Source organism: Aeromonas sp. 62-46 (assembly GCF_001898585.1).
GTDB lineage: Bacteria > Pseudomonadota > Gammaproteobacteria > Enterobacterales > Aeromonadaceae > Aeromonas > Aeromonas caviae.
Genome location: NZ_MKUI01000034.1, coordinates 1 through 56,855, shown reverse-complemented (window position 1 = coordinate 56,855; position 56,855 = coordinate 1). Strand labels below are relative to the sequence as shown.

Below are 56,855 nucleotides of genomic sequence, written 5' to 3'. Positions count from 1 at the left end.
GAGCGCTCAGCAGGGTGGGCGTCACCACGGCCAGTACCCCGCCGACCCCGGGCAGGGCGGCCACCGTGCCCGCCGTCCCTTCGATGAGGTGATGGAGGAAGGGCCAGCCATGGACCAGAATGCCGCCACCGACCATGAACATGGCGATGGTGCCCACCAGGGCAAGCAGGTGCATCAGACGGGGCGCCGTCACCAGCAGCCCCTGCCCCACCGCCCGGCGCACGGCGCCCCCATCGGGCTTTTGCAGCAGGTGCAGACCGATGTCGTCGAGCTTGACGATGAGCCCCACCAGGCCATAGACCCCGACGGTCATCAGCAGGGCGATGCCCGCCACCACGGCGATCTGCAGGCCCAGGCTCGACCCCTGCACGGTACCGAGGGCGATCACGATGATCTCCGCCGAGAGGATGAAATCGGTGCGAATGGCCCCCTTCACCTTCTGGCGCTCATAGGCCGCCAGATCCTCGGGCACCGGCGCCCCCTGATGCGCCTCTTCCTCGTGGGGCAGGAACTTGTGGACCAGCTTCTCCGCCCCCTCGAAACAGAGGTAGGCTCCCCCCAGCATCAGGAGCGGGGTGATGAGCCAGGGGATGAGGGCGCTGATGGCGATGGCGGCAGGCACCAGGATGAGCTTGTTGCGAAACGACCCCTTGGCCACCGCCCACACCACCGGCAGCTCACGCTCGGCCCGCACCCCGGAGACCTGCTCTGCATTGAGGGCGAGATCGTCCCCCAGCACCCCGGCCGTCTTCTTCGCCGCCACCTTGGTCATCAGGGCGACATCATCCAGCACGCTGGCAATATCATCGAGCAGGGTCAACAAACTGGCTCCGGCCATATCTGGCATTCCTTCTATTGAGTGGGACACATCCGGGCTGCCCCGGTCAGGGTGATGAGGGGGTCAGGGGAGCACGGGCCCATCCGGGGATCACCCTTTGGGGCAAAAGATGGCACAGTGTAACGGGAAGCCGCCACGGCGGCAGCCCCCCATGGCAGATCCCCTGCTCCGTTTTCACCTCACGGCCACCGGCCCAAGGAGTTCCCATGCAACCCTGGCAACCTCTGCTCGACTTCTGGTTTGGCGATGACGCAGACGACGCCCCCCGTGCCGCCCGTCAGGCCCCCCTCTGGTGGGGCAAGAGCAGCGAGACCGATGCCCTGCTGGCCTCACGCTTCGGCGAACTGGCGGCCCGTGCCGCAGCGGGCGAGCTCGCCCGCTGGGAGGACGATCCCGCAGGGCGCCTGGCCCTCATCCTGCTGCTGGACCAGCTGCCGCGAAACCTTCACCGCCACACCCCCGCCGCCTTCGCCCAGGACGACAAGGCCAGGGCACTGTGCCTCAAGGGGCTCACCCTCGGGGTCGACAAGGGGCTCTCGCCGCTGGCCCGGGTCTTCTTCTATCTGCCCCTCGAGCACGCGGAGTCCAGAGAGCAGCAGGCCAGAAGCGTCGCCCTGTTCGAGGCGCTGGCCGACGAGCAGGTCACAGGCCCGGCCCGGGACACCTTCGAAGGCTTTGCCGACTTTGCCCGGCGCCACCAGGTGATCGTCGATCGCTTTGGCCGCTTCCCCCACCGCAACGCCATCCTGGGCAGGGCGAGCACGGAGGAAGAGGCCGCCTTCCTGCAACAGCCCGGTTCGGGGTTCTGACATAAAAAAATCCCCGCCATGGGCATGGCGGGGAGAGAACAACCGATCCGCGCATCACTGGATGCGATAGCGGGAGATCTGCTGGTGGATATTCTCCGTGGTCACGTTCAGCTCCTCTGCGGCGGCGGAGGTCTCCTCCGCCGTGCTGCTGGTCTGCTGCACCACCTGGGCTATCTGCTCGACCTGGAGGGCGATGGATTCCGCCGCCGAGGTCTGCTCGCGGATGGCCAGGGTGATCTCGCCGACCTGATCCATGACGCGATGGGAGGCCTGGCGGATCTGGGTGATGATGGCACCGCTTTCCGTCGCCATGGCCACCCCTTGCGCCACCTTCTCCTCCACCAGGACCATTCTGGCCACCGTGGCCTCGGACCCTTGCTGGATAGCCTCCACCGTCCTTGAGATCTCCTGGGTCGACTGGGCCGTCCGCTCCGCCAGCTTGCGCACCTCGTCGGCGACCACCGCAAAGCCGCGTCCCTGCTCACCGGCCCGTGCCGCCTCGATGGCGGCGTTGAGCGCCAGCAGGTTGGTCTGCCCCGCCACATCGTTGATGACGTTCACCACCCCACCGATGCGGGAGATCCCCTCCCCCAGCGCCGTCACATCGCGGGAGGCCTGACGAATGGCGTCGGCGATGTCGTTGATGGCGAGCACAGTGCGCTCTATGGTGGCCCCACCGTCACTGGCGAGCTTGCCGGATTCATTGGTGATGCGGCTGGTCTCCTGGGTGCGCTGGGAGATGTCCGTGATGCTCACGCTCATCTCCTCCACCCCGGCGGCGATAAGGCTGGTGGCGTCATTGGCCTGACTCGCCGACTCCGCCATGTGCTGGGCCGCCTGGGAGAGGGACTCTGCCGTGCTCTTGATCTGCAGGCTGCCCACCGAAAACTCGGTGAAGGTCTGCTGCAAGGTGTCCAGCAGGCGGTTGACCGCCGTCAGCGTCTGGCCGATCTCGTCCTGCTGGCTCACATTGGCCCGCAGGGTGAAGTTCAGGTCGCGCTGGATCTCGGACAGGGTCGCCATGGCCAGACGGAGGGGATTGGCGACCTGCCTGAACAGCCAGAGAAAGAGCACCAGCGTGAGGGCGCCCGTGCCCACCGAGATGAACAACAGTGCCTGCATGCTGCTATCGGCATTCTGCTCGCCTCGCAGCTTGACGGCGTCACCTTGCTGGATGTTGAAGTGGACGTGCTTGTCGATGGCCTGGGAAAGCTGCTCAAACAAGGGGGCAAGCTCCTTGTCGATCGCCTCTCTGGCCTCCACATTCTTGTTCTCGCGGGACAGGCGCAGGACGTCTTCGGAGGCTTTGTCGTACTGGGCAACCAGGCGCCGATCATCGGCGACGAGCTGCCTGTCCTCCTCATTGGAGATCATCCCGCTTTCATACTGGCTCAGCAGGGCGTCCATCTTGGTGTGAAGGGATGCAATGCTCTGCTCTATCTGACTCATCTTGCCGTCGTCGGTGTTGAGCACGTGCGCCTGGATAAATGAATGCAGGGCGTAGAAGTCTGTTTGTATCTCCTTGATCGTGGAAATGCTGGGGACTGTGTTGTCTGTTACATAGCTGAGATCCGCATTGGCGGAGGAGAGTCTGCTGATACTGAACCAGCTGAGACACCCCAGGGCCAGCATGACCAGCAGGGCAATGAGTTGAAGCCGACGAGCGATATTCATGAGTGCTTACTCCATCCATAGACTCCCTGCCAGTGTAGCCGAAGCGGGCCCCGAAAATAGCGCCTAAAACATGCATTTCATTACACTTTTCAACTTCTGCTCGGCCGCATCACACCCGCCGCCCCAGCCCGGCCTTCGGGACCGCCGCGCCCCCTCTGGCAGAATGGAAAAAGGAAGGCATTCGCCTTCCTTTTTTGCCCGGGGCGGCCGCACTGGCCGCCCATGTGCCCCGTGACGGGGCGTTCGGCGGTCACGCCGCCTCGGCCAGCTCCTCCTCTTTTTTCTGGTAGGCCTGGGGGGAGAGCCCCAGCAGCTCCTGCACGGTGGAGGCCACCGTGATGGAGGAGAGCGTCCCCACCAGGATGCCGGCGAACAGGGTGAAGGAGAAGCCGTAGAGGGCGTCGCCGCCGAACAGGAGCAGGGCCCCCACGGTAAAGAGGGTGGTGCCCGAGGTGATCATGGTGCGGCTGAAGGTGGCCTTGATGGCCACGTCCGAGCACTCGTGGATCCCCATGCGGGTACGCGACCCCAGCAAGTCCCGCAACCGGTCCGAAATGACGATGCTGTCGTTGAGGGAGTAGCCTATCACCGCCATCAGGCCCGCGATGACGTTGAGGTCGAACTCGATGTCAAAGAGCGCGAGCAGCCCGATGGCAACCAGACCGTCGTGCAGCACCGACACCAGGATGCCGATGGCCTGGCGCCACTCGAAGCGCACCGCCAGGTAGGCGGAGATGGCGAGCGAGGCCACCAGCACCGCCAGCATCCCCTGCTGGAACAGCTCCGCGCCCACCTGGGGCCCGACGATGGTGGTGCGCAAGAGCTCCACCGGCAGGGCGAGTTGCTGCCCCAGCATGGTCGCCAGATCCTCCGCCGCCCAGGGCAGCGCGTGGGGGGGCAGCTTGATGAGCCACTCGCCGGGCACACCGGCGCCGTGCAGCTCCACCACCCCCGCCAGGGGCGCCGTCAGCAGAGCGTTGAGCTCATGGGCCTCCTTCAGGGTCTGGATGCGAAACTCCAGCAGGATCCCGCCGGTGAAATCGAGCCCGAGGGCGAGCCCTTTTGTCGCAAGGACGGCCACGCAGGCCAGGGTCAGCAGCACGGAGGCCCACAGCCCGATATAGCGCCAGCGGGTCAGCCCCATGGCCAGGATCATTCTCAGCATTGTTCTTCCCTCGACGTCAGGTGGTTCAGACTTCCCGGCAGGAAGTAGTCGGTGCGCAGGTCATGCAGACTCACGGGCGCGGCGTCATGGTGATGAAGTCGGTTCATGGTCAAACCCTCAGCAGCTTGGCGCGGCTGTTGCCCCACAGGGGGTTGATGATGGCGCGGGTGCCCCAGATGCCGGTCACCATGCTGGAGATGAGCCCCAGGATCAGGGTGATGGAGAAGCCTTGCAGCGGCCCGGAGCCGATGGCATAGAGCACCACGGCGCAGATGAGGGTGGTGATGTTGGCATCGAAGATGGTGCGAAACGCCGAGCGGTAACCAAAGTCGATGGCGTTGGCAAGGCTCCCCCCCTCCCGCAGCCGATCCTTGATCCGCTCAAAAATCAGCACATGGGTATCCACCGCCATGCCGACGGTGAGCACCAGACCGGCGATCCCCGGCAGGGTCAGCACGGCCCCCGGCAATACCGCCAGCATGCCCACCTGCATCAGCAGGTTGGCGACCAGCGCCGTGATGGCGACCCAGCCGAACTTGCGATACCAGGCCATCATGAACAGCATCATGCCCGCCATGCCGAACGCCAGGGCGGTGAAGCCCGCCTCGATGTTCTGCAGACCCAGGGTCGGGCCTATGCTGCGCTCTTCCAGGATCTTCAGCGGCGCGGTGAGGGCCCCGGCCCGCAGCAGCATGGCGAGCTCCTGGGCTTCTGGCAGGCTGCCAATCCCGGTGATGCGGAACTGGTTGCCAAGGGCGGTCTGGATGGTGGCGACGTTGATCACCTCGCTTCGGGCGCGCAGCTTGCCTTCGGCGTTGGTCTTGTACTCGGTGAAGACGGTGGCCATGGGCTTGCCCACGTGCTGGCGGCTGAACTGGTTCATCTTGCTCCCCCCCAGGGTGTCGAGCACGATGTTGACCTGGGGCTGCCCCATCTCCCCCATGTTGGCGCGGGCATCGACGATGTGCTCGCCGCTCAGCACCGGCTGGCGGGCCAGCCCCACCGCCTGGCCGCTGCGATCCGCCATGAAGAAGCGGCTGTCGGCCTTGGCTTCATAGAAGGCCAGGGACGCGGTGGCGCCGATCACCTCTTTCGCCTGCTTGGGGTTGTGCACCCCCGGCAGCTCGATGCGGATGCCGTCCTGCCCCTGACGCACCACCGAGGCCTCGACGATGCCGAGCTCGTTGATCCGCTTTTTCAGGATCGACAGGTTCTGGGTCACGGCGTTGTTCACCAGCAGGGTGCGCTCGGCATCGCTCAGCACCAGGGTCAGTGCGTTGCCGGAACGGCTCAGTGTCCACTGATCCTGGCGGGTACCGGCACTCTCCTTGATGATGGAGAGCCAGGCCTCCTGCCCCGCCACGTCGGGCAGGGTGACGGCCACGCTCCCCTGGGCGGTGCGCATCACGCTGGCACCGCGCAGGTTGGCCTCGCGAAAACGGGTGCGCAGGGTATCCACCAGGTTCTTGGTCTGGTTGTCGATGACGAAATCCACATCCACCCCGATCAGCAGCTGGGAGCCACCGCGCAGGTCCAGCCCGAGCTTGATGGGATCGGCGCCAAGCCGGCTGATCCAGGCCGGGGCGTTGGAGTAGAACTCCAGGGTCAGGGCGGCGCTGTCCAGCCCCTGCTGCTCCAGCAACTGCTTGGCCAGTTGCTGCTCCCCCTGGCTGGCGAACACCAGCGCCATCCGGCCACCCTGGGCGATCTGCTTGAGGGGGTCGATGTGGTTCTCGGCCAGCAGGGTGCGCTGCGCGTCGCTCAGGCGCGACTGGCCGTGCAGACCGAGGGAGGGCTGCTCACCGAAGAAGGTAGGCAGGGAATAGAACGCGAACGTGACCAGCATCAGCAGCAACAGGGCGTACTGCCACAGGCTCATGCGGTTCAACACGGTATGACTCTTTTTTCTCATGAAATCGGCCTCTGTCAGGCGATGGCAAGGGGCGACACCGGGGTCGCACCGTGCAAAAAAATGAAACAAGACAGCCTAGCCGTTCACTAAAAGTGAACAGCAACAGAGAGAAGATGAGGCAACAGGTGGCAAGCTGACCCCATCGGGGTCAGGCGAGGAAGCTCTGGGCGAAGCGGTACTGCAGATGCCGGCGCTGCAGGCGGCGCCTGTGAATGCCGGCGAAGTGATCGCGAAAGCTCGTCCCCGGGTAGAAGAGGGCGGCATAGAACAGCAGGCCGCACAGCAGCAGCAGGATCGCCTGCTGGGACCAGCTCATCACCAGCTCGTAGACCACGCTGCCGGGCTGATGATCCCGGCTCAGGGAGTGCTCGAGGCGCAGCAGGTGATTCTGGTGGGAGCCGACGAACTTGACGATGCCATCGTCACTGCCGCTGACGCCGTGGGCCGCCGGGCTTGCGTCGGCAGGTGCCGCCCCCTCCGCCAGCGAGTGGGCCTGCTGGGCCGAGGGCTGGAACGCGGGTACCCTGACCCCCTCCACCGAGAGGGTAGAGAACAACAGTGCGAGGGTGATGAGCAGGGTCATCGCCGCCAGTTTCACGTTGTCGGTCAGGTTCAAAAGTTAATTCCCACACAATAGAAAGGGCAAGCTACCACAGCCTGCCCCACAAGAACAAGGGCGGCAGGCCCGGGGCCCGCCGCCCTTGTGTTGTCTCACCGCACCCTCAGCGGCTGCGGGTCATGCCCTCGAAGTCCTCGGCATAGTCCTTGAGCAGGGTGTAGAGGTGGGCCCGCTGGGAGAGATCCATGGAGTGGCTGAGATCGCTCAGCCACTGGATGGTGCGCTGGCGGGACTGGTCCGTGTAGCCGGTGAAGCGGCCATCCATCAGGCCGTCCCCCTGCTGGAGCAAGCGGGTCAGCTCCTGGCCGAAATCCGGGCTCTGGCGCTGTTTCATCAGCCGATCCAGCTCCTTGGTCCAGGCCTCCTGAAAGTCGAGCCAGGGGGCCATCATCTCGTATTGCCACTCGGCCCACTGCGTGATGAGAGGCTCCTGGGCCGGCTTCACCTTGCCAATCCAGAACACCAGGCGCTCATTCATCTTCTCCCGAAAGCCCTTGATCATCTCGGCCTTCGACTGGGTGGCAAAATCGTGCTGGCGCTCCTGCTGGCGCTTCACCCGATCGGCCATGAAGCGAGCCACCTGATCGTCGGTCAGGGTCTTGGCGAGGCGCACCGTGCGGGGAATGGCGTTCTCCAGGGTACGGGTCAGGCTCGCCTGGGTTCTGTCCAGATGCAGGGTCACCTGGGCCGGGCTCATGGGGCTGGCCACCGCCTTGGCCAGGGCGTCGAGATCCCGGGCATAGATGGGCAGCTCATGCTGCCGGTGCCAGGCCATCAGCCCCTTCACCTCCTGGTCCAGCAGCTTCTTCTGGCTGCGATCCAGGGAGAAGTAGTCGTCCAGTTGCCAGACGATGGCCGAGTCGAGCCAGTAGTAGATCACCCGGGTGGCGCAACCCGTCAGCAGCAGGCAGAGCAGCAGCAGGCTCCAGCTACGCGGTTGACGCCATGAGAATGTGGTCACCATGCATGCCTCCCATTCATTGAATACACGCGTCGCGCGGGCCGTTGCCGGGCATCACTCCAGGCGCTGGCGGTTGATGTCGATCAGGGCCTGATACTCGGGCCCGGGTTGCTGTTCGGCCATCAGCAGCGCCCACAGCAAGCCGATGTAATCGACCCAGGGCAGGAAGGCGTCGGCCTGGAATCCCCGGTGCCCCAGCCCCGTCGCTGCCCCGTCCATGGCTTCAAGATAGCAGCTCTCCAACTGGCACCGCTGCTCTTCGCTCCAGCCGTGGGTGCGCTGAATGCTGGCGACCTCGAACCCTGGATGGCCGGCGGCGCCGTACTCCCAGTCGATGACCCAGGGCCGCGACCCCAACAAGTTAGCCGGATTGAGATCGTGATGGCAAGGGAGCCAGCAGTCGTCCGGCTCCCGGCTCGCGAGCAGGGCCCGCTCCAGCGCGGGCAGCCAGGGAGGGATATGGGCCAGACGCTGCCGATAACCGCCGCTGTGGGCCCGCACCGCCATCACCACGGTCGGCACCGGCAGGCGGTGCAGCCGCACCAGCACATCCGCCATCAGGCGGGGTTGCGCGGCGAGAGGCGGCGCCTGCTCGGCCCAGTTGGGTTCGTCGCACCACGCCAGCAGCATCAGGCCGGTGGCGGGATCGCCGTGATGACAGGGCAACGCCAGCCCCTGCCCCACCGCCCCCTGGTAGAGCTGCCACTCGGTGGCCCGGTCGATGCCAAGGCGCACCGGATCCGGATGACCGCGGCGCAGGAAGGCCTGCTCGCCAGTGGGGAGGCTGAGCCGATAGTTGCCGTTGGTCAGGCCCTGGCCCAGCGGCTCAAGGCGCCCCTGATCCCAGGGCGCCGGCAGACTGGCGAGGAGTGCCAGCTCCGCCAGATCCCCCTGCCCCCGCGGGTCCTCACCAGCCAAAGGTGGACTTCTTGGCCTGTTTGCGGATCTCTTTCTGATCGGCCCACAGCAGTTCGCCGTTCTCCACATCCATCAGGTTCATGGTCATCTGGTAGTAGACGTCCTTCACCTTGCCGTTGTCCTTGACGATGCTGGCGAGGTTGCCATAGACCATGTAGCGGGCACCGGTCTGCTTGCCGAGCCGCACCATGGTGGCGGGATCCACCATGCCGCTGCCCTGCTGGTATTCGAGCTGCTGCTTGACCGCCGCCACCTTGCTCATGTCCACGAAGCGGAACTTGCCCGAGCGCAGCAGCTTGGTGCGGATAGTGTCGGTGATGGCCTCGGTGTCGATGTGCTCCGAGGTCTTGTTGCGGATGGAGTCCATGAACATCACCGGGCGGCCCCCGGCGGTGATCTCGCTGGTGGCCGGGGACGCCAGCATGGAATCCGCCATCTTGTCGGCGATGGCCTGCAAGTCGGAGGAGCCGTAATCGACGGTCACCGTCTCGGTCTCGGTGGGATCGCCATAGCTGACGGTGGTGCTGGAGCAGCCGCCCAGCAGCAGGGCGCCGGTCAGGATCAGCAGGGCATGATTCATTTTCATCAGTAGGATTCCTCCATCACTTCGCGAACGTAAATCCGGTAACCCCGTGCAGCCGGGCTCGGCGCCAGGGCGGACAGGGTACGGGTCTGGTAGCCATGCAACTTGAGGGGGGTCCAGCCGCGGCCATCGCTGGCCACCTCCTGCCCCGCGTCGTCATACCAGTAGAAGAGATATTGCAGCGTGTTGTCACCACGCTGGGTGCTGGCCGCCGCCACGTTGACCTGCAACAGGCCGTTCTGCTGGCGCCGGCTGAGCTCGGTCAGGGTGACGTTGACGTTTTGATGCTGCTCGGCCACCGCCGCCGCACCGGCCGCGCCATAGAGCGCCACGCCGGAAGTATTGGTGGCACAGCCCGTCAGCAGCAGAACCAGGCCCAGGGCCAACCCTTGTGCTTTCATCTTGTTCTCCTTGCCGGTGGCCGTCGGCCTGACCGGTCATTCATCTGAGTTGCCATATCCGGTTCCCCCTAGAGGGGCATCACCCGGGTCGTGAGCCCGCTCCCCAGGCGCTGTACCCACACCAGGGTGGTGCGCCCGGCGTGGACGCTGAGTGGCAGGGTGCGCATGGCGCTGCCCGCCCCCAGGGTCAGGGTGACGTTCCCGGCCGGGACCATCCCCTGCCAGCTCGAGGCCTTGGCGGGCAGCGTCAGCCAGCTGCGGGTATCCGCCCGCTCCGAGAGGGTGTTGAAGATCCCCACCAGGATGTTGCCCACATCCCCCCCCTCCTTGGCGGCAGTGCGCCGTACCTGCTCCTTGGCCACCAGCCGCAGGGCCTGCCGGGTCAGCATGCCGGGCAGCCGCTCCTGCAGATCCTTGGCCGCCAGCGCCTCCAGCCTCACCAGCTCGCTGGTCTGCGCCACCCCCTTGCCCACCGACAGGGTGAGCGGGGCGCCGTCGCTGGCCCGATTGTCGTAATAGGGCACCGCCACGGTAAAGGTACGAAAATCGCCGCTGGAGGTGGAGATGGGCAGCGGCAGGAAGAGCTCCCGGCGCGCCGGGATCAGGCCATCTTCAAACAGCACCACCAGCTGGCCCTGATCCTTGGCCAAGGGCGGCGCCTTGCGGCCCATCCGTTGCTCGGTCTCCTTGAGCTCCTCGGGAGAGCCGCGAAGCCGGGCCAGGCGCAGCAGGGCATCCTGCAGGCTCTGGTTGTCCGGCGCTATCTGGTAGCCGCGCTGGTAATCGACCCAGGCGTCGTTGAGATCCCCGGCCGCCTCGTAGAGCACGCCGGAGAAATAGAAGGTGTAGGCGTTCTGGAAACCGTTTTTCACCTGGCCTATCAGGCGATCGAGCTCGGGGGCGCCGCGCGACATCAGCTGGCGCATCTCCCCGGCTTCGTCCTCCCGATCCCCCTCCTGCGCGACCTTGCGCACCTCGTCGGCCCGCCGTTTAAGGGCCTGCTCCTGCACCTGGTTGGCACGGCGCACCTCTACCAGGGCGCCGTCGGCATCCCCCCGCTGCAAGTAGTTGAGCGCCAGATAGTGGTGCAGCATGGTGCGCTCGTAATCGGGCGCCTGGTAAGCCAGGGTCTGATCGTTGGTGAGCAGGCTGCCCGCCTGAGCCAGTCCCTGGCTCAGGCGGTACTCTGCCTGATTGTCTTCCCACGCAAGCCGGCTGTCGGCGGCGGCAAAGGCCTGCTTGCTGGGGCCGTCCTGACCCGCCAGCCAGGCGATGCGCCCCTTCTCCAGCTGGTCGAGCACGAAGGTGTCCTCCCCCGGGGTCGATTCGCGCACCTCGGGCAGGGCCTCGGCGGCATGGCCCAGCAGCAGCTGGTTGCGCAGGGGCACCATCTGATCCGAGTAGGAGACGAACATGTCTTTCCACTGGGAGGCACAGCCCCCCAGCAGCAGACCGGCCAACAGCAGGCCGGTCGACGTGACGAGGCGCATCACAGGCTCAGCAGGGGTCCCAGGGGCTCGCCACCGACCAGGTGCAGGTGGATGTGATAGACCTCCTGCCCGCCGTGGCGGTTGCAGTTCATGATGAGGCGGTAGCCGTCCTCGGCGATGCCCGCGTCGCTGGCGAGCTTGCGGGCCACGGTGAACATCCGGCCCAGCGCCAGCTCGTGATCCGGCTCCACGTCGTTGACGGTGGGGATGAGCACGTTGGGAATGATCAGGATATGGGTCTTGGCCTTGGGCTGGATGTCGCGAAACGCGGTCACCAGATCGTCTTGATAAAGGATGTCGGCGGGGATCTCCTTGCGGATGATTTTGCTGAAAATGGTTTCTTGCGCCATGGGTAACTCCTTTATAGGAAAAAGAAAATTCAATACAAAGCTCAAGCGGCTCCCAAACAGGCCGCCGCAACGCGCCAAGTGTGACACAAGCCGACATTTGGCACAGCCGTTGTCCCAATCGCTTCAGTTATTGTGAAGAATACCGATAGCGAGGAGACGTCCCGCGAACCACAACGGCATCCCCTTCGGGGCATGCAGGGTATCAAAGGGACGGGGTACTCAGGCAAGGGACTTTTGCACAGACAGCGGGACAATAATGAAACAAACAATGTCAGACCTCTCGATCTTACAGAGAGTCTATCTGGGCTTTGCCATCCTGGTCGCCGTCATGGTCGCCAGTGCGGTACTGACCTTTCGCGGCCAGAGCGAACTCAGCGGCGCCCTGGATCAGGTGACCCAGGAGTCCATGCCGCTGGTACTCGCCAGCAGCCAGACCCAGATAAGCCTGCTCAGCGCCAACAAATGGCTCACCGACGTGCTGACCGAGCAGGATCTCAAGCAACTGCCGGCGGAAGTGGCCGAGTTGCAACAGGCCAAGGGCCAGGTCGACAAGATGGTCGCCAGCCTCAAACAGCAGGTGGCGGTTCATCCCCAGTTGCAGGCGGACATGACTGCCCTCGTCAAGCTGGTGGATGACTACCTGCAACTGACCCAGACCCTGCCCGGCGAACACGAGGCCCTGCTCACCCGGCTGCACAAGGTCAATCAGGCCAAGGGCCAGTTCCAGGTCAGCCTGCCCCAGTTCAAGAAGAACCTGGGGGACATGATGGTCACCATCGACGACAGCTTCATCAAGATGCTCTCCGAGACCCTGACCACCAAGCTCTCCGCCATCGAGCTCTCCACCATGGATGCCCTCAACCAGAGCATCCCCGCCCCCATCGAGGCGGCGCTCAAGCGCAACAAGATGCAGATCGAGGGCTTCAACAGCACCATCAAGGATCTCCAGGGGGAGCTCAAGGACTTCGACAACAACATGGGCCACTACGTCCATGGCTTCGTGCGCGACACCACGGGCAATGACGGCGTGCTCTCCCAATACCTGGCCCTGATGAAGCAGCAGCAGGCCATGCGCGAGCAGAGCAAGCAGGCGAGCCAGCTCATCCTCAGCATCCAGAACAAGCTGGAAGGGATCACCGCCCAGAGCCAGCAGCTGATGAACGCCAGCATCCAGGCCTCCGATCGGGTGCAGACCCAGAGTACCCTGACCCAGGGGATCAGCATCGCCATCGCCATCTTCGTCGCCATCCTGGTGGCCTTCACCCTGGGCAAGGCCATCCGCCGCCCCCTGAAAGAGCTGCTGCGGGTGCTGACCGAGGTGACCCAGGGCGACATGACCCAGCGGGTCGGCTTCAAGAGCCAGAACGAATTCGGCCAGCTCGCCAGCCAGATCAACCTGCTGATCCACCAGATGGGGGATGTGCTCAAGCAGCTCTCCCAGGCTTCGACCCAGCTCAACAGCGCCGCCCACGACAACCGCCACACCACCGAATCGGTGCGGGCGGATCTGGAGAAACAGCGTCAGGAGACCGCCTCGGTCGCCGCCGCCATGACCCAGATGGAGGCCTCGGTGCGGGAGGTGGCCCAGGCCGCCAACCAGACCCTGGAGCGGGTGCAGGATGTGGAGAAAGCCTCCGAAATGGGGCGCAAGGTGATGGCAGGCAACATCACCACCACCCACCAGCTCGCGGGCAAGCTGCAGCAGACCGGCAAGGTGATTGGCGACGTGAGCGCCATGAGCGGCCAGATTGGCAACATCCTCGACGTCATCCGCGGCATCGCCGAGCAGACCAACCTGCTGGCCCTCAACGCCGCCATCGAGGCGGCCCGCGCCGGCGAGCAGGGACGCGGGTTTGCGGTGGTGGCCGACGAGGTGCGCAACCTGGCCGGGCGCACAGCCCAGTCCACCAGCGAAATCCAGACCATGATCGAGAACCTGCAGCAAGGCGTCGCCCGGGCGGTCAACGTGATGCAGGAGTGCTCCCGCGAGATGGACAGCTGCGTGGATCAGAGCTCCCAGGCCAACAACGCCATGGAAGAGGTGCAGGGCATCGTGGTGCTCATCAGCGACATGTCCAGCCAGATAGCCTCCGCCGCCGAGCAGCAGCAGGCCACCAGCGCCGACATCGCCACCAACCTCAACCGCATCTCCGACATCTCGGATCTCAACTATCAGGGCATAGAGCGGGTCGCCGAGACCAGCCAGCAGCTCGACTCCCTTGCCGAGCAGCAGGAGGGGCTGGTCCAGCGCTTCCGCCTCAGTGCCTGATGGCCACGACCCGATACGACAAGGCCCCGCATTGGCGGGGCCTTGTTTTTTTACTGTCATGCGGCGCGGGATCAGGCGTAGGCGATGGCGCCCTTGCCGACCCCTTCATAGGCGACAATCTTGACGAACTTGTCCCCTACCTGCTTCTTCACCTCTCGGGCGATGTAATGGGCCAGCAACTCGATGGTGGTGTCGGTGTCGATCATCTCCACCTCCGCCGCCGGCATGGCGAGCTGGAACAGCCCCTGGGGCGCCACGTACTTGAAGCCGATGTAGTGAGCGTCCCCTTCTTTCAGTGACGCCTCGGCCCGCTCGCTCAGGGCGAGTTCGCCAAGGGCCACCCTGTCCTCTTCGGTGCCCAGGTAGATGTCGGCCCAGCGCTCGGCCCAGTTGAACTCCAGCTCCTCGTCACGCTCTCCATCCACCAGGATCTCGACGGGAGAGCGGTGGCCGTGGGCGATGCGCTGGCAGTTGCCGTCGTGCTTCTTGAGGCCGTGGCTGTAGTGGTAGAAGGCGCCCTCGATGCGCTCCGAGCGCAACGTCAGGGAGAGATCCTTGATGTTGCCGGGCAGACGCTTGGCCAGTACCCCCAGCAGATAGCGGGTCACCGACTCCTTATCCACCTGGGGGGCGGGAATGAAGGCAAAGCCCTGGGTCGGGCAGCGCAGGTGGATGGCGCGACCCGGACGCAGCAGATCCACGGTGCTCTCGTCGTTCTCCAGCGCGTGGACATGGACCAGGGGACATTCCGTCGGCACCAGCAGCTTGTGATCCACCTCTTCATCGATGATCGACTTGATGAGCTTCTTCACCCGACCGAAGTCCAGCAACATGCTCATCTCGTTGAGCTCGCCACTCATCTCGATGTCCACCAGCCAGCTCTCGCCCACTATGCCGCGGCGCTCGCATAAATAGCTGGAATCGATCACAGTCAAATCTCTAACAAATAACTTCATTACTCAGGCCTTGCTACAGAGAAAGTGCAGTTTGCGATATTATGACCCCGGATTATCGGCAAAGGAACTGGAACCCCCCATGAACAAATTGCTTATCAAGAATGCCACCCTGGTCAACGAAGGCCGCATCTATGCCTCCGACGTCCTGATCGAGGGTGAGCGGATCGCCCGCGTCGCCCCGGACATCAGTGCCCCCGATGCCGTGGTGATCGATGCAACGGGCCGTCATCTCATCCCCGGGATGATCGATGATCAGGTCCACTTCCGGGAGCCCGGTCTGACCCACAAGGGAACCATCGCCAGTGAATCCCGGGCCGCCGTGGCCGGTGGCACCACCAGCTTCATGGAAATGCCCAACGTCAATCCCCAGACCACCACCATCGACGCCCTCGAAGCCAAATACCAGATCGCCGCCAACTCCGCCGCCGCCAACTACAGCTTCTACCTGGGTGCCACCAACGACAACCTGGAAGAGATCAAGAAACTCGATCCCAAGCAGTCCTGCGGCATCAAGATCTTCATGGGGGCCTCCACCGGCAACATGCTGGTGGACAACCAGGAGACCCTGGCAGCCATCTTCCGCGAAAGCCCGGTGATGATCGTCACCCACTGCGAGGACACCCCGTCCATCAAGGTGCTGGAAGACGAAGCCCGCGCCAAGTGGGGCGAAGACGTGCCCATGCGCGAGCACGGCCGCATCCGCAGCGCGGACGCCTGCTACAAATCCTCCAGCATGGCGGTCTCCCTGGCCAAGCAGTACGGCGCCAAGCTGCACGTGCTGCACCTGACCACGGCGAAAGAGCTCTCGCTCTTTACCGCCACCCCGGATCTGAAGGATCTCAAGGACAAGAACATCACCGCCGAAGTGTGCGTCCACCACCTCTTCTTCAACGAGGCGGACTACGACACCCTGGGCAGCCAGATCAAGTGCAACCCGGCGGTGAAGAGCGCTGCCGACCAGCACGCCCTGCTGGATGCGGTACGCAACGACGTACTCGACATCATCGCCACCGACCACGCCCCCCACACCTGGGAAGAGAAGCAGAACAGCTACTTCAAGGCGCCGTCCGGCGTGCCCCTGGTGCAGCACTCCCTGCAGGCGCTGCTGGAGCTCTACCACAACGGGGTCTTCAGCCTGGAAACCATCGTCAAGAAGACCTCCCACGCGGTGGCCGAACGCTTCCAGGTGCAGGATCGCGGCTACATCCGGGAAGGCTACTTCGCCGACCTGGTGCTGCTGGATCTCGGCAAGCCCTACGTGGTCACCGAAAGCAACCTGCTCTATCTGTGCGGCTGGTCCCCGTTCAACGGCTACCGCTTCCAGAGCACCATCGAGATGACCCTGGTCAACGGGCAAATAGCCTGGCAGAACGGTCAGGTCACCGACAAGGTATTGGGCAAGCGGCTCACCTTCAACCGCTGATCTGGATGATGACCGCTTCCAGCGCGCCCTGCTTGAGATGACCCTGGTCAACGGGCAGATTGCCTGGCAGAACGGCCAGGTCACCGACAAGGTATTGGGCAAGCGCTTGACCTTCAACCGCTGATCTCGGCTTGAGAGCATCACGCCAAACGGCCGCCTCCGGGCGGCCGTTTTTCCTGCAAGACAGCGGTGAAGTGCCGACAAAATGCACCACTGGTCGCACTTTGATCCAAAGTTGCTCGCAAAGCAGGCAAACGATCTCGAACCTGGATTTCCCCTGTTGACAGGGTCGGGGCATCTCCATAAACTCCCTCCCCGTCAGCCGAGCTGACTCCGTCGGTGTGTAGCGCAGCCAGGTAGCGCATCTGCATGGGGTGTAGAGGGTCGGAGGTTCGAATCCTCTCACACCGACCAAATTCCCCGAGAAAGGCCTTGTCAGACGACAAGGCCTTTTCTTTTATGGTCTTCCGCCGCGATTGTCTCTCCGATCCCTTTGTGCTGTAGTAAAACCCCCTTTGCCAAGCGGCCCGCATCATGTTGCCTTCCCTTCGTACTTTCTGCACCCTTGCCCTCAGCGCCCTGCTGGTCGGCCAGCTCGCGGGCTGCGCCACCGCCTATGACAGTGAAAAATCGTTCTGGAATGGCCAGACCGGTTTTTCACAGACCCAGCTTGGCCCGGCCCGCTGGCAACTGGAGTTTGTGGGCAACGATCTGGTGGACAGGGAAACGGCGCGCAAATACGTGCTCAAGCGGGCCGGTGAGGTGGCACTGGCAAAGGGATACCCCTGGATTCAGGTCGAGACGCTGACCCTGTCGCGGGATGCCGTCAGGGTCACCCCGACCCGCCCCCAATTCGGGTTCGACGAGTACGAGCCAGACACCTTCATGGACGACATGCAGGTGGAACATCGCACCTCGGCCCTGCTCGTCTTCACCCTGGAGGCCAGCCCCCGGGACGCGCAGAGCATGGAAGCTGTTTATCTCGCGAAAATTAAAATAAACAGCGATTAATACAAATAAATCACAAGATGCATATCAAATGCAGCTAACAACAGCACAAAACTCCGAAACAAGTCACTGGATTTCCCCTTCGCGATTAGGCATGCTCCAGCACACCGGCTGTCTGGATTCCACCGCCCGGATCACAAAAAAGGACTGAGGCGGCCCCTCGCCGCCTGCACAGGCATTGCACCTATCGAAACCGGAACTCCCCCATGAAAATGAACAAGTTGACCGTTGCCATCCTCATTGCGATGTTGCTTGGCATCGTGACCGGGCAGGGTTATCGCCTGCTCGCGCCCGCACAGGCCGCAGGCTTTGCCGATGACATCACCCTGCTGACCGACATCTTCCTGCGCCTCATCAAGATGATCATCGCCCCCCTGGTGTTCACCACGCTCGTGGTCGGTATCGCCAAGATGGGCGACACCCGCACCGTGGGCCGCATCGGCGTCAAGACCCTGGGCTGGTTCATGCTCGCCTCCCTGATGTCCCTGACCCTGGGGCTGGTCATGGTCCACCTGATGCAACCTGGGGTGGGGCTCTCCCTCTCCCTGCCCGATGACGGCACCAGCTCAGGCGTGGTTGCCACCGCCATCTCCCTCAAGGATTTCGTGACCCACGCCATCCCGAAAAGCGTGGTCGAGGCGATGGCCACCAACGAGATCCTGCAGATCGTGGTCTTCTCCCTCTTCTTCGGGCTGGCCGCCGCCGCCCTGGGGGACGACGCCAAGCCCGTGGTCAAGCTGATGGCCAGCGGCGCCGAGATCATGCTCAAGGTGACCGGCTACGTGATGAACTTCGCCCCGTTCGCGGTGTTTGGCGCCATCGCCGCCATGGTCGCCAAGGAGGGGCTCGGCATCCTCGCCACCTATGGCACCTTCATGGCCCAGTTCTATCTGGCGCTCGGCTGCCTCTGGCTGCTGCTCATCGCCATGGGCAGCCTCTTCATCCGCCGCCGCATCCTGACCCTGCTCGCCCTCATCCGCGAGCCCATCCTGCTGGCCTTCTCCACCGCCAGCTCCGAGGCCGCCTACCCCAAGACCCTGGACAGGCTGGAGAAATTTGGCTGTGACAAGCGCATCGCCAGCTTCGTGCTCCCCATGGGCTATTCCTTCAACCTGGACGGCTCCATGATGTACTGCACCTTCGCGGTGATGTTCATCGCCCAGGCCTATGGCATCGAGCTCTCCACGGCCCAGCAGATCACCATGCTGCTGCTGCTGATGGTTACTTCCAAGGGAATGGCCGGGGTGCCCCGCGCCTCCCTGGTGGTGATTGCCGCCACCCTCAACCAGTTCCACATCCCGGAAGCGGGCATCCTGCTGCTGCTCGGTATCGACCACTTCCTCGACATGGGGCGCTCCGCCACCAACGTGCTGGGCAACGCCATCGCCGCGAGCGTGGTAGCCAAGAGCGAAGACAGCCTGGGTGAGACCGCCCCCCTCGGCGAGGTGGACACCGCCAAGGCGTGATCCCCCCTGACCCCCATGACAACGGCCCGCCTCTGCGGGCCGTTGTCATATGCCTGATGGGGCACACCGCGCCTCAGCACCAGCGCCTGACCTGTCGGCAATAGTCGTCATAGGCATCGCCGAATTGTCGCCGCAGCGCCTGCTCCTCCGCCAGGATCTGGAAGCGGGTAAGCCAGCCCCAGAGCAGCAGCGGCCCGAGCCACACTGCCATGCCCTCCAGATAGCACGCCAGCGCCAGGGTCCAGCAGAGCAGCCCCAGGTACATGGGATTGCGGCTGATGCGATAGACGCCCCGGGTCACCAGCACCCGGCTGTTCTCCAGCCGCTGGGGGTGCACAGTGGTGCGCTGCTGCCAGAAATGCAGAAGCGCACCGCCCCCCAGCAGGGCTCCCACCAGCCACAGCGTGGCGACCAGCACCAGCCACAGGGGCGCTGCCCTCCCCTCGCCCCGCCCCAGCCACATGGCGAGCACGATGACGACGAACAGCAGCAGCGGTGGAATCCGCAACGTCAGCTTCATATTTTCTTCCTGCAACACGTGCCACGATTGACGCCGTTGAGATACACTCCCAGAGTCGGCATCTGGATAAAAAGTGAAATATATCATTAGCATAGCAACATGCCATGACCAGACCTGCCGCAGCTCGCCTCAGCGATGAGCCCAGCCTCAACTCAAGACAATAAGAAAGGACTTGCCCCATGCACAAGAAAACACTGCTCGCGACCCTGATCTTTGGCCTGCTGGCCGGCCAGGCGGTCGCCGCCCCCTACCTGCCGCTCGCCGACGACCACCGCAACGGTCAGGAACAGACCGCCGCCAACGCCTGGCTGGAAGTGGATCTCGGTGCCTTCGAGCACAACATCCAGACCCTGAAGAATCGCCTCGGTGACAAGGGCCCGCAGATCTGCGCCATCATGAAGGCGGACGCCTACGGTCACGGCATCGACCTGCTGGTCCCCTCGGTGGTCAAGGCAGGCATCCCCTGCATCGGCATCGCCAGCAACGAAGAAGCACGTGTTGCCCGCGAGAAGGGCTTCGAAGGTCGCCTGATGCGGGTGCGTGCCGCCACCCCGGATGAAGTGGAGCAGGCCCTGCCCTACAAGCTGGAAGAGCTCATCGGCAGCCTGGAGAGCGCCAAGGGGATCGCCGACATCGCCCAGCGCCATCACACCAACATCCCGGTGCACATCGGCCTGAACTCCGCCGGCATGAGCCGCAACGGCATCGATCTGCGCCAGGACGATGCCAAGGCCGATGCCCTGGCCATGCTCAAGCTCAAGGGGCTCACCCCGGTCGGCATCATGACCCACTTCCCGGTGGAGGAGAAAGAGGACGTCAAGCTGGGGCTGGCCCAGTTCAAGCTGGACTACCAGTGGCTCATCGACGCCGGCAAGCTGGATCGCAGCAAGCTCACCATCCACGCCGCCAACTCCTTCGCCACCCTGGAAGTGCCGGAAGCCTACTTTGACATGGTGCGCCCGGGCGGCATCATCTATGGCGACACCATTCCCTCCTACACCGAGTACAAGAAGGTGATGGCGTTCAAGACCCAGGTCGCCTCCGTCAACCACTACCCGGCGGGCAACACCGTCGGCTATGACCGCACCTTCACCCTCAAGCGCGACTCCCTGCTGGCCAACCTGCCGATGGGCTACTCCGACGGCTACCGCCGCGCCATGAGCAACAAGGCCTATGTGCTGATCCATGGCCAGAAGGCTCCCGTCGTGGGCAAGACTTCCATGAACACCACCATGGTGGACGTCACCGACATCAAGGGGATCAAACCCGGTGACGAGGTGGTCCTGTTCGGACGCCAGGGTGATGCTGAAGTGAAACAATCCGATCTGGAGGAGTACAACGGTGCCCTCTTGGCGGACATGTACACCGTCTGGGGCTACACCAACCCCAAGAAGATCAAGCGCTAAGCAAATTGCTGACATGAAAAAGGGCTCCCGAGGGAGCCCTTTTTATTGCACCGTTCACGCCGCCTTTTTGCGGGTCATCAGCAGACTCAGCCCCATGGAAGCCAGCAGGATCAGCGCCACCACGCCAAGGGCGATGCCGGTCGGTATCTTGAAGATATCGAGCAGCAACATCTTGACCCCGATGAACATCAGGATCAGCGCCAGGCCGTATTTGAGCAGGGCGAAGCGATCGGCCACCCCGGCCAGCAGGAAGTACATGGCGCGCAGCCCCATGATGGCGAAGATGTTGGAGGTGAGCACGATGAAGGGATCCGTGGTCACCGCGAAGATGGCCGGGATACTGTCCACCGCGAAGATGAGGTCGCTCACCTCCACCAGCACCAGGATGAGCAGCAGCGGGGTCGCGTAGCGCACACCGTCACGCCAGACGAAGAACTTCTCCCCCTCCAGCGTCTCGGTCACCTTGAAGCGACGACGCATCCAGCCGAGCAGGGCATTGTTCTCGAGATCCGGCTCCTTGTCGGCCGCCCACAGCATCTTGGCACCGGTCAGCAGCAGGAAGGCCCCGAACAGGTAGAGGATCCAGTGGAACTGCTCGATGAGCCAGCTGCCCGCGAACACCATGCCGGCGCGCATCACGATGGCCCCCAGCACCCCGTAGAGCAGGACCCGGCGCTGCAGCTCCGCCGGGATGGCGAAGTAGCCGAACAGCATCAGCCAGACGAAGACGTTGTCCACCGCCAGTGCCTTTTCGATGAGGTAGCCGGTGAGAAACTCCAGCCCCTTCTGGTTCGCGATTTCGCGCCCGGCACTGTGATCCAGCCAGAGCCAGATGGCCAGGTTGAACAGGAGCGCCACGCTGACCCAGATGAGAGACCAGATGCCCGCCTCTTTCAGCGACACCTTGTGCGCCTTGCCGCCACCGACAAAGCGGATATCAATCCACAACAGGACCAGCACTATGCTGAAGAAACCGGTCCACATCCACCATTCACCCATTTTCACTTCTCCCAAAACGACAAAACCCACGGCCGGGAGGCAGTGGGTTCGCGTTTGGAGCAGATACACCTTGCCTCTCGGCAAGGTCTCACTTACAGCCGATTGACATCGACTGCCCGGCTGCCGGGTGCACTGCAGGATATGGGTGCACCGTAATGACGACAAACCGGCGAGAAGTTACTCCCCTTGTGCGGCGGATAGTAACAGTCCGGGAAGATGGCGCCAAGAGGCATCTTCACCGTCCCATGAAAAAGGGGCGCCACCTGGGCGCCCCTCGCAATATGGCTCTCCTTAGAACCTGTCTACGATCTGTCGCGAGAGGTCGTCAACAAGGTAAAGAGCAGCGCGGGAACCGGAATGTATATGAATACATGAGCACTCTTTGTTACAAACAAGCGAGCAGCGCATGAGCCTTGATCACGGCCTCGCAGCAAGATCGTTAACAGGTTCTCAGAGCGGGTCCACCTTGAGACAGGAAACCGCGTGGTCGAAGTTGCCCTCGAGCTGGGGCCGGGTCTTGGCGCACTCCGGGCCTGCCACCGGGCAGCGGGTACGGAACACGCAACCGGAGGGCGGATTCATGGGGGATGGCAAATCCCCTTCCAGGATCTGGATGACCTTGCTGCGCTCCAGATCCGGATCCGGGATGGGGACCGCCGACATCAGCGCCTTGGTATAGGGGTGCAGGGGATTGGCGAAGATCTCCTTGCCGGTCCCCAGCTCCACCGCGTTGCCCAGGTACATCACCAGCACCCGATCGGAGATGTGTTTGACCACGGAGAGGTCGTGGGCGATGAAGATGAGGGAGAGCCCCATCTCCTTTTGCAGGGATTTGAGCAGGTTCACCACCTGAGCCTGGATGGAAACATCCAGCGCCGAGACCGGCTCGTCACAGATGATCATCTTGGGCTCGAGGATGAGCGCCCGGGCGATGCCGATGCGCTGGCACTGGCCGCCGGAGAACTCATGGGGGTAACGGTTCACCAGGTTGGGCAGCAGGCCCACCTTGGTCATCATGGCGCGCACCTTCTCCTTCACCTCTTCCCTTGGCAGGGTCGGGTAGAAGGTGATGAGGGGCTCGGCGATGATGTCCCCTATGGTCATGCGGGGGTTCAGGGAGGCCAGCGGGTCCTGGAAGATCATCTGGATCTCCTTGCGCTTCTCCCGCAGGGCGTTCTGCTCGAGCTTGGTCAAGTCCTGCCCAAGCCACACAACCTTGCCGTCGGTGGCCGGTACCAGGCCGATGAGGGCACGGGCGAAGGTGGATTTGCCGCAACCGGACTCCCCCACGACGCCCAGGGTCTCCCCTTCGTAGAGGCGCAGGGTCACCCCGTCCACCGCCTTCAGGGCGGAGGGCTTGGCCCAGGGCCAGGCCTTGTCACTCTTGATATGGAAGTGAACCTTGAGGTCGGACACTTCCAGCAGCAGTTTCTTGTCAGTACCCATTTAGTTCACTCCCTTGATCATGGCATCCGATACCCAGTGGCACGCCCGCTCCCGGCCGTCGTTGAACGGCGTCAGGAGCTTGGAGGATTGCTGGCCGCATATAACAGCATTCATACGCTCACCTCCTTGGCATTGATGGCATCAGACACCCAATGGCAGGCCCGCTCCCGGCCGTCGTTGAACGGCGTCAGGATCGGCGATTGCTGGCCACAAATCTCGCTCACCCGGTGGCAACGCTCCTGGAAGGGACAGCCGGTGGGCAAACGCAGCAGGTTGGGCGGATTGCCCGGAATGGTGGGCAGCTCTTCCCCTTCGGTGTCGAGGCGGGGAATGGCGCGCAGCAAGCCTTCTGTATAGGGGTGGCTCGGGCGATAGAAGATATCGTTGACCCGGCCGTACTCCATGGTCCGGCCTGCGTACATCACCAGCACCTTGTCGCAGATGCCGGCCACGACGCCAAGATCGTGGGTGATCATGATGATGGCGGTGTTGAACTCGCGCTTGAGCTCGTTCATCAGGGTCATGATCTGGGCCTGTACCGTCACGTCCAGCGCCGTGGTCGGCTCGTCGGCGATGAGCAGCTGCGGCCGGCACAGGAGCGCCATGGCGATCATCACCCGCTGGCGCATGCCGCCTGAGAACTCGTGGGGGTACATGTTCATCCGCTTGCGCGACTCGGGGATCTTCACCGCGTCCAGCATGCGCACCGACTCCTCGAAGGCGGCAGCCTTGGTCATCCCCTTGTGCAGCATCAGCACTTCCATCAGCTGATCCTTGACCTTCATGTAGGGGTTGAGCGACGTCATGGGGTCCTGGAAGATCATGGCGATCTTCTCGGAGCGGATCTTGTTGAGCTTGTGCTCCGGCAGATTCAGGATCTCGTCCCCCTGAAATTTGGCCGAGCCGGTGATGATACCGTTCTTGGCGAGCAGCCCCATGATGGCAAAGGCAGTCTGGGACTTCCCTGAGCCTGACTCCCCGACGATCCCCAGGGTTTCGCCAGCAGAAAGAGAAAAGTTGAGGTCGTTGACGGCCACCACATTGCCGTCCGGGGTCTTGAACTCGACCCGCAGATCTTTCACATCCAGTAATTTCATCTCAGTACTCCTTATCGCGCTGTCGTGATGGGGGCCTGCCCGTGGTGAACGCAGTGCGTTCCCTGAACGGGTCTGATGGCCCCTTGGCGTCTTGCCGGTCCCTGGGTATCAGCGATCCTTGGGATCCAGGGCATCACGCAGACCATCCCCGAGGAAGTTGAAGCAGAACAGGGTCACCACCATGAAACCGGCGGGGAACAGGAGTTGCCAGATGGCCACTTCCATCGACTTGGAGCCTTCATCCAGCAGGGCGCCCCAGCTGGTCATGGGCTCTTGCACGCCCAGACCCAGGAAGCTCAGGAAGGATTCGAACATGATCATCCCCGGCACCAGCAGGGTGGCGTAAACCGCCACTATGCCGAGCACGTTGGGCACGATATGACGGGTGATGATCTTCCACTTGGAGACGCCGCAGACGTGGGCCGCCTCGATGAACTCCTTGCTCTTGAGACTCAGGGTCTGGCCGCGCACGATCCGCGCCATGTCGAGCCAGCTCACCGCGCCGATGGCGAGGAAGATGAGGGCCAGGTTGCGACCAAAGAAGGTCACCAGCATGATCACGAAGAACATGAAGGGGAAGGCGTTGAGGATCTCCAGCACGCGCATCATCAGGCTGTCGACGCGACCGCCGATGAAGCCGGACGCGGCGCCATAGAGGGTGCCGATGATGACGGCCACCAGGGCCCCCATGATGCCGACCATCAGGGAGATGCGTCCGCCGAGCAGGGTACGCACGAACAGGTCGCGCCCCAGGCTGTCGGTGCCGAACCAGTGGCCGGTCTCCATGTCCGGGGCACTCTGCATGGCCCCCCAGTCCGGGTCATCGAACGTGTACTGGGACAGGTGGGGCCCCACGATCACCGCCAGACCGATGATGGTCAGGATGATGAGGCTGGTCAGGGCCGCCTTGTTGCGCAGGAAACGGCGACGGGCATCCTTCCACAGGGAGCGTCCTTCCACCACTTCCACTTTCTGGGCGAACGCCTCGACGGCTTCGCGCTTTTCAGTTGTGACTACCATGATGTACTCCCGGCTTAGTAACGGATCTTGGGATCGATGACGGCATAGAGAATATCGACCACGGCGTTAAAGGTGATGGTGAGGGCGCCGACCAGAATGGTCAGACCGAGCACCATGGAGTAATCACGGTTGAGGGCACCGTTGACGAACAACTGGCCAATCCCCGGCAGGCCGAAGATGGTCTCGATGACCACAGAGCCGGTGATGATGCCCACGAAGGCCGGTCCCAGGTAGGAGACCACCGGCAGCATGGCCGGGCGCAGCGCGTGCTTGAGGATGATGTGGCGCAGAGGCAGCCCCTTGGCGCGGGCGGTACGGATGAAGTTGGAGTTCATGGTCTCGATCATGCTGCCGCGCATGATGCGGGAGATGGCCGAGATGTAGTACATCATCATGCCGAACACCGGCAGTACCATGAACTGGGCGCCGCCCCCCTGCCAGCCTCCCGCCGGGAACCAGCCCAGATAGATACTGAAGAAGAGCACCAGCAGCGGTGCCAGGACGAAGCCGGGTATCACCACCCCGGCCATGGCCGACGACATCAACAGGTAGTCGATGAGGGTGTTCTGTTTCAGGGCCGCAATGGTGCCGAAGGTGACCCCCAGGGTCACTGCCAGCAGGAAGGCGACCGAGCCTATCTTGGCGGAGACAGGCAGGGCCTGGCTCACCAGATCATTGACAGTGAAGTCCTTGTATTTGAAGGAGGGCCCCAGATCCCCCTGGACCAGGTTGCCGAGGTAAGTGAGGTATTGCATGCCGATGGGCTTGTCCAGGCCATATTTGGCTTCGATGTTGGCCAGGACTTCCGGCGGCAGGGCGCGTTCGCTGGTGAAGGGGTTACCCGGGGCGAAGCGCATCATGAAGAAGGAGACGGTGATCAAGACCAGCAGAGTCGGGATCGCTTCCAGTAGACGTTTAAGGATGAATTTCAACATAGACATTTCCTGTCCTGTACTGCTTCCAAAGGGTCGCGGTTGTAATAAAGGCCCGCCGTCTGGCGGGCCCTGCTTGTTATGCGACTTGTGTCTTTACTCAGTGAGCAACGATGTACATGTCTTTGCTGTAGATGTTGTCCAGCGGGTTGGCCGGGTAGCCACCCACGTAGGGCTTGACCATGCGGGAGGTCACGTACTGATAGATGGGGGCGATCGGCATGTCCTTGGCCAGGATCTCTTCGGCCTGGACATAGAGCTTGTTGCGCGCCTCGGCATCCACCTGGTTGCGGGACTCGCTCATCAGCTTGTCGAACGTCGGGTTGGAGTATTTGCCGTCGTTGTTGCCGTGGGTGGTCTGCATCAGATCCAGCATGGAAGAGGCTTCGTTGTAGTCCGCAATCCAGCCGGCGCGGCCCACGTCGAAGTTACCCTGCTTCTTGGTCTCCAGGTAGGTCTTCCACTCCTGGTTCACCAGGCTCACCTGCACGCCGAGCTTCTTCCACATGGAGGCGACGGCCACGGCCACCTTTTTGTGGTTGTCATCGGTGTTGTAGAGCAGCTCGAACTTGAGCGGCTTGCCCGGGCCGTAACCGGCTTCGGTCAGCAGCTCTTTCGCCTTCGCATCGCGCTCTGCCTGGGTCAGCTTGGACCAGGCCGGCGCCACCGGCTTGAAGCCATCTACAAAGTCAGGCACGAGCGTATAGCCTGGGGTTTCGCCCTTGCCCATCACCTTGTCGGCGATCACGTTGCGATCGATGGCATAGGAGAGGGCGGTACGCACCCGCACGTCGTCAAACGGCTTGTGCTTGAAGTTGTACTGGTAGTAGTAGGTGCCCACATAGCCGCTGACCTTTACTTCGTCCGGCAGCTCTTTCTTCATCTGCTTGAAGCGTTCGATGGGCATGTTGTAGGTCAGATCCACTTCGCCAGCCAGATAGCGGTTCAGCTCGGCGTTGGTGGACTGGATGGGCAGGTAGGTCACCTTGTTGATGACGGTCTTGCCGTTGTTCCAGTAGTTGGGGTTGCGCTCGACGTCGACGCGCTCGTTGACCACCCAGTCCTTCAGCACGTAGGCGCCGTTGGATACCATGTTGCCGGGCTGGGTCCACTTGTCACCGAACTTCTCGATCACCTTCTTCGGGACCGGATAGGTGGTGGTGTGGGAGAGCATGCTGACGAAGTAAGGCACCGCCTTCTCCAGCTGCACCTCGAAGGTGTGATCGTCCACCGCCTTCACGCCCAGGGTGTCGGCCGGCTTCTTGCCCGCGATGATGTCGGAGGCATTGATGATGGTCGGGATCTCCATGTACCAGGAGTAGGGAGAGGCCGTCTTGGGATCCACCGCGCGCTGGAAGGCAAAGACGAAGTCATGCGCGGTGACGGGATCCCCGTTGGACCACTTGGCATCCTTGCGCAGGTGGAACACGTAGTGTTTGTTGTCCTTGGTTTCCCAGGACTCGGCGACGCCGGGCAGGGTTTCGCCCTTGGGGCCGGAGGAGACGAGACCTTCGAACAGGTCACGCAATACGTTGGATTCGGGGGTACCTTCCACTTTCTGGGGATCCAGGGTGGCGGGTTCGGAACCATTGCCTTTCACCAGGGTTTGCTCGGGAGCAAGCTTGGTACCGGCGGGGACATCGGCGGCGTGAGCCAGGGTGGCGCCACCGAAAAGTGCAGTCAATAAAAGGGTATTAATAATTGTTTTTCTATGAGTCATTTCCATACTCCAACAAGAACATTCCATGCATTTGTTATCCACGAGACAAACACCTCGCTGCCCGCATAATTCCCTGACAATTCTGATAATGCAATAGATATCATCAGGAACAGGCCGCTTTCATGGTCAAAAAAACAACTTAAAACCATTTATTCAGCATTTAAATATCCCGAGACGGTCGTTTTTCGTACAGGGCCGCTCGATTCTAGGAAATGACCAACAAAAAAGAAACAATAAAAAGCCGGTCACAAGGACCGGCTCCGACAAAAACGGACCTGGCTCACACCAGACCGGGGAAGACTCCCTTGATGCCCGCCACGATGATCTCGATGCCAAGGGACATCATGATGAGACCCATGATACGGGTCACCACGTTGATGCCGGTGTTGCCCATCAGCTTGAACAGCAGGGGAGCGGCGCGGAAGATGAGCCAGGAGCAGCAGGCAAACGCCACCACCACCACGAACATGCCGGCCATCTGGGGCAGGGTCTTCTGGCTGGCATAGACGATGGAAGAGGAGATGGCACCGGGTCCGGCCATCAGCGGCAGAGCCAGGGGCACCACGGCAATAGATTCACGCGCAGCCAGTTCACCCTTCTCCTGCTTGTTGTGCTTCACCTCCCCCAGCTTGCCCTGCAGCATGGACCAGGCGATCAGGGTGATGAGAGAGCCACCGGCAATGCGAAACGACGCCAGGGAGATGCCGAAACTGTCGAGGATGAGCTGTCCCATGCACATGGAGACCATCAGGATGATCATCACGGCAATGTGGGCGGTGGTGTTGGTCTTGCGTCGCTCCTCCGGCGACATGTGGCCCGTCAGGCTCACAAAGACCGGCAACAGACCCAGCGGGTTGATGATCGCAAACAGGCCGACGAAAAATTTCAGGTATAAAGAGAAGTCTATTGCTGCCATAGGCGCCATCCAGAACCAATACGAGCCACAAGGGGCCAGCCCCCAAACTGCGCGTAAATTTACACCATGGCTTTTCCCTTCTCCAATCAAATAATCTCACCCTTACCGGGGCTTTTTAGTTAGTTCCGCTAATGTATCGACAAAATTCAACATATCGGGTTGTTAAGGGAGAGAGGTCGCCATTAACATCGCCGGGTGCCATGGCAGCGCGTTATATCACCCCTCAGCCAAGAAACGATATTGTCGGCAAATGGCACCCTTGCTTCTCACCACGCCTGCTTGCCGCCCCAACCCGCTCCTGTGACCCCGATTTTTGGCCTTTCTCACCCTGGTGCGGCGCCAGTGGAGCCGGCGGTGAAGAGGTGACGCGCTCCCTGCCACCGCCAGATGTGCTGTTTCGCCAGGGCGACTGGATGAAAACAACAACCCCTTTCTCAACATAAATGAAACGTCAGGGGAGTGGACGTTCTGCCACCATCACGGCGATACCGCCTCCCCCCATCCCGGTCAAGGCGAGAATTCATCGGATCCCCTTCCCTGATCAGATATTCCAAGGGCGCGTGACAGCCGCTCGTGATGCCAAGAAAGGATGACACACTCCCGTAACATAGTGGTGCGACAAGGGGTGAAACAAAATTTCTTTTGTTCTTTTGTTACATATGATCCAGATCAATCTTTTCTGACACATCCCGACCCTATAATCGAGCCAGAAAACAGTTTACTAAGGCATGTAAATACCCCGTTATGGTGATTCTTGCCTTGACAAGGTGGCTATAATTGCCGGGCATTGCCAAGGTCTTACTAAACAGTTTTCAAATCATCAGGAGATAAACATGGCAGTAACCAATTTGGCTGAACTGGATGCACTGGTTGCCCGCGTCAAAGAAGCACAGCGTCAATTCGCCAGCTTCTCGCAAGAGCAGGTAGACAAGGTCTTCCGTGCCGCCGCCCTGGCCGCCAGCAACGCCCGTATCCCCCTGGCCCAGATGGCCGTGGCTGAATCCGGTATGGGTATCATCGAAGACAAGGTTATCAAGAACCACTTCGCCTCCGAATACATCTACAACGCCTATAAAGATGAAAAGACCTGCGGCATCCTGAGCCAGGACGACGAGATGGGCACCATCACCATCGCCGAGCCGGTAGGCATCATCTGCGGTATCGTACCGACCACCAACCCGACTTCCACTGCGATCTTCAAGGCCCTCATCTCCCTGAAGACTCGCAACGCCATCATCTTCTCCCCGCACCCCCGCGCCAAGAACTCCACCAATACCGCTGCCAAGCTGGTACTGGATGCTGCCGTGGCTGCCGGTGCGCCGAAAGACATCATCGGCTGGATTGATCAACCCTCCGTCGAACTCTCCAACGCCCTGATGCGTCACGACGACATCAACCTGATCCTGGCCACCGGTGGCCCGGGCATGGTGAAGGCCGCCTACTCCTCCGGCAAACCCGCCATCGGCGTGGGTGCGGGCAACGTGCCCATCGTCATCGACGAAACCGCCGACGTGAAGCGTGCCGTCGCCTCCATCCTGATGTCCAAGACCTTCGACAACGGCGTGGTCTGTGCCTCCGAGCAGGCTGTCATCGTAGTCGACTCCATCTACAACCAGGTCAAGGAGCGTTTCGCGACCCACGCCGGCTACATCCTCTCCAAGGACGAAGCGGACAAGGTGCGTAAAGTGCTGCTGATCAACGGCGCCCTGAACGCCGACATCGTGGGCCAACCTGCTACCAAGATCGCCGCCATGGCCGGTGTGACCGTGCCTGCCACCACCAAGATCCTCATCGGTGAAGGTCTGGAACTCTGCGCAGAAGACGAGTTCGCTCACGAAAAACTCTCCCCGACCCTGGGTATGTTCCGTGCCAAGAACTTCGAAGAAGCCGTCGAAATGGCCTGCGACATGGTCAACATCGGTGGTATCGGCCACACCTCCGGTCTCTATACCGACCAGGATCGCAATGCCGACCGCATCAAGTACTTCGGCGACAAGATGAAGACCGCCCGTATCCTCATCAACACCCCCTCCACCCAGGGTGGTATCGGTGACCTGTACAACTTCGCGCTGGCCCCGTCCCTGACCCTGGGTTGCGGCTCCTGGAGTGGTAACTCCATCTCCGAGAACGTCGGTCCCAAGCACTTGATCAACAAGAAGACAGTCGCAAAACGGGCAGAAAATATGCTGTGGCACAAACTTCCGAAATCCATCTACTTCCGTCGTGGTTCCCTGCCGATCGCCTTGGGCGACCTGGAAGGCAAGAAGCGCGCCATGGTGGTGACCGACCGCTTCCTGTTCAACAACGGCTATGCCGATGAAGTGGTTCGCCTGCTCAAGAAGCTGAACATGGAAGTGGAGATCTTCTACGAAGTGGAAGCCGACCCCACCCTGTCCGTGGTCCGCAAGGGCGCCGAGATGGCCAACTCCTTCAAGCCGGATGTGATCGTCGCCCTGGGTGGTGGTTCACCCATGGATGCCGCCAAGATCATGTGGGTCATGTACGAGCACCCGGATACCGCGTTCGAAGACCTGGCCATGCGCTTCATGGACATCCGCAAGCGTATCTACAAGTTCCCGAAAATGGGCGTGAAGGCCGAACTGGTCTGTATCACCACCACATCCGGTACCGGTTCTGAAGTGACCCCGTTTGCGGTCGTGACCGACGACGCCACCGGCATGAAGTACCCGCTGGCCGACTACGAGCTGACCCCGAACATGGCCATCGTGGATGCCAACCTGGTGATGGGCATGCCCAAATCCCTGTGTGCCTTCGGTGGTATCGACGCAGTGACCCACGCCATGGAAGCCTATGTCTCCGTGCTGGCCAACGAATACTCCGACGGTCAGGCGCTGCAAGCCCTGAAACTGCTGAAGGACTACCTGCCCTCCAGCTACATCAACGGCGCCAACGACCCGGTTGCCCGCGAGAAGGTGCACAACGCCGCCACCATCGCCGGTATCGCGTTTGCCAACGCCTTCCTGGGTGTGTGCCACTCCATGGCCCACAAACTGGGTGCGGAGTTCCACATCCCCCACGGCCTGGCCAACGCCCTGCTGATCAGCAACGTCATCCGCTACAACGCGAACGACAACCCGACCAAGCAGACCGCGTTCTCCCAGTACGACCGTCCGCAGGCTCGCCGTCGCTACGCCGAAGTGGCTGACCACCTGGGCCTGACCGCTGCCGGTGACCGTACCGCCGCCAAGATCGAGAAGCTGCTGACCTGGCTGGACGAGCTGAAGGCCACCCTGGGGATCCCGGCCTCCATCCGCGAAGCCGGTGTGAACGAAGCGGACTTCCTGGCCAAGGTAGACCAGCTGGCGCTGGAAGCCTTCGATGACCAGTGCACCGGCGCCAACCCGCGCTACCCGCTGATCACCGAGCTGAAAGCCATCCTGATGGACACCTACTACGGCCGTCCCTTCATCGAGGAAGCCCCTGCTGCCGCCCCGGTTGCAGCCAAGGTCGACACCAAGGTGGACAACAAGAAAAAATCCAAGGCCTGATAAACGCCACGGATGACAAGAGCCCGCGCACATGCGCGGGCTTTTTTGTTTGTCTATCTGTTTAATTTTGCTAGCTTGTTGATAGGCAAATTCGACAGAAGAGCTAGTCCATGGCGCTGATACAGGCCTCCATCGAGCAGTTGAGAGTCGGCCACTACATCCATCTTCCCACGGGATGGACGAGCCACCCTTTCATGTTCAACGCCTTCAAAATCAAGGACCAGCAGCAGCTCGACATCATCCGCCACCTCGACCTGACCCTGCTGATGGTGGATCCCGACAAGAGCGATCTGCCGGTCGAGCCCCTGCTGCGGGCCGAACCCGTTCCCTCTCTTGAGATGAGCGACACCGGGGATACCGCCCCCTCTTCTGAGGGCCCCACCTTCGACGAAAAGGCGTTCAGGCGCTCCCTTCGCATCGCGGACAAGGCGTTCGGTCAATCCCTGTCAGATCTTCGCGACGCCCTTGGCGCCCTCAACCTCAAACCGGACGAAGGCCTGGCCAATACTGCGCAGATAGTGCGCAGCACCGCCGCCCGTCTGGCAGAACACCAGGGGCCGCTCGGTCTGCACCTCATCCGCAGCCAGAACACGGATACCCTGCTGCAACACAGCCTGAGCGTGGCCTTTATCACCATGCTGATGGCACGGGAGCTTGGCATGAATCCCGTCGAGATCGAGGAGACCGGTCTGGCGGGCCTGATCCACGACATCGGCGAGCTCAGGATCCCGAGCCAGATCATCCAGAAGCGGGGGGAGCTCAGCAAGGCGGAGCAGAATTTCCTCAACATGCACCCCCAGTACGGACTGGAGATGCTCAACCAGTTGCAGGCTTTCGAACCCAGGATCCGCGAGGTGGCCTACCTGCATCACGAACGCCTCGATGGCAGCGGTTTTCCCCTCGGGATCAAGGGCGACAAGATCCCCCCCCTCGCCCGCCTCATCGGGCTGGTGGATCACTATGACGAGCTGCTTCACCCGCGCAGCGGCCTCAACCCGCCGGGGCCCAGCCAGGTGATCGGCCAGCTCTACAAGCTCTCCCAGAAGAAGTTCGAGCAAACCCAGGTCAGGTTGCTGATAAAGGTGCTGGGGGTCTATCCACCGGGTTCCCTGGTGCGCCTGGATGACGATGCCCTGGCCCTGGTGCTCTCCACCGAGCCCAGCATGCCCCTCAGACCCAAGGTGCTGCCCTACCTCAAGGGGCAGCGACCGGAAGGGGTGGCCATGATCGATCTGCGGGAAGATGCGCGAAGCATCGTCGCCACCCTCAGACAGGAAGAGCTGGACGACGCGCAACGCGCCTTTTTCGGTCTGGGTCGGCGGGTCTGTTACTATTTCGCCTTCTGAGTTATCCCCAGAAGCTGGGGATAACTCATTGGACAAACCTGAATAATTGCTCAGGTCCCCTCGAAATCGTCCACCATTGGAGCTGGATAAAAAACGCCCAGCCGATGGCCGGGCGGAGCATGCCACCTCCGTGTGGCGTATCCGGTGGATACCTTCATGCTCGCATCAGCAATATCAAGCGGGCGCAGGTTACACAAATATCAATTTAACATGCTGATTTTATATGGTTTTATTTTTCCATTCTGGCAAACTGCCGCAGCGTTCAGCCCGCAGCCCGCATCAAGACGGGCTCAGGCTCATCCTGCGTCATGACAACGCCCGGCTCCGGCGTGGTGTTTGAGGAAGCTTTTTTATGCAACTAGTCCTCTCTCTGCTCCAGCAGATGAGCGTCAGCCTGGTCATCGCCTACCTTTTTTCCAAAAGCCCCCTGTTGCGTCCCCTGGCCAACTACTCCGTCAGGCTGCCCCACAAGGTGCTCATCTATGTCATCTTCTCCTGCTTTTGCATACTGGGAACCTATGTGGGCCTCGACATCGATGACGCCATCGCCAACACCCGGGCGGTCGGTGCCGTACTGGGGGGACTGCTGGGTGGTCCTCTGGTTGGATTCCTGGTGGGGCTGACCGGCGGCCTGCACCGCTATACCCTGGGGGGGTTCACCGATCTCGCCTGCGCCATCTCCACCACCTGCGAAGGCTTGCTGGGGGGGCTGGTGCACTGGCGGCTGATGCGGGCAGGCAGGGTCAATGACCTCTTTGCGCCCAGGGTCGCCTTCTTTACCACCTTCGTGGCCGAGATCATGCAGATGGTGATCATCCTGCTGGTCGCCACCCCCTTCGACAAGTCCCTGCTGCTGGTGCGCACCATCGCCACCCCCATGATCCTCGCCAACTCCTGCGGGGCGGCGCTCTTCATCAGCATGATCCGCGACCAGCAGCGGATGTACGAAAAGTTCTCCCGGGTCTTCTCCGCCAAGGCGCTCACCATCGCCAACCGCACCGTCGGCATCATGAGCCAGGGGTTCACTCCGGAGGCCAGCGGCAAGATAGCCCATATCGTTCAGGAAGAGACCGGCGTCGGCGCCGTCGCCATCACGGACACCGACAAGATCCTCGCCTTCATCGGCACCGGAGAAGATCACCACAAGCCGGGCACCCCCATCACCTCGGCGATCACCCTGCAAGCCATCGCCCAGAACAAGGTGCTGTTCGCCGATGGCAACAGCCAGCCCTATCGTTGCAGCATCTCCCCCCAGTGCCAGCTCGGCTCCGTGCTGGTGATCCCCCTGCAGGGTGACGAGGGGGTGATCGGCACCATCAAACTCTATGAGCCCAAGAAGCGGCTCTTCCTCAAGATCAATCACACCCTGGGAGAAGGGATCGCCAACCTGTTGTCCCAGCAACTGCTGGCAGGCCGCCTGGAGCAGCAGCAGCGCCTGCTGGTGCAATCCGAGCTCAAGCTGGTGCAGGCACAGATAAACCCCCACTTCCTGTTCAACACCCTCAACACCATCAGCGCCATTACCCGCCGCGATCCGGGACGGGCACGGGAACTGCTGCTGCACCTCTCCCGTTTCTTTCGCAACAACCTCAAGCGCCAGAGCGGCCTGACCACGCTGCGGGAAGAGCAGGAGCACTGCCTCTCCTACCTGGAGATAGAGCAGGCCCGCTTTGGCGAGCGGCTCACCGTCATCAACGAGATCCCGCCCCACCTTGCCGAGGTGCAACTGCCGAGCTTCACCCTGCAGCCCCTCATCGAGAATGCCATCAAGCACGGCATCTGCTCCCTGCTGGGAGAGGGGCGACTTCGCCTCTTCGCGAGGGAGACCCCCGAGGCGATCACCCTTTGCGTCGAAGACAACGCCGGGGCCTGGCAGCCATCCGGCCAGGGGGATGGTCTGGGGATGAGCCTGGTGGACAAGCGCCTCAAGAGCGCCTTTGGCGAGCGCTATGGCATTGACGTCCAGTGGGAGCCGGAGCAATGGACCCGGGTCTCCCTGACGCTCCCACGACAACCCCGCACCACCGCCAAGGAGATGACATGATCCGCACCCTGATCGTCGATGACGAGCCCTATGCCCGCGAAGAGCTGGCAGAGCTGCTGGCCAGCGATCCCGACATCGAGATCCTGGGCATGGCGGGCAACGCCATCGAGGCGCTCGGCCTCATCCAGCAACTCAAGCCGGATGTGGTGTTTCTCGATATCCAGATGCCCAAGCTCAGCGGCATGGAGTTGGTGGCCATGCTCGATCCCCTGCCCCGCATCGTCTTTGTCACCGCGTTCGACGACTACGCCATCCAGGCGTTCGAGGAGAACGCCTTCGACTACCTGCTCAAGCCTGTGGAGCCGGCGCGCCTCGCCAAGACCCTGGCGCGGCTCAGGCAGGACATCACCCCGCAACCGGTCGGGACCCTGGCCCCGACCATCCACCATATCCCCGGATACCTGCACAACCGGGTGCGGCTGCTCCCAATCTTCCAGGTGGAGTACGCCTTCTCCGATCTCGGCGGCGTCCATGTCGCCTGCCAGGGCGAGCTGTTTCACACCCAGCTCACCCTCAAGTCCCTCGAGGAGAAGACCCCGCTGCTGCGCTGTCACCGCCAGTATCTGGTGGCCCCGGCCGCCATCTTCGAAATCCGGTTGCTGGAGAATCAGCTGGCGGAGATCGTGACCCCGAGCGGGGCCCGGGTACCGGTCAGCCGCCGCTACCTCAAGGAGCTCAAAGACGAGCTGGGACTGGAATAAAACGGGGAGCGATGTGCGCCGGATCACAGCGGGCAACCGCTCGGGCCGCCATGTCGCCGCTCACCCTCTTTCACCTGCCGTTAACAGAAGTCCCCCCCTACACTGGCTGCGCACACCAAAAAATAACAAAGCAGGAGCGTAGCAATGATCTGGTTCTTCCTCTGTGTCGGCTTGTTGATAGCCGGCTACTTCATATACGGCAAATTCATCGAACGGATATTCGGGCCCAAACCCGAGTTGAAGACCCCCGCCATCACCATGGCGGACGGGGTGGACTATGTCCCCATGTCGGACAAGAAGGTCTACCTGGTTCAACTGCTCAACATCGCCGGCGTCGGCCCCATCTTCGGCCCCATCCTGGGTGCCCTCTATGGTCCGGTCGCCATGCTCTGGATCGTCTTTGGCTGCATCTTCGCCGGTGCGGTCCACGACTACTTCTCCGGCATGCTGTCGGTACGCGCCAGGGGCGCCTCGGTGCCGACCGTGGTCGGTGAGCACCTGGGCACCGCCGCCAAGCACTTCATGAACCTCTTTGCCGTGGTGCTCCTGATGCTGGTGGGCGTGGTCTTCGTCCTGAGCCCGGCGGGCCTGCTCGCCAACCTCACCTCCACCGATCTGGTCTACTGGATTGCGGCCATCTTCGCCTACTACATCCTCGCGACCATCGTCCCCATCGACAAGATCATCGGCCGCTTCTACCCCATCTTCGGCGCGCTGCTGGTCTTCATGTCCGTCGGCCTCATCATCGGCCTCATCGTCTCCGGCAAGGGCTTCTACAACACCGGGATGGACTTCTCCAACCTGCACCCGACGGATCTGCCGCTCTGGCCGCTGCTGTTTATCACCATCGCCTGTGGTGCCGTCTCCGGTTTCCACGCCACCCAGTCTCCGCTGATGGCGCGCTGCATGCAGAACGAGAGCTCCGGTCGCTTCATCTTCTACGGCGCCATGATAGGGGAAGGGATCATCGCCCTCATCTGGTGCACCCTGGGTCTCTCCTTCTACGACAGCACCGAGGCACTCAACGCCACCCTGGCCAGCGGCGGCCCCTCTGCCGTGGTGCACGAAGTCTCCACCAGCCTGCTCGGTACCGTGGGCGGCATCCTGGCGATCCTCGGCGTGGTGATCCTGCCCATCACCTCCGGTGACACCGCATTTCGCAGCGCCCGCCTCATCGTGGCGGACTTCCTGAACCTGACCCAGAAGCCCATGGCCAAGCGTCTGCTCATCGCCATCCCCATGTTCATCCTTGGCTTCATCATCTCCAAGGCCGAGTTCGGGGTGATCTGGCGCTACTTCGGCTGGGCCAACCAGACCACCGCCGTCATCATGCTGTGGGCTGCGGCCGCCTACCTCATCAAGGAAGGCAAGCTGCACTGGGTATGCACCATTCCCGCCATCTTCATGACCGCAGTGGTCATCACCTACCTGGCCAACGCCCCCATCGGTTTCGGCCTCGAGATGAATGTTTCCACCATCATCGGTCTGGTGAGCACCGCCCTCATCACCCTCGCCTTCCTGGTGAAATTCAGGCCCTCCCAACTGAGAGAGGCCAAGGAGAGCTGAGGCGTCAGCTTCTCTTCATGACAAGAGGCCCGGCATTGCTGCCGGGCCTCTGCTTTTTGTGGTCACTCCCTGGCGGGGGGCTCGGCGGGATCGGGCGCCCGGGCCGGCGCCTGATACCACTGCTCCCTGGCCACCAGCACAGCCTGCTCCGGCTGGGCAATGAAGTTGGGGGACATGATCTGCACCCCGAACTCGTTGAAGACATCCTGAATATGGCCATGGAGCTCCGTCTTGACCACTGCAGGGAGTTCGCTTGCCTTCATTCTTACCTGCAACTCGTACTCCACATACCAATCCTGCAGATTCAACTGCCGCACCAAGGGAGCTTCATCCTGATTGAGCCGGGTGCAACGCCGCGCGGCCAGCTCCAGCATGGCATGTACCTGACGCCAGGGGGTGTCATAACCGATGGTCACCTTGGTCAGCAGGGCCACCCCCTTCTCGCCCGCCAGCCGTGTCAGGTTCACCACCTTGACCCCCACCACCACTGCATTGGGCAGCGTGACCTCGTGATCCTGGCGCGTCACCAGCTTGGTCGAGAGGGCGTTGAGCTCGCTCACCATCCCCTCCACCTCGCCGATCTGCACCAGATCCCCTGGCCGCAGTGCGCGGGAGTAAATGAGCACCAGGCCGCTCATGGCATGGTTCATGATACCGGCCGATCCCAGTGTCACCATCAGACCGAAGAAGACGCTGATCCCCTTGAAGGCATCGGAATCCGCCCCCGGCAGATAGGGGTAGGCCACGGTCAGGGCAAACAGCCAGATCACCACTGACAGCAGCCGCCGGGTGGCGCCTATGGTTTCGGCGTGCAACCCCTGCACCCGAAACTGGCCACGCTCGATACGGTCGAAGAGGATGGCCAGCATCTTGATGAAGAAACGGGTGATGACCACGATAAGCAGTACGGTTACCAGACCGGGCATGGCGGCAATCATGCCCTCCAGCATGTCGCCACACAGGGCAAACAGAGATTCCCCAAGCCGATCGCTCCAGGCCCGGGTCTGGGGGAACAGGCCGAGCACATAGGTCAGCCAGCCATAGGTGAGCATGAAGATGAGCAGCAGAGTGATGAGGCCGAGCAAGCGGACCTCGACATTCCCGGTGACCTGACGCCAGGAGTGGGGGATCAGCCCCTTCTGCAGCAGCAGGCGGTTGGCCAGCCACTTTCTGATTCGCCGATGGCCCCGCTGCAACAGCCAGATGAGGCCGAAGAAGATCAGGCTGGCCACCACCGCCAAACCGACGGCCTTGACCAAATAGGGGGTCGAGTGCAGCTCGAGATACTTGATGCGCACGCCGTCGAGCCGATGCAGGACGTGTTCGGCCGCCTGATCCAGGGTCAGTTCGTCGAATTCATCCAGGTCCCCTTCCAGCAACACCAGGATGCGCTTGCCATTGACCAGAAACTCCCGGCTCTCCTGGCCGTGCCGGCTGCCTTTCGTCACGGCCACAGGCGTCATGAGGTCGCTTGGCTCCATCCGCTGAACTCGCTCATGGGCCAGCCGTACCCTGGCCGCCCCATCCAGGTTGCCATATTTAGCCGTCAGCATGACGATGGGTTCATGAAGCAGGACCAGGGTCTGTGCCCGCTCCTGCTCATTGGGCTCCATCCTGGGTTCGGCGGTCCAGCCGAGGCGGGACCACAACAGGCAGATCAGCAACAGGCCAAGCCGCCATCCTTTGCCACTGCACCATTCGTTCATCAGGTTCACCTCTCACCTTGCCCGGGCATCCATTGCTGTTTGATTTTATCTAACCAAATCAATTTTGTGTGTTAAATGAGCAACCGATGAACCATGCCTGTACCGCCACACCAACTCTCCGATTGCAGACTTGCACCGACGGCATATGCTGTCATTATTGCCGAAGCCTCGACTCGACAATCGAAGCATTGTTAGCGACTCAGACGGGAGAAATCGATGGTACTTGACTACATTGCCCTGGGGATCCTGGTGTTTGTCGTCTTGGTCATGTTCTATGGCATTATCGTCATTCACGATATTCCATATGAAATTGCCAAGCACCGTAATCACCCCCACCAGGACGCCATTCACGTGGCAGGCTGGGTCAGCCTGTTCACCCTGCACGTGCTCTGGCCCTTCCTCTGGATCTGGGCCACGATTTATCGCCCCGATCGCGGCTGGGGCTTCTCGCAACGCCTACAACATGACGAAACAGAGATCAGCGCACTCAAAGAGGAGCTGGCCGCACTGCAGGCTCGCATGACCACGCTCGAACAGACCGACAAATAGGTAACGCCCCATGGACCTGCTACTTATTCTCACCTATACAGCCCTCTGCATAGGTATTTTCAAGATCTTCAAGATCCCGCTCAACAAGTGGACCGTGCCGACCGCCGTGCTGGGTGGCGTCATCATCATCGGCACACTCATCATGCTGATGAACTACAACCACCCCTATTCCGAGCTGGCTCGCAACTATTATGTCTCCACCCCGGTCGTGCCCCTGGTCAAGGGACGAGTCACCGACGTCCCGGTCAAGCCCAACCAGCCGGTCAAGAAAGGGGATGTGCTGTTTCGCATCGACGCTGAGCCCTTCCAGGAGAAGGTCGCCAGCCTGACGGCGCGCCTCGCCTCCAACACCGATTTTCTGAAGGCTCTGGACGCCCGCCTGCGCTCCGCCAGCCTGGACAGGGATCGCGCCCAGGAGCTGATGCGACGGGGCATCGGCAAACAGCGCGACCTCGACGTCACCCAGGCCAACGTGGATGACATCGTCGCCCAGATAGATCAGCAGAAAGCGACCCTCAATGACCTGAGTGCCCAGCTCAACATCGCCAAGTACGATCTGGAGCAGACCGTGGTCTACGCCCCGAGTGACGGTCATGTCGTACAACTGGCATTGCGCCCGGGCATGATTGCCGCCCCCTTCATGTTCCGCCCCGTGATGACCTTCATTCATGAAGATGCCAATGCCTATGTCGGCTGGTTCTGGCAGAACAGCATGCAGCGGCTCAAGGCGGGTGACGAGGCCGAAGTCGTGCTCGACGGCATCCCGGGTCGCATCTTCAAGGCCAAGGTGCAGTCCGTTATCCCGGCCATGGCACCGGGCAATATCCAGGCACAGGCGGGTCTTATCGATCAGACCTCGGCCCAGGTACCGGGTCGCCTGCCCATCGTGCTCGAGATCACCGATCCCGAGTGGGCAAACTACCAGGTGATCGCGGGTTCCAGCGGTCAGGCCGCCATCTATACCGAGCACTTCCACCACGTGGCCATCATGCGCAAGATCCTGATGCGCATGGGTAGCTGGCTCAACTACCTGTTCCCCTTCCACTGAGGTCCCTGACCTGCACGGGCCGGCATCCTGCCGGCCCGCTTCCTGTCAGCGCGAGCCTCCCTCGCTGCATTTTCCCCGCAAGATCCCTATAATGGCGCCACCTTGCGCCACAGCCGTTCCCCATGTTCGTTCTCAGACCCTATCAAACCGACGCGGTCAACGCCGTCATCAGCCACTTTCGCAAACACCCGGATCCCGCCGTGGTGGTGCTGCCCACCGGGGCCGGCAAAAGCCTGGTGATCGCCGAACTGGCCCGCAAGGCCCGTGGCCGGGTGCTGGTGCTGGCTCACGTCAAGGAGCTGGTGGAGCAGAACCACGCCAAGTACGAGGCCTGGGGACTCCGGGCCGACATCTTCGCCGCCGGGCTGGATCGGAAGGAGGCGAGCGCCCAGGTGGTGTTTGGCTCGGTGCAGTCGGTGGCGCGCAATCTGGATGCCTTCGACGGGGCTTTTTCGCTGCTCATCATCGATGAGTGCCACCGGGTCTCGCTCGATGACGACAGCCAATACCATCAGGTGATCGAGCATCTCAAGGCCGCCAATCCGGCCCTCAAGATCCTCGGGCTCACCGCCACCCCCTATCGGCTGGGGCTGGGCTGGATCTACCGGCGCCACTACCACGGCATGGTCAAGAGCCACGGCGAGCGGCTGTTCGGTGACTGCGTGTTCGAACTGCCCCTGCGCTTCATGGTGAAAAACGGCTACCTGACCCCGCCGCGCCTGGTGGACGCCCCCATCGTCCATTACGACTTCAGCAAGCTGGTGCCGCGGGAAAACGGCCTGTTCAGCGAGGCGCAGCTCAACGGCGAGATCAAGCGCCAGGAGCGGGTCACCCCCCATATCCTGAGCCAGGTGCTGGAGTATGCGGCCGACCGGCAGGGGGTGATGATTTTCGCCGCCACCGTCGAGCATGCCCGGGAAATTCATGGCCTGCTCGGTGCCAGAGACCAGCAGGCCGCCCTCGTCACCGGCGAGACACCGGGACCGGAGCGCGACGCTCTAATCAGTGCCTTCAAGGCGCGCGAGCTCAAGTTTCTGGTCAACGTAGCGGTGCTCACCACCGGTTTTGATGCCCCCCACGTCGACCTTATCGTGATGCTGCGTCCCACCGAATCGGTGTCGCTCTATCAGCAGATTGTGGGACGGGGCCTGCGCCTCTCGCCCGGCAAGAGCGATTGCCTGGTGCTCGACTACGCAGGCAACAACTTCAACCTGTTTGCCCCCGAAGTGGGGGAGCCCAGGCCCCACGCCGGCACCGAGCCGGTTCAGGTGCCCTGCCCCGCCTGCGGCTTTGCCAACACCTTCTGGGGCAAGACCGACGAGGATGGCAAGGTGATCGAGCACTATGGCCGCCGCTGTCAGGGACTGTTTGAAGATGACGAGGGCAACCGCGAGGAGTGCGACTACCGCTTTCGCGCCAAGATCTGCCCCGGTTGCGGCGCTGAAAACGACATCGCCGCCCGTCGCTGCCAACGCTGTGACCAGCTGCTGGTGGACCCTGACGACAAGCTCAAGGAGGCCCTCAATCTCAAGGACTGCATGGTGATCCGCTGCGCCGGTTTGACCCTGAGTGCCGGGCGCGGCAAGCAGGGGGAGCGGCTGGAGGTGACCTACCACGACGAGGATGGCCTGACCCTGACAGAGTACTTCCCCTTTCACTCCCGGGGTGCACAGCGCTTGTTTCAACAACGCTTTGTGCGTCATCATTGGCCCGCCCCGGGCCTGGAGCCCGAATTCACGACCCTGGCGAGCGTGATGCTCGCGGCAAACCAGTTCCGTCACCCGGATTTCGTCATCGCCCGCAAGTCGGGACGCTTCTGGCAGGTGAAGGAAAAAATATTCGATTACGAGGGGCGTTACCGGACTGCCAACGCCCCGGCCTGACCCCATGGCAGGCGATACCCGGCAGTCACCCGGTTTGATTATCGGGGCGGTTTCTGATGCCGCCCTTTCGTTCAGTTAGAGGATCCTATGCAGCGGCTGTTGATTGGTTTTTGTGCTCTCTTTTCTCTGGCGGTCCACGCCGCCCCGCTGACCCCGCCCAAGGGGGGCCAGTACGCCGTCATCGTACAGGGCAACAACGGGGTGGAATTTGCCCGTCACGCCGATGACATGATAGCCCCCGCCTCCACCATGAAGGTGTTGACCGCGCTCGCCGCACGCCTCGAACTCGGTGCCGACTTCCGCTTCGCCACCGACATCCAGGCCCAGCCCGGCGCCAAACAGGGCACCACCATCAACGGCGACATCTGGATCAACTTCGTCGGCGACCCGACCCTGTCGCGCATGGATCTGGTTGCCCTGTTCAAACAGTTGGGCGTCACCCGCATTCAGGGCAACGTCTATGTCAACACCGGTGCCTACAACGGCTATGAGCGTGGCAACGGCTGGTCCTGGGGGGATCAGACCCTCTGCTTCGCCGCTCCCGTCTCCTCGGTCATCATCGACAAGAACTGCGCCTACGGCACCATCACCGCCACCCAGATTGGCAAGCCTGCGGTGGGCAACGTGGCCACCGGCGTGCCCATCGGCATCGGCGCCGACAACGTGGAGGTGATGAGCTATGGCGACATGGCGCGTCAGTTCTGCGCTCTGGAAGTAGACATGGCCAAGGGCAACTTCTACGAGCTCAAGGGCTGCATCACCCCGAACAAGGAGCCACAAGGGCTGCGCTTTGCCATCCATGACGTGGAGGCCTGGGGCTGGGACAACATCCGCTGGGCCATGAACCGCGCCGGGATCAGCCACGACGGCCTGCTGCGGGTCACCCATCAGGCCCCTGTCGGTGCCCAGACCCTGGCGACCCACTACTCTGTCTCCCTGCCGGTGATGCTCGCCAAGATGTTGAAAAAGTCCGACAACCTCTACGCCGATACCTTCCTCAAAACCGTGGGGCGTCACTACTACAACAAGCCGGGCAGCTATCGCAGCGGCACCATGGCGGTGCGCGCCATCCTGACCAAGCACGGCATTGACCTTGGCAACGCCACCCTGGCCGACGGCTCCGGCCTCTCCGCCCACAATCTCATCAGCGCGCGCCAGATGTTGTCGGTGCTTAACTTCATCCAGAAGAACGATGCCGAGCTCGACTTCATCAAGCTGCTGCCAAGCTCCCAGGTAGACGGCACCCTGGCCTGGCGACGCAGCGTCACCGCTCCCATGATGAAGAACAAGGTACACGCCAAGACCGGTACCATCACAGGTACGTCGAACCTCGCCGGCTTCATCGACACCGCCGGTGGCCAGCGCAAGGCCTTCGTGATGTTCCAGCGCGGTCTCTCCCAGGATCCGGCGACCCACGAGCGCTACCGCGCCAGCAAGGCGCCCTGGCCCTGGACCGTCTTCGAAAAAGGCGTGCTGGAGAGCATCTACCAGCAACAACCCATCCAGATCGTCGAGCAGTGATAGACGGGCTGCCTTGCCGGCAAGGCGGCTCCACTCCCCGACCTTGGGGCGAAACAGGGACGCTGGCGCCGTCATCAGCAGTGGGCGCAATCGGAGATGGCGAACGTAAGCATCGCTATTTTCAGCTTTGACTGACAGGGCGCCACGGCTATGCTGTGCCCAGCCTCATCTCAATGGCCTTCTTCAACGGCTTGTTTAATGGAGAGAAAAGATGTTTGTAGAGATTTTTGGTCGTCCCGGTTGCCCCTATTGCGTGCGTGCCAAGCAGATTGCCGAGCAACTGACCGAGGAGCGCGATGACTTCGAGTTCCGCTACGTGGATATCAACGTGGCCGGGCTGACCAAGGACGATCTCGCCGCCAAGGCGGGCAAGCCGGTCACCACTGTGCCGCAGATCTTCCTGGATGAGCAGCACATCGGCGGCTGCACCGATTTTGAGGCCTATGCCAGAGCCAATCTGGGTCTGTAAGCCCCGACACCATGAAAAAAGGCGCCTCTGGCGCCTTTTTTCATGTCGCCAAGTCTGCCTCAGGCCACCGGCGTGAAGCGGCTCACCACCTGCCCCTGATGTTCAATCCACTCCATGAACATGGCGACGGGGCGGGCATAGACCTGACCATCCTGTTCGGATTGATAGATCACCAGCTGCTCCTGGGTTTCGGTGTGCAAAGCCAGGGCCAGAACCTGGTAATAGCCCCCCTTGAAATGGCGGTAGCGACCGGTGGCGGGTGCCTGCATGAGTGAACCTCGAGAGCGGGAAGATGAGCCCCCGTGCCTGCGTGCTCCCCTGGCAGATCGACGGGTCGGGGCCTTTTTTACCCCAGCCAATCGTGCCAGATGGGGGAGATATTTCAATACACTCATGTTGCTTTATGAATCTGCCCCTCATCTTTCACTGATCTACCAAAGAGAGGCAAACGATCATGCTGAATTTAACATTTCAACAACCCTGTTTCAGGGGTAAATATCAGGGATTTATTCCATAAATTAGATTGTTCTAGCATTCAATTCTGTGAAGAATAGGGGCAGAGAAATTTGATACTAAAAACAGCTTTTCTGCCAACGCGCCCCACGGGGAAGGAATCACGCTCACCATGTTCACTATCGACAAGTCGCACAAGCTCGACGATGTCTGCTATGACATCCGCGGCCCGGTGCACAAAGAAGCTCGCCGTCTCGAAGACGAAGGTCACCGCATCATCAAGCTCAACATCGGCAATCCGGCCCCGTTTGGCTTCGAAGCACCGGAGGAGATCATCAAGGATGTGATCCTCAATATGCCCCAGAGCCAGGGCTACTGCGACTCCAAGGGGCTGTTCTCGGCCCGCAAGGCGGTGATGCAGTACTACCAGCAAAAAGGGATGCGCAAGGTCGACATCGACGACATCTACATCGGCAACGGCGCGAGCGAGCTCATCGTGATGGCGATGCAGGCGCTGCTCAACAACGGCGACGAGATGCTGGTGCCCTCCCCCGACTACCCGCTCTGGACCGCGGCCGTCACCCTCTCCGGCGGCCATGCGGTGCACTACCGCTGTGACGAAGGGGCTGACTGGTATCCGGATCTCGACGACATCCGCGCCCGGATCACCCCGCGCACCCGCGGCCTGGTGCTGATCAACCCCAACAACCCGACCGGCGCCGTCTACGGCAGCGAATTTTTGCTTGAAGTGATCGAGATCGCCCGTCAGCACAACCTCATCATCTTCGCCGACGAAATTTACGACAAGATCCTCTACGACGACATCTCCCACACCAGCGTCTGCACCCTGTGCGACGATGTGATGGTGGTGACCTTCAACGGCCTCTCCAAAGCCTACCGCGCCTGCGGCTTCCGCCAGGGCTGGATGGTCATCACCGGACCTAAGGGCCGCGCCAAGGGCTACATCGAGGGACTGGAGATGCTGGCCTCCATGCGGCTGTGTGCCAACGTGCCCATGCAGCACGCCATCCAGACCGCCCTTGGGGGCTACCAGAGCATCAACGAGCTGATCCTGCCGGGGGGCCGCCTGCGTCGCCAGCGGGACAAGGCCTGGGAGCTTTTGAACGAGATCCCCGGGGTCTCCTGCGTCAAACCCAAGGGGGCGCTCTACATGTTCCCGCGCCTCGACCCCAAGGTGTACGACATTCGCGACGACCAGAAGATGGTGTTCGACCTGCTGCAGCAGGAGAAGCTCCTGCTGGTGCAGGGCACCGGCTTCAACTGGCCGGCGCCGGATCACTTCCGCCTGGTGTTCCTGCCCCGGGAAGAGGAGCTGGAAGAGGCCATCGGCCGTCTCGCCCGCTTCCTCAAGGGCTACAAGCAGTAAGCAAGGCTCATGAAAAAGGCTCCCGCGGGAGCCTTTTTGTTGTCTGTCGTTTTCTATCCGCGCCATCAGCCGTGCAGCAGGGCCCCGGCCACCAGTACCACCATGGTGATGAGAGCCACCCCGATGATGAAGGGCAGCACCCAGCGCACGAAGCGATCGTAGGGGATCCTGGCGAGCGCCAGCCCCGCCACCAAGTGGGCGGCGGTGGGGGCGAACAGGTTGATCCAGCCGGAGGCGGACTGATAGGCGGTGATCACCAGATCCCGCGAGATACCGGAGAAGTCCGCCAGCGGTCCCATCAGCGGCATGGAGACGGTCGCGAGCCCCGAGGTGGAGGGGATGAAGAAGCTCAGGATGATGTGCACCAGATAGGCCATCAGGATGAAGACCGACGAAGACAGCCCGCTCACCAGTCCCTCGGCCCAGTGCAAGATGGTGTCGATGATGACGCCGTGCTCCATCACCACATAGATGCCGCGCGCCACCGCCACCACCAGGGCCACCCCGATGAGATCCCGCGCCCCGTTCAGGAAGGTCGCCACATAGTTGGACTCCGGCATCCGGTTGATAAGGGCAATCAGGATGGAGGCGCTGAAGAAGAGGGTGGAGAGCTCGTCGAACCACCAGCCCAGGGTGGGCAACAGATCGATGCCCAGATCCGACCAGGGCACCACCGCATAGATCATCAGCAGGAAGGTGCCGAAGAAGACCAGCATGGTGAGCTTCTGCTTGCCGCTGAAGGCGAGGTTGCCGCTCTTCATCTGGGAGAACTCGTCGTCATAAACGATGTCAGCCAGCACGGAGCGGGATTTGTCCTGCTGCACCTGCCTGGCGTAGCGCATCACGAACCAGGAGGCGAAGATCACCAGCAGCAGCCACTGGATGACCCGTAGCCCTATCCCCTCACCGATGGGGATACCCGCGAAACCGGAGGCGATGCCGGTGGCAAACGGATTGACGGTGGAGGCGAGCACCCCGACCCCGGAGCCGAGCAGGATGATCCCGGCCGCCACCATGCGATCGAAGCCCGCCGCCATCATCACCGGCACGATGAGTGCCCAGAAGGCCACCGTCTCCTCCGCCATGCCGAAGGTGGAGCCACCCAGGGCGAACAGGGCGATCAGCACCGGGATGAGCAGCCGCTCGCGCCCGGCGAAGGTACGCACTATGGCCCCGACCCCGGCATCCAGCGCCCCGCTCTGCATGGTCACCGCCAGAAAGCCGCCGATGATGAGTACGAACAGTGCTACGTCCGCCGCCTTGTGAAAGCCCTGGATGGGCGCCTTGAGCACATCGAATACCCCCTGCGGTTGGGAGGGGAGCTCAGTGTAACTGCCGGGCACCGGCAGCAGTCGCTCGTCACCGCTGTAGTCGGCCACGGCCGCTGCCGCCACCGGCTGCTGGGTCTTGGCCGTCACATAGTTGTATTTGCCCGCCGGCAGCACCCAGGTGAGGGCCGCCATCAGGGCGATGATGATGAAAAGCAGGGTATAAACCGTGGGGAGCTGGCGCTTCTTGGGCGCCTCATGGGATGTGGTCATGACTTTCGTACCTCGGCGGTGCCGTCTGTGATCCGGACAGCGCAAGCCTAGCGGGTTTGTTCGGGGAAAAAGGTGATCGCGGATAATAAACCTGAGGCAACAGGTTGAGTCTGCTGCAAAAAAACAGGGCCCCGCAGGGCCCTGTCTGTGCTGACGACCGACTTACAGCTCGACCACGTCGAATTGCACGTCCGGATTCACGTCCGCATCGTAGTCCACCTCGTCCAGGCCGAAACCGAACAGGCGCAGGAACTCCTGCTTGTAGCCGGTGTAGTCAGTCAGCTCGGAGAGGTTCTCGGTGGTGATGGAGGGCCAGAGATCACGGCAGGTCTGCTGCACGTCTTCACGCAGTTCCCAGTCATCCATGCGGATACGGGCCTGCTCGTCCAGCGCCATGTCGGCGCCGTACAGGCGGGTGCGCATCATGCGGTCCACCTGCTCCATGCAGCCCTCGTGAATGCCCTTCTCCTTCATGATCTTGAAGGCCATGGAGATGTAGAGCGGCATCACGGGAATGGCAGAGGAGGCCTGGGTCACCACGGATTTGAGCACGGCCACGTGGGCGGTCCCCCCCTTGGCAGCCAGATCGCCACGGATGGCGGTGGCGGCGCGGTCCAGATCTTCCTTGGCTCGGCCCAGGGTACCATGCCAGTAGATTGGCCAGGTCAGGTCGGTACCGATGTAGGAGTAGGCCACGGACTTGGCGCCGTCAGCCAGCACACCCGCATCGCGCAGAGCCGCCATCCACAGTTCCCAGTCCTGGCCGCCCATGACGGTGATGGTGCTCTGGATCTCTTCCTCATTTGCCGGCTCGACGGTGGCGGTGATGATCTGATCCTTGTTGGTGTCGATGGCGGTGGAGGTGTAGACCTCGCCGATGGGTTTGAGGGCGGAGCGCACCACTTCGCCGGTGTCCGGCAGCTTGCGCACCGGAGAGGCCAGGGAATAGACCACCAGATCGATTTGACCCAGATCCTGCTTGATGAGCTCGATCACCTTGGCACGGCACTCGTGGGAGAAGGCATCGCCATTGATGCTCTTGGCGTAGAGGCCGGCCTCTTTGGCGGCCTTGTCGAAGGCGGCGGAGTTGTACCAGCCGGCGGAGCCCGTCTTGGTCTCGGAGCTCGGCTTTTCGAAGAAGACACCGATGGTGGCAGCTCCGCTGCCGAAGGCTGCGGCAATGCGGGAGGCCAGACCATAGCCGGTGGAAGCGCCGATCACCAGCACCTTCTTGGGGCCATTCTCGATGGCGCCCTTGGCTTGGGTGTAAGCGATCTGGCGACGAACATTGGCTTCACAACCGACCGGGTGGGTGGTGGTGCAGATAAAGCCGCGAACCTTGGGTTTGATGATCATGTGTTGTCTCTTATCCGTTTGATGGATGAAATCGGGGCATAAGATACCTCATTGCGACCCGTTATGGTGCTCTGATGTGTTGAACTGCGGGGAAACAGGCAGGGATCCGTCGCTTTGTGCCGCCATGGCACACCCATTGCGCAGGGGATCTACCCCGCCATGGACCAGAGAAAAGCGACGTGAGGACCGGAATGTCGCTCCCGAAACGGGGCCGTTGTCTGACCTTGCGCCATGTACTAGTGTGCAAGGAAGAGGATTCAAGGAGGAGTCTATGTCACGCATGCTGGTCATCTCTCTCGCCTGCCTGGGGCTTGCCAACGTCCCCGTTGTCCAGGCGGCTGTCTATCAATGCGCCCGCGATGGGCAGATCACCTTCAGCGACATCCCCTGCAGCAGCGATGCCAAACCCATGGCACTCAATGTCTATACCCCCTCCCCCGAGGCGGTGGAGCAGGCGGCCAACCAGACCCGGGAGATAGAGCAGAGCCTGGCGAACGGCCAGAAACAACGCCAGGCCGAGGCGCTGCGCACCGAGATCGAGGCCAAAAAGCAGAAGATGAACAACGAGATGACCCAGATCACGGAGAACAAGGCAAGATCCCGCAATGTCTCGGCAGAGATGCAGTCGGTCACTACCCGATATCAGAAAGAGATTGAGTCCCTGAACCAGAAACTCTCCACCTTGCAGGCAAAATAAACACTCCCTGTTTCGGGACAGAAAATATACCGAAGCGGCAATGTCGTCACGGGTTCACACATGCCGCACATCCAGAACATCACACCCTTGGCCGTTTATTTCTCACACCAGAGGATCAGATAGCGGCTTTTTCCCGATCCCCGTAGCCACCTAATTTCACCGCGTTCCAGAAGACTCAACTTTATCCCCACCGAGATCCCTGACGTGCCACAGGGTTCATATGAGGGCGATATATAGGGGCATCGTGACAATTGTCAGTGCCAAAAGAGGCGCCTTCATGCCAATATTCCTTGGGGCCCAAAGCGGTCCACGAGATAAATAACCTTGGTACGAGACCCTACAATTAAGAAGTTATTTATCAACATTGAAAAATAAAAAGTTAATTTGAGTACGATGACGACTCATCAGGACGCAATGCTATTGTTAATTTACTCATATTTGGTCGTTATCCCATTCAAGGGTCTCATGGAGGAGCGCTGTCATGTTCTGGAATCAAAAAGCAAGCAAGGAAGCCAGTGAGCAAGCGGCAAGGGTGGTGGAACTGGGGGCATTTGAACAGGCTATCCAGTTGCAGGTCCCCTTCGTCCAGTTCACCCCGGCGGGAGTGGTCACCTTCGCCAACGCGCTGTTTCTCAAGATCGTGGGATTTGAACGTGACGAGGTGATCGGCAAGCATCACAGCACCCTCTGCTTCCCCGACGACGTCAATACCCGGGATTACGAGACCTTGTGGCAGGATCTGCGCCACGGCGTCTCCCGCAGCGGCCGCTTCATTCGCCAGTCGAAATCCGGCAAGGCCGTGTGGCTGGAGGCGACCTATTTCCCCATCGTGATCGACGGCAAGGTGGTGCGGATCGCCAAGGTCGCCTCCGACGTGACCCAGCAGCAATCCACCCTGGAGCGCACCCAGGCCCTGCTGGCAGCCCTGGACAAGTCCCTGGCGGTCATCGATTTCCAACCCGATGGCACAGTCATCACCGCCAACCAGAATTTCCTCAACTGCTTTGGCTACCGGCTGGAAGAGGTGGTCGGCAAGCATCATCGTCTCTTCTGTGACACCGAGTTCTACCAGAACAACCCCCATTTCTGGCAGGATCTCGGCTCGGGTGACATCAAGTCAGGGCTTTTCATGCGTCTGGGTCACCGAGGGGAGAAGATATGGCTGGAGGCCACCTACAACCCCATCTTCAACCACGAGGGCAAGGTGGTCAAAATCATCAAGCTGGCGAGCGACATCACCGAGCGGGTGGAGAAATCCATCTCCACCCGGGAAGCGGCCCAGAAGGCGTGTGCCATCGCCAGCGAAACCGTCGCGAGCGCCGCCAGGGGGCGGGAGGTCATCGACAGGGTGCTCGACACCTCCTCTCACATCAACACCTCGGTCAATGCGGTCAGCAAACAGATAGAGCAGCTCAACCAGCAATCCAGGAGCATCGAATCCATCATCTCCACCATCAGCGGCATCGCGGATCAGACCAACCTGCTGGCCCTCAACGCGGCCATCGAGGCGGCCCGCGCCGGGGAACAGGGACGGGGATTCGCGGTCGTGGCCGACGAGGTGAGGCAATTGGCGGCGCGCACTTCCAGCTCCACCAGCGAGATCGTCACCGTCATCAAGCACAACTCGGAGATCACCTCACAGATCACCCAGACTGTCTCCGTCGTCTCCGACAAGGCGGTGGCAGGTCAGGAGCAGGCCACCATCATCGCCGACGTCATCAAGGAGATCATCGAAGACGCCAACTCGGTGTCGGACACCGTCAAGAGCCTCTCCATCTGAGCGACAGCTGCCAATGACAACGGGGGGCCCAGGCCCCCCGTTGTCATTGCTGTCCGCCCACCCGACACCCGCTCAGCCATCCCCCAGGAGATAGTGTCTGGCTTCCTCGTCCGCCAGCGCGAGGGCGATGTCCCATAGCGCGGCGATGCAGAGCCCCTCCTCCCCCACCGCTTCCTCTTCCAGCGCCTCCAGGGCTCTGGCATCGGCCAGGGTAAAGGGGGGATGGCTCAACAGGCTTTTGGCCGCGGCCAGCAAGTGCATGTCGCTCATCGGTCGGCTCCTTCTTAGACAGCGTGTTTCCCTGCCCAGACTGTAGCCCAATGGCGGCGACTCATCCCCCGGTGGCGACTGCCTGCGCACGCTTCCTGCCGGACGGCAGCTGGCCCACCCCGATGCCGGCCAGCACGGCGGCACAGGCCACCCATTGCAGGGCCGTGAGCGTCTCTCCCAGCAGCAGATAGGCGAGCAGCAGGGTAAAGACCGGTATGAGGTTCACATAGGCAGCCGCCAGGGTCACTTTCACCTGGGTCACCGACCAGTTGTAGAGCAGGTAGGCACCCAGGGTCACGAAGGCGCCGAGGAAGAGGATGACCCCCATGTCCTGCCAGGCCCAGCTCGCGGGCCAGGGCGCACTGAAGGCAAAGGGCGCGAAGAAGAGCATGCCGACGAAGGCCTGCAACGCCGTCAGTGTCATCACCCCGTAGCGGCTGGAGAGCTTTTTGAATACCACGGAATAGGTGGCGGCGCAGAGCATGGCGCCCATCTCCAGGCTGTTGCCGAGCAGGGCGTTGGGGGCGAACTCGTCGGCGCCCTCCCCCAACCCCAGCAGGGCGATGCCAACGATGGCGATGGCAAAGCCCAGCAGCTGGCGGCGACTCACCCGCTCTCCAAGCAGCACGAAGGCCACCAGAGCCACCATCAGGGGAAGCAGGGCACAGACCATACCGGCCTGGCCGGCACTGGTGTAACGCAGGGCGTTGACTTCAAGAAGAAAGTAGAGGCAGGGCTCAAGCGCCCCCATCAGGGCCAACCAGCGCCAATCCCCCTTCTGGTAAGTGACGCGGCCAAGCTGGCGGTAGCAGAGCAGCCAGCAACAGGACGCCCCCCCCATCCGCATGAAGAGCACCTGACCGAAGGACCAGATTTCCAGCACATGTTTGAGGGCGATGAAGGAGCTGGACCAGAGCAGCATGGCCAGGGTCAGCGTCAAGACGGGTAAAGGGCGCACAATGCCTCCATGAATTGGGCATTCGAATAATAACCATACGGCCTTGCGGTTGTCTAAAGGCACCTAACATCAGATAATACGGCCGCCTTCATACCGGATAACCCATCTTCAATGACTGAGTACCTGCTTTTACTGGTCGGCACCGTGCTGATCAACAACTTCGTGCTGGTGAAGTTCCTCGGCCTTTGCCCCTTCATGGGTGTCTCCGGCAAGCTGGAAACCGCCATCGGCATGGGTCTGGCCACCACCTTCGTCATGACGCTGGCCAGCGCCTGCTCCTATCTGATGGAGCACTATATCCTGATCCCGCTGGAGATCGCCTACCTGCGCACCCTGGGCTTCATTCTGGTGATCGCCGTGGTGGTCCAGTTCACCGAGATGGTGATCCGCAAGAGCAGCCCGACCCTCTATCGCCTGCTCGGCATCTTCCTGCCGCTCATCACCACCAACTGTGCCGTGCTCGGCGTGGCGCTGCTCAGCATCAACGAGCGCCACAACTTCATCCAGAGCATCATCTACGGCTTCGGGGCCGCCGTCGGCTTCTCCCTGGTGCTGATCCTGTTTGCCGCCATGCGTGAGCGGCTGGTGGCCGCCGACGTGCCGGCACCGTTTCGTGGCGTCTCCATCGCCATGGTCACCGCTGGCCTGATGTCGCTGGCCTTCATGGGCTTTACCGGCCTCATCAAGATATAACGCTATGATTCACATACTCTTTGCCATTCTGGTGCTGGCCCTGCTTGCCCTGGCCTTCGGCATCATTCTCGGCTTTGCCGCCGTCAAGTTTCATGTGCAGGCCGATCCCATCGTCGATCAGCTCGATGCTCTGTTGCCCCAGACCCAGTGCGGCCAGTGCGGTTACCCGGGCTGCAAACCCTACGCCGAAGCCCTGGCCAATGGCGACAAGATCAACAAGTGCGTGCCCGGTGGCGACGCCACCATGCGCAAGATTGCCGACCTGATGGGGGTCGAGCCCCAGTCTCTGGACGGCGGTGAAGACGCGGCAATCCCCGTCAAGAAGGTGGCCTTCATTCACGAAGACATGTGCATCGGTTGCACCAAGTGCATCCAGGCCTGTCCGGTCGACGCCATCCTGGGTGCCACCAAGGCGATGCATACCGTCATCGCGGCCGAGTGCACCGGGTGCGACCTCTGCGTCGACCCCTGCCCGACCGACTGTATTGAAATGATCCCGGTGCCGACCACGGTCGACAACTGGAAATGGGATCTGGCCAAGGTCGCCATTCCGGTCAAGATAGTGGAATAAACAGCGGAGTAACCATGCAGCATCTGCTCGAACGCATCAAAGCCGGCACTCTGTGGGATTTTCACGGCGGCATCCATCCCCCCGAGAACAAGCACCAGTCCAGCCTGACCCCCGTCGTTGACGCGGGCCTTCCCCCACAGCTCATCATTCCGGTGCGCCAGCACGCGGGTCCGGCCGGCGAACTGCTGGTGCGGGTGGGGGACAAGGTCAAGAAGGGGCAACCCCTCACCCGTTTTGACAAGGGACGCATCGTGCCGGTGCACGCTTCCACCTCGGGCACCATCACCGCCATCGAGCAGCACACGGTGGCGCACCCCTCCGGTCTTGACGATCTCTGCATCCTCCTCACCCCGGACGGAGACGATGCCTGGGGCGAGCGCACACCCCAGCCTGACTACTGGAACCTGGAGCGGGGGGCGTTGCTCGAGCGCATCCAGCAGGCCGGCATCGCCGGGCTCGGCGGCGCCGTCTTCCCGACCCACAGCAAGCTCGACGGCCGTGGCCAGCTCACCGAGATCCTCATCGTCAACGGGCTGGAGTGCGAACCCTACATCACCACAGATGACCGTCTGATGCAGGAGTACGCCGACGAGATCATGGACGGCATCCGGGTACTCAAGCACCTGCTCAAGCCCAAGCTCACCTTGATCGGGGTGGAAGACAACAAACCGGCGGCCATCGAGGCCCTGACCCGCCATGCCAGCGACGCCGACGTGCTGGTCAAGTCGGTACCGACCAAGTACCCCTCCGGCGGCGCCAAGCAGACCATAGAGCTGCTCACCGGACGCCAGGTGCCCAAGGGAGGCCGGGCGGTGGACATGGGCATCATGGTGCTCAACGTCGCCACCGTCTTTGCCATCAAGCGCGCCATCATCGATGGGGAGCCGCTCATCGAGCGCATCGTCACCCTCACCGGCGACGCCTTCAAGAAGCCCGGCAATGCCTGGGTGCGTCTGGGCACGCCGGTACGCTGGCTGCTCCAGCGTTTCGAGCTGCAACCGGAGGCGGATCAGCGGGTGATCATGGGGGGGCCCATGATGGGCTTCACCCTGCCCCACGCCATGGTCCCCGTGGTCAAGGCCACCAACTGCCTGCTCTCCCCCACCCGCGCCGAACTGCCGCCCCCCGGCCCGGAACAGGCCTGCATCCGTTGCAGTGCCTGCGCCGATGCCTGCCCCGCCACCCTGCTGCCCCAGGAGCTTTACTGGTACAGCCGGGTCAAGGAGTACGACAAGGCCGAGAAGCTCAACCTCTTTGACTGTATCGAGTGCGGCGCCTGTGCCTGGGTCTGCCCGAGCGAAATCCCCCTGGTGCAGTACTACAAGATCGCCAAGGATGACATCCGCGAGGCCCGTGCCGAGGCCGAGAAGGCCGAACGTGCCAAGCAGCGCTTCGAGGCCAAGCAGGCTCGCTTCGAGCGTGAGAAGGCGGCCCGCGAAGCCCGCCACGCCGAGGCCGCAGCCCAGCGTCGCCAGGCCATGACGACGGCCGGGGGCGAAGATCCGGTCGCCGCCGCCCTGGCCCGCATCAAGGCCAAACAGGAGACGGCCCAGGTGGCCGTGAGTGAACCCGCACCGGACAACGAGGCCATGATTGCCGCCCGTGAGGCACGCAAGCAGGAGGCCATCGCCCGTCGTGCCGCCAAGGCCGCCAATGGCGAGGGCAATGGGCTGGCTGACACCCCGGCACCTGGGGAGCAACATCCCAAGGCAGAGCTGGATCCCAAGAAGGCCGCCATCGCCGCCGCCCTGGCACGTGCCAAGGCCAAGAAGGCCGCCCAGGCGCAAGGTGACGGGCCGGTGGTCGCAGGTGAGACATCTGTGAACACAACCGAACAGGCCGTTGAGGCCCCGGCCGCCGCATCCGAACCCGCCGCAGAGGTGGACCCCAAGAAGGCGGCCATTGCCGC

At 62.0% G+C, this 56,855-nt stretch carries 50 protein-coding genes, 1 tRNA gene and 1 pseudogene (1 of these 52 running past the window's edge); 24 read left to right on the top strand and 28 right to left on the bottom strand.

Annotated features, from left to right (window positions below):
- Positions 1 to 838, bottom strand: partial view of a DUF808 domain-containing protein gene (locus BGO64_RS11555; RefSeq protein WP_286700694.1) — the 5' portion only. It extends 74 nt beyond the left edge of the window; 838 of the gene's 912 nt are visible here — the first part of the coding sequence; it begins with the start codon at positions 836 to 838; its stop codon lies beyond the left edge, outside the window.
- A 206-nt stretch (positions 839 to 1,044) separates the two neighbouring features.
- Here BGO64_RS11555 and BGO64_RS11550 point away from each other — a divergent pair, with 206 nt between their 5' ends.
- Positions 1,045 to 1,647: a DUF924 family protein gene (locus tag BGO64_RS11550; RefSeq protein WP_286700693.1), complete on the top strand. Its 603-nt coding sequence runs from the start codon at positions 1,045 to 1,047 to the stop codon at positions 1,645 to 1,647.
- A gap of 54 nt (positions 1,648 to 1,701) precedes the next feature.
- On the opposite strand, the gene BGO64_RS11545 is transcribed toward BGO64_RS11550, so the two are convergent.
- From BGO64_RS11545 to hinT, 10 genes are all read right to left on the bottom strand, one after another.
- Positions 1,702 to 3,321, bottom strand: a complete 1,620-nt coding sequence (locus BGO64_RS11545) for a methyl-accepting chemotaxis protein (protein ID WP_263308551.1) — start codon at positions 3,319 to 3,321, stop codon at positions 1,702 to 1,704.
- Between the two features lie 250 nt (positions 3,322 to 3,571).
- Positions 3,572 to 4,486 (bottom strand): protein translocase subunit SecF, encoded by a 915-nt coding sequence (gene secF, locus BGO64_RS11540; RefSeq protein ID WP_029314368.1) that lies wholly within the window; start codon positions 4,484 to 4,486, stop codon positions 3,572 to 3,574.
- A gap of 109 nt (positions 4,487 to 4,595) precedes the next feature.
- Positions 4,596 to 6,398 carry a protein translocase subunit SecD gene (secD, locus tag BGO64_RS11535; protein ID WP_029314367.1) on the bottom strand — a complete coding sequence of 601 codons (1,803 nt, stop codon included), beginning with the start codon at positions 6,396 to 6,398 and terminating at the stop codon, positions 4,596 to 4,598.
- A 148-nt stretch (positions 6,399 to 6,546) separates the two neighbouring features.
- On the bottom strand, positions 6,547 to 7,014 hold the full coding sequence (locus BGO64_RS11530; protein ID WP_045525161.1) for a hypothetical protein: 468 nt from the start codon (positions 7,012 to 7,014) through the stop codon (positions 6,547 to 6,549).
- Positions 7,015 to 7,120: 106 nt separating this feature from the next.
- Positions 7,121 to 7,981, bottom strand: coding sequence for a DUF6279 family lipoprotein (locus BGO64_RS11525; RefSeq protein WP_042017226.1), 861 nt, complete (start codon positions 7,979 to 7,981; stop codon positions 7,121 to 7,123).
- Positions 7,982 to 8,032: 51 nt separating this feature from the next.
- On the bottom strand, positions 8,033 to 8,896 hold the full coding sequence (locus BGO64_RS11520) for a phosphotransferase (protein WP_201887678.1): 864 nt from the start codon (positions 8,894 to 8,896) through the stop codon (positions 8,033 to 8,035).
- The gene (gene lpoB, locus BGO64_RS11515) at positions 8,886 to 9,482 is read right to left on the bottom strand and encodes a penicillin-binding protein activator LpoB (protein WP_010674346.1); all 597 of its coding nucleotides are present in this window, start codon (positions 9,480 to 9,482) and stop codon (positions 8,886 to 8,888) included. Before lpoB ends, BGO64_RS11520 begins: the two co-directional genes overlap by 11 nt.
- Positions 9,482 to 9,880, bottom strand: a complete 399-nt coding sequence (locus tag BGO64_RS11510; RefSeq protein ID WP_010674345.1) for a YcfL family putative periplasmic lipoprotein — start codon at positions 9,878 to 9,880, stop codon at positions 9,482 to 9,484. Before BGO64_RS11510 ends, lpoB begins: the two co-directional genes overlap by 1 nt.
- A gap of 68 nt (positions 9,881 to 9,948) precedes the next feature.
- Positions 9,949 to 11,370, bottom strand: a complete 1,422-nt coding sequence (locus BGO64_RS11505; RefSeq protein WP_286700692.1) for a COG3014 family protein — start codon at positions 11,368 to 11,370, stop codon at positions 9,949 to 9,951.
- Positions 11,370 to 11,720, bottom strand: a complete 351-nt coding sequence (hinT, locus tag BGO64_RS11500; protein WP_010674343.1) for a purine nucleoside phosphoramidase — start codon at positions 11,718 to 11,720, stop codon at positions 11,370 to 11,372. The genes BGO64_RS11505 and hinT overlap by 1 nt, the downstream gene beginning before the upstream one ends.
- Before the next feature lie 256 nt (positions 11,721 to 11,976).
- On the opposite strand from hinT, the gene BGO64_RS11495 reads away from it, so the two are divergent.
- Positions 11,977 to 13,989, top strand: coding sequence for a methyl-accepting chemotaxis protein (locus BGO64_RS11495; RefSeq protein ID WP_041215416.1), 2,013 nt, complete (start codon positions 11,977 to 11,979; stop codon positions 13,987 to 13,989).
- Positions 13,990 to 14,060: 71 nt separating this feature from the next.
- Here the strand turns inward: BGO64_RS11495 and BGO64_RS11490 are convergent, their stop codons facing one another.
- Positions 14,061 to 14,945: a 6-carboxytetrahydropterin synthase gene (locus BGO64_RS11490; RefSeq protein ID WP_286700691.1), complete on the bottom strand. Its 885-nt coding sequence runs from the start codon at positions 14,943 to 14,945 to the stop codon at positions 14,061 to 14,063.
- A gap of 79 nt (positions 14,946 to 15,024) precedes the next feature.
- Here BGO64_RS11490 and BGO64_RS11485 point away from each other — a divergent pair, with 79 nt between their 5' ends.
- Entirely contained in the window at positions 15,025 to 16,368 is a 1,344-nt protein-coding gene (locus BGO64_RS11485) for a dihydroorotase (RefSeq protein ID WP_286700690.1), read from the top strand.
- Here the strand turns inward: BGO64_RS11485 and BGO64_RS11480 are convergent.
- A complete protein-coding gene (locus BGO64_RS11480; RefSeq protein WP_201887680.1) occupies positions 16,358 to 16,672 on the bottom strand; it encodes a hypothetical protein in 315 nt (104 codons plus the stop codon). The two genes, BGO64_RS11485 and BGO64_RS11480, sit on opposite strands and share 11 nt — an antisense overlap.
- Before the next feature lie 33 nt (positions 16,673 to 16,705).
- Here BGO64_RS11480 and BGO64_RS11475 point away from each other — a divergent pair.
- The 3 genes from BGO64_RS11475 to BGO64_RS11465 all read left to right on the top strand — a co-directional run bounded on the left by BGO64_RS11475 (position 16,706) and on the right by BGO64_RS11465 (position 18,842).
- Positions 16,706 to 16,782, top strand: a tRNA-Pro gene (locus tag BGO64_RS11475).
- A 120-nt stretch (positions 16,783 to 16,902) separates the two neighbouring features.
- On the top strand, positions 16,903 to 17,379 hold the full coding sequence (locus BGO64_RS11470) for a CC0125/CC1285 family lipoprotein (RefSeq protein WP_223955526.1): 477 nt from the start codon (positions 16,903 to 16,905) through the stop codon (positions 17,377 to 17,379).
- 203 nt (positions 17,380 to 17,582) lie between these two features.
- The gene (locus tag BGO64_RS11465; protein ID WP_045525467.1) at positions 17,583 to 18,842 is read left to right on the top strand and encodes a dicarboxylate/amino acid:cation symporter; all 1,260 of its coding nucleotides are present in this window, start codon (positions 17,583 to 17,585) and stop codon (positions 18,840 to 18,842) included.
- Positions 18,843 to 18,915: 73 nt separating this feature from the next.
- On the opposite strand, the gene BGO64_RS11460 is transcribed toward BGO64_RS11465, so the two are convergent.
- Positions 18,916 to 19,362, bottom strand: coding sequence for a methyltransferase family protein (locus BGO64_RS11460; RefSeq protein WP_286700689.1), 447 nt, complete (start codon positions 19,360 to 19,362; stop codon positions 18,916 to 18,918).
- Between the two features lie 179 nt (positions 19,363 to 19,541).
- Between BGO64_RS11460 and alr the strand changes: the two genes are divergently transcribed.
- Positions 19,542 to 20,768 carry an alanine racemase gene (gene alr / locus BGO64_RS11455; RefSeq protein ID WP_286700688.1) on the top strand — a complete coding sequence of 409 codons (1,227 nt, stop codon included), beginning with the start codon at positions 19,542 to 19,544 and terminating at the stop codon, positions 20,766 to 20,768.
- A gap of 54 nt (positions 20,769 to 20,822) precedes the next feature.
- On the opposite strand, the gene BGO64_RS11450 is transcribed toward alr, so the two are convergent.
- The 8 genes from BGO64_RS11450 to BGO64_RS11415 all read right to left on the bottom strand — a co-directional run bounded on the left by BGO64_RS11450 (position 20,823) and on the right by BGO64_RS11415 (position 28,898).
- Positions 20,823 to 21,767, bottom strand: a complete 945-nt coding sequence (locus BGO64_RS11450) for a TerC family protein (RefSeq protein ID WP_029314355.1) — start codon at positions 21,765 to 21,767, stop codon at positions 20,823 to 20,825.
- 450 nt (positions 21,768 to 22,217) lie between these two features.
- On the bottom strand, positions 22,218 to 23,213 hold the full coding sequence (gene oppF, locus BGO64_RS11445) for a murein tripeptide/oligopeptide ABC transporter ATP binding protein OppF (RefSeq protein WP_010674333.1): 996 nt from the start codon (positions 23,211 to 23,213) through the stop codon (positions 22,218 to 22,220).
- On the bottom strand, positions 23,214 to 23,327 hold the full coding sequence (locus tag BGO64_RS11440) for a hypothetical protein (protein WP_016351082.1): 114 nt from the start codon (positions 23,325 to 23,327) through the stop codon (positions 23,214 to 23,216).
- Complete coding sequence (locus tag BGO64_RS11435) at positions 23,324 to 24,310, bottom strand: ABC transporter ATP-binding protein (protein ID WP_286700687.1); 987 nt, start codon at positions 24,308 to 24,310, stop codon at positions 23,324 to 23,326. The genes BGO64_RS11440 and BGO64_RS11435 overlap by 4 nt, the downstream gene beginning before the upstream one ends.
- Positions 24,311 to 24,418: 108 nt before the next feature.
- Entirely contained in the window at positions 24,419 to 25,330 is a 912-nt protein-coding gene (gene oppC / locus BGO64_RS11430) for an oligopeptide ABC transporter permease OppC (protein ID WP_010674331.1), read from the bottom strand.
- 14 nt (positions 25,331 to 25,344) lie between these two features.
- Positions 25,345 to 26,265, bottom strand: a complete 921-nt coding sequence (oppB, locus tag BGO64_RS11425) for an oligopeptide ABC transporter permease OppB (RefSeq protein ID WP_010674330.1) — start codon at positions 26,263 to 26,265, stop codon at positions 25,345 to 25,347.
- A gap of 97 nt (positions 26,266 to 26,362) precedes the next feature.
- A complete protein-coding gene (locus BGO64_RS11420) occupies positions 26,363 to 27,982 on the bottom strand; it encodes an ABC transporter substrate-binding protein (RefSeq protein WP_041212840.1) in 1,620 nt (539 codons plus the stop codon).
- A gap of 280 nt (positions 27,983 to 28,262) precedes the next feature.
- Entirely contained in the window at positions 28,263 to 28,898 is a 636-nt protein-coding gene (locus BGO64_RS11415; RefSeq protein WP_010674328.1) for a YchE family NAAT transporter, read from the bottom strand.
- A gap of 833 nt (positions 28,899 to 29,731) precedes the next feature.
- On the opposite strand from BGO64_RS11415, the gene adhE reads away from it, so the two are divergent.
- From adhE to BGO64_RS11390, 5 genes are all read left to right on the top strand, one after another.
- A complete protein-coding gene (adhE, locus tag BGO64_RS11410; protein WP_041215422.1) occupies positions 29,732 to 32,407 on the top strand; it encodes a bifunctional acetaldehyde-CoA/alcohol dehydrogenase in 2,676 nt (891 codons plus the stop codon).
- Positions 32,408 to 32,517: 110 nt separating this feature from the next.
- On the top strand, positions 32,518 to 33,753 hold the full coding sequence (locus BGO64_RS11405) for a cyclic di-GMP phosphodiesterase (RefSeq protein WP_286700686.1): 1,236 nt from the start codon (positions 32,518 to 32,520) through the stop codon (positions 33,751 to 33,753).
- Between the two features lie 352 nt (positions 33,754 to 34,105).
- Positions 34,106 to 35,797, top strand: a complete 1,692-nt coding sequence (locus tag BGO64_RS11400; protein ID WP_041212838.1) for a sensor histidine kinase — start codon at positions 34,106 to 34,108, stop codon at positions 35,795 to 35,797.
- On the top strand, positions 35,794 to 36,498 hold the full coding sequence (gene btsR / locus BGO64_RS11395) for a two-component system response regulator BtsR (protein WP_286700685.1): 705 nt from the start codon (positions 35,794 to 35,796) through the stop codon (positions 36,496 to 36,498). The genes BGO64_RS11400 and btsR overlap by 4 nt, the downstream gene beginning before the upstream one ends.
- Positions 36,499 to 36,642: 144 nt before the next feature.
- Positions 36,643 to 38,064: a carbon starvation CstA family protein gene (locus tag BGO64_RS11390; protein WP_010674323.1), complete on the top strand. Its 1,422-nt coding sequence runs from the start codon at positions 36,643 to 36,645 to the stop codon at positions 38,062 to 38,064.
- Between the two features lie 62 nt (positions 38,065 to 38,126).
- Here the strand turns inward: BGO64_RS11390 and BGO64_RS11385 are convergent, their stop codons facing one another.
- On the bottom strand, positions 38,127 to 39,770 hold the full coding sequence (locus BGO64_RS11385; protein WP_286700684.1) for a mechanosensitive ion channel family protein: 1,644 nt from the start codon (positions 39,768 to 39,770) through the stop codon (positions 38,127 to 38,129).
- 216 nt (positions 39,771 to 39,986) lie between these two features.
- Between BGO64_RS11385 and BGO64_RS11380 the strand changes: the two genes are divergently transcribed.
- From BGO64_RS11380 to BGO64_RS11360, 5 genes are all read left to right on the top strand, one after another.
- A complete protein-coding gene (locus BGO64_RS11380) occupies positions 39,987 to 40,319 on the top strand; it encodes a DUF3302 domain-containing protein (protein WP_039038991.1) in 333 nt (110 codons plus the stop codon).
- Positions 40,320 to 40,329: 10 nt separating this feature from the next.
- Positions 40,330 to 41,367 (top strand): HlyD family secretion protein, encoded by a 1,038-nt coding sequence (locus BGO64_RS11375; RefSeq protein WP_039038992.1) that lies wholly within the window; start codon positions 40,330 to 40,332, stop codon positions 41,365 to 41,367.
- A 122-nt stretch (positions 41,368 to 41,489) separates the two neighbouring features.
- The gene (radD, locus tag BGO64_RS11370) at positions 41,490 to 43,250 is read left to right on the top strand and encodes a DNA repair helicase RadD (protein ID WP_286700683.1); all 1,761 of its coding nucleotides are present in this window, start codon (positions 41,490 to 41,492) and stop codon (positions 43,248 to 43,250) included.
- A gap of 87 nt (positions 43,251 to 43,337) precedes the next feature.
- Entirely contained in the window at positions 43,338 to 44,771 is a 1,434-nt protein-coding gene (gene dacB / locus BGO64_RS11365) for a D-alanyl-D-alanine carboxypeptidase/D-alanyl-D-alanine endopeptidase (RefSeq protein ID WP_042017206.1), read from the top strand.
- Between the two features lie 211 nt (positions 44,772 to 44,982).
- Entirely contained in the window at positions 44,983 to 45,240 is a 258-nt protein-coding gene (locus BGO64_RS11360; protein ID WP_010674029.1) for a GrxA family glutaredoxin, read from the top strand.
- Between the two features lie 59 nt (positions 45,241 to 45,299).
- Here the strand turns inward: BGO64_RS11360 and BGO64_RS11355 are convergent, their stop codons facing one another.
- Positions 45,300 to 45,509, bottom strand: coding sequence for a DUF1653 domain-containing protein (locus tag BGO64_RS11355; protein ID WP_010674028.1), 210 nt, complete (start codon positions 45,507 to 45,509; stop codon positions 45,300 to 45,302).
- 356 nt (positions 45,510 to 45,865) lie between these two features.
- Here BGO64_RS11355 and BGO64_RS11350 point away from each other — a divergent pair, with 356 nt between their 5' ends.
- Positions 45,866 to 47,080, top strand: a complete 1,215-nt coding sequence (locus BGO64_RS11350) for a pyridoxal phosphate-dependent aminotransferase (RefSeq protein ID WP_005302243.1) — start codon at positions 45,866 to 45,868, stop codon at positions 47,078 to 47,080.
- Between the two features lie 65 nt (positions 47,081 to 47,145).
- Here the strand turns inward: BGO64_RS11350 and BGO64_RS11345 are convergent, their stop codons facing one another.
- Positions 47,146 to 48,621, bottom strand: a complete 1,476-nt coding sequence (locus BGO64_RS11345) for a YfcC family protein (protein ID WP_109113039.1) — start codon at positions 48,619 to 48,621, stop codon at positions 47,146 to 47,148.
- Positions 48,622 to 48,783: 162 nt separating this feature from the next.
- Complete coding sequence (gene fabV / locus BGO64_RS11340; RefSeq protein WP_041212832.1) at positions 48,784 to 49,977, bottom strand: enoyl-ACP reductase FabV; 1,194 nt, start codon at positions 49,975 to 49,977, stop codon at positions 48,784 to 48,786.
- A 271-nt stretch (positions 49,978 to 50,248) separates the two neighbouring features.
- Here fabV and BGO64_RS11335 point away from each other — a divergent pair, with 271 nt between their 5' ends.
- From BGO64_RS11335 to BGO64_RS11325, 3 genes and pseudogenes are all read left to right on the top strand, one after another.
- Complete coding sequence (locus BGO64_RS11335; RefSeq protein ID WP_201894808.1) at positions 50,249 to 50,674, top strand: DUF4124 domain-containing protein; 426 nt, start codon at positions 50,249 to 50,251, stop codon at positions 50,672 to 50,674.
- Positions 50,675 to 51,155: 481 nt separating this feature from the next.
- Positions 51,156 to 51,914, top strand: a pseudogene (locus BGO64_RS11330) (PAS domain-containing protein); the annotation flags it as partial.
- Positions 51,915 to 51,920: 6 nt separating this feature from the next.
- Positions 51,921 to 52,454 (top strand): methyl-accepting chemotaxis protein, encoded by a 534-nt coding sequence (locus BGO64_RS11325; protein ID WP_257978395.1) that lies wholly within the window; start codon positions 51,921 to 51,923, stop codon positions 52,452 to 52,454.
- 72 nt (positions 52,455 to 52,526) lie between these two features.
- Here the strand turns inward: BGO64_RS11325 and BGO64_RS11320 are convergent, their stop codons facing one another.
- Both BGO64_RS11320 and BGO64_RS11315 read right to left on the bottom strand, forming a co-directional pair.
- On the bottom strand, positions 52,527 to 52,724 hold the full coding sequence (locus BGO64_RS11320) for a hypothetical protein (RefSeq protein WP_039038678.1): 198 nt from the start codon (positions 52,722 to 52,724) through the stop codon (positions 52,527 to 52,529).
- Positions 52,725 to 52,785: 61 nt separating this feature from the next.
- A complete protein-coding gene (locus BGO64_RS11315) occupies positions 52,786 to 53,682 on the bottom strand; it encodes a DMT family transporter (protein ID WP_286700682.1) in 897 nt (298 codons plus the stop codon).
- Between the two features lie 111 nt (positions 53,683 to 53,793).
- On the opposite strand from BGO64_RS11315, the gene rsxA reads away from it, so the two are divergent.
- From rsxA to rsxC, 3 genes are all read left to right on the top strand, one after another.
- The gene (rsxA, locus tag BGO64_RS11310; protein ID WP_039038677.1) at positions 53,794 to 54,375 is read left to right on the top strand and encodes an electron transport complex subunit RsxA; all 582 of its coding nucleotides are present in this window, start codon (positions 53,794 to 53,796) and stop codon (positions 54,373 to 54,375) included.
- Positions 54,376 to 54,379: 4 nt separating this feature from the next.
- Positions 54,380 to 54,946, top strand: a complete 567-nt coding sequence (gene rsxB, locus BGO64_RS11305) for an electron transport complex subunit RsxB (RefSeq protein ID WP_042017194.1) — start codon at positions 54,380 to 54,382, stop codon at positions 54,944 to 54,946.
- A gap of 14 nt (positions 54,947 to 54,960) precedes the next feature.
- On the top strand, positions 54,961 to 56,855 hold a 1,895-nt coding region (gene rsxC / locus BGO64_RS11300; protein ID WP_286700681.1), incomplete at its 3' end, for an electron transport complex subunit RsxC.

What these genes read in the sequence shown, in the direction of transcription:
- BGO64_RS11350 (WP_005302243.1), top strand. Translation starts at nt 45,866, where the DNA reads ATGTTCACTATCGACAAGTCGCACAAGCTCGACGATGTCTGCTATGAC.
- secD (WP_029314367.1), bottom strand. Translation starts at nt 6,398, where the DNA reads ATGAGAAAAAAGAGTCATACCGTGTTGAACCGCATGAGCCTGTGGCAG.
- rsxB (WP_042017194.1), top strand. Translation starts at nt 54,380, where the DNA reads ATGATTCACATACTCTTTGCCATTCTGGTGCTGGCCCTGCTTGCCCTG.
- radD (WP_286700683.1), top strand. Translation starts at nt 41,490, where the DNA reads ATGTTCGTTCTCAGACCCTATCAAACCGACGCGGTCAACGCCGTCATC.
- BGO64_RS11460 (WP_286700689.1), bottom strand. Translation starts at nt 19,362, where the DNA reads ATGAAGCTGACGTTGCGGATTCCACCGCTGCTGCTGTTCGTCGTCATC.
- BGO64_RS11320 (WP_039038678.1), bottom strand. Translation starts at nt 52,724, where the DNA reads ATGAGCGACATGCACTTGCTGGCCGCGGCCAAAAGCCTGTTGAGCCAT.
- BGO64_RS11510 (WP_010674345.1), bottom strand. Translation starts at nt 9,880, where the DNA reads ATGAAAGCACAAGGGTTGGCCCTGGGCCTGGTTCTGCTGCTGACGGGC.
- fabV (WP_041212832.1), bottom strand. Translation starts at nt 49,977, where the DNA reads ATGATCATCAAACCCAAGGTTCGCGGCTTTATCTGCACCACCACCCAC.
- BGO64_RS11390 (WP_010674323.1), top strand. Translation starts at nt 36,643, where the DNA reads ATGATCTGGTTCTTCCTCTGTGTCGGCTTGTTGATAGCCGGCTACTTC.
- BGO64_RS11545 (WP_263308551.1), bottom strand. Translation starts at nt 3,321, where the DNA reads ATGAATATCGCTCGTCGGCTTCAACTCATTGCCCTGCTGGTCATGCTG.
- BGO64_RS11450 (WP_029314355.1), bottom strand. Translation starts at nt 21,767, where the DNA reads ATGGGTGAATGGTGGATGTGGACCGGTTTCTTCAGCATAGTGCTGGTC.
- BGO64_RS11470 (WP_223955526.1), top strand. Translation starts at nt 16,903, where the DNA reads ATGTTGCCTTCCCTTCGTACTTTCTGCACCCTTGCCCTCAGCGCCCTG.
- rsxA (WP_039038677.1), top strand. Translation starts at nt 53,794, where the DNA reads ATGACTGAGTACCTGCTTTTACTGGTCGGCACCGTGCTGATCAACAAC.
- BGO64_RS11550 (WP_286700693.1), top strand. Translation starts at nt 1,045, where the DNA reads ATGCAACCCTGGCAACCTCTGCTCGACTTCTGGTTTGGCGATGACGCA.
- BGO64_RS11400 (WP_041212838.1), top strand. Translation starts at nt 34,106, where the DNA reads ATGCAACTAGTCCTCTCTCTGCTCCAGCAGATGAGCGTCAGCCTGGTC.
- BGO64_RS11505 (WP_286700692.1), bottom strand. Translation starts at nt 11,370, where the DNA reads ATGCGCCTCGTCACGTCGACCGGCCTGCTGTTGGCCGGTCTGCTGCTG.
- BGO64_RS11335 (WP_201894808.1), top strand. Translation starts at nt 50,249, where the DNA reads ATGTCACGCATGCTGGTCATCTCTCTCGCCTGCCTGGGGCTTGCCAAC.
- oppB (WP_010674330.1), bottom strand. Translation starts at nt 26,265, where the DNA reads ATGTTGAAATTCATCCTTAAACGTCTACTGGAAGCGATCCCGACTCTG.
- BGO64_RS11485 (WP_286700690.1), top strand. Translation starts at nt 15,025, where the DNA reads ATGAACAAATTGCTTATCAAGAATGCCACCCTGGTCAACGAAGGCCGC.
- lpoB (WP_010674346.1), bottom strand. Translation starts at nt 9,482, where the DNA reads ATGAAAATGAATCATGCCCTGCTGATCCTGACCGGCGCCCTGCTGCTG.
- BGO64_RS11525 (WP_042017226.1), bottom strand. Translation starts at nt 7,981, where the DNA reads ATGGTGACCACATTCTCATGGCGTCAACCGCGTAGCTGGAGCCTGCTG.
- hinT (WP_010674343.1), bottom strand. Translation starts at nt 11,720, where the DNA reads ATGGCGCAAGAAACCATTTTCAGCAAAATCATCCGCAAGGAGATCCCC.
- BGO64_RS11385 (WP_286700684.1), bottom strand. Translation starts at nt 39,770, where the DNA reads ATGAACGAATGGTGCAGTGGCAAAGGATGGCGGCTTGGCCTGTTGCTG.
- BGO64_RS11495 (WP_041215416.1), top strand. Translation starts at nt 11,977, where the DNA reads ATGAAACAAACAATGTCAGACCTCTCGATCTTACAGAGAGTCTATCTG.
- BGO64_RS11415 (WP_010674328.1), bottom strand. Translation starts at nt 28,898, where the DNA reads ATGGCAGCAATAGACTTCTCTTTATACCTGAAATTTTTCGTCGGCCTG.
- BGO64_RS11435 (WP_286700687.1), bottom strand. Translation starts at nt 24,310, where the DNA reads ATGAAATTACTGGATGTGAAAGATCTGCGGGTCGAGTTCAAGACCCCG.
- BGO64_RS11480 (WP_201887680.1), bottom strand. Translation starts at nt 16,672, where the DNA reads ATGGAGATGCCCCGACCCTGTCAACAGGGGAAATCCAGGTTCGAGATC.
- adhE (WP_041215422.1), top strand. Translation starts at nt 29,732, where the DNA reads ATGGCAGTAACCAATTTGGCTGAACTGGATGCACTGGTTGCCCGCGTC.
- dacB (WP_042017206.1), top strand. Translation starts at nt 43,338, where the DNA reads ATGCAGCGGCTGTTGATTGGTTTTTGTGCTCTCTTTTCTCTGGCGGTC.
- BGO64_RS11440 (WP_016351082.1), bottom strand. Translation starts at nt 23,327, where the DNA reads ATGAATGCTGTTATATGCGGCCAGCAATCCTCCAAGCTCCTGACGCCG.
- BGO64_RS11420 (WP_041212840.1), bottom strand. Translation starts at nt 27,982, where the DNA reads ATGACTCATAGAAAAACAATTATTAATACCCTTTTATTGACTGCACTT.
- BGO64_RS11375 (WP_039038992.1), top strand. Translation starts at nt 40,330, where the DNA reads ATGGACCTGCTACTTATTCTCACCTATACAGCCCTCTGCATAGGTATT.
- BGO64_RS11465 (WP_045525467.1), top strand. Translation starts at nt 17,583, where the DNA reads ATGAAAATGAACAAGTTGACCGTTGCCATCCTCATTGCGATGTTGCTT.
- alr (WP_286700688.1), top strand. Translation starts at nt 19,542, where the DNA reads ATGCACAAGAAAACACTGCTCGCGACCCTGATCTTTGGCCTGCTGGCC.
- BGO64_RS11380 (WP_039038991.1), top strand. Translation starts at nt 39,987, where the DNA reads ATGGTACTTGACTACATTGCCCTGGGGATCCTGGTGTTTGTCGTCTTG.
- BGO64_RS11490 (WP_286700691.1), bottom strand. Translation starts at nt 14,945, where the DNA reads ATGAAGTTATTTGTTAGAGATTTGACTGTGATCGATTCCAGCTATTTA.
- secF (WP_029314368.1), bottom strand. Translation starts at nt 4,486, where the DNA reads ATGCTGAGAATGATCCTGGCCATGGGGCTGACCCGCTGGCGCTATATC.
- oppC (WP_010674331.1), bottom strand. Translation starts at nt 25,330, where the DNA reads ATGGTAGTCACAACTGAAAAGCGCGAAGCCGTCGAGGCGTTCGCCCAG.
- oppF (WP_010674333.1), bottom strand. Translation starts at nt 23,213, where the DNA reads ATGGGTACTGACAAGAAACTGCTGCTGGAAGTGTCCGACCTCAAGGTT.
- BGO64_RS11355 (WP_010674028.1), bottom strand. Translation starts at nt 45,509, where the DNA reads ATGCAGGCACCCGCCACCGGTCGCTACCGCCATTTCAAGGGGGGCTAT.
- BGO64_RS11345 (WP_109113039.1), bottom strand. Translation starts at nt 48,621, where the DNA reads ATGACCACATCCCATGAGGCGCCCAAGAAGCGCCAGCTCCCCACGGTT.
- BGO64_RS11405 (WP_286700686.1), top strand. Translation starts at nt 32,518, where the DNA reads ATGGCGCTGATACAGGCCTCCATCGAGCAGTTGAGAGTCGGCCACTAC.
- btsR (WP_286700685.1), top strand. Translation starts at nt 35,794, where the DNA reads ATGATCCGCACCCTGATCGTCGATGACGAGCCCTATGCCCGCGAAGAG.
- BGO64_RS11360 (WP_010674029.1), top strand. Translation starts at nt 44,983, where the DNA reads ATGTTTGTAGAGATTTTTGGTCGTCCCGGTTGCCCCTATTGCGTGCGT.